The 57671-nt window shown below is 39.0% G+C and carries 55 protein-coding genes, 2 tRNA genes and 2 pseudogenes (2 of these 59 cut by a window edge); 34 read left to right on the top strand and 25 right to left on the bottom strand.

Annotated features, from left to right (window positions below; genetic code table 11):
- The 7 genes from NG743_RS24310 to NG743_RS24280 all read left to right on the top strand — a co-directional run.
- On the top strand, positions 1 to 1104 hold the 3' portion of the coding sequence (locus NG743_RS24310) for a CIA30 family protein (RefSeq protein ID WP_193963604.1). Its footprint begins 381 nt before the window's first position; only the last 1104 of its 1485 coding nucleotides appear in the window; its start codon lies off the left edge, out of view; its stop codon occupies positions 1102 to 1104.
- A gap of 337 nt (positions 1105 to 1441) precedes the next feature.
- Positions 1442 to 2401, top strand: a complete 960-nt coding sequence (locus NG743_RS24305; protein ID WP_027404406.1) for an IS110 family RNA-guided transposase — start codon at positions 1442 to 1444, stop codon at positions 2399 to 2401.
- Positions 2402 to 2628: 227 nt separating this feature from the next.
- Complete coding sequence (locus NG743_RS24300; protein WP_257121061.1) at positions 2629 to 2979, top strand: hypothetical protein; 351 nt, start codon at positions 2629 to 2631, stop codon at positions 2977 to 2979.
- A gap of 536 nt (positions 2980 to 3515) precedes the next feature.
- On the top strand, positions 3516 to 4511 hold the full coding sequence (locus tag NG743_RS24295) for a DMT family transporter (RefSeq protein WP_193963606.1): 996 nt from the start codon (positions 3516 to 3518) through the stop codon (positions 4509 to 4511).
- A 27-nt stretch (positions 4512 to 4538) separates the two neighbouring features.
- On the top strand, positions 4539 to 5018 hold the full coding sequence (locus NG743_RS24290) for an SET domain-containing protein-lysine N-methyltransferase (protein WP_257121060.1): 480 nt from the start codon (positions 4539 to 4541) through the stop codon (positions 5016 to 5018).
- 585 nt (positions 5019 to 5603) lie between these two features.
- On the top strand, positions 5604 to 6422 hold the full coding sequence (gene thiD, locus NG743_RS24285; protein ID WP_027401456.1) for a bifunctional hydroxymethylpyrimidine kinase/phosphomethylpyrimidine kinase: 819 nt from the start codon (positions 5604 to 5606) through the stop codon (positions 6420 to 6422).
- Positions 6423 to 6620: 198 nt separating this feature from the next.
- The gene (locus NG743_RS24280) at positions 6621 to 7280 is read left to right on the top strand and encodes a hypothetical protein (RefSeq protein ID WP_193964570.1); all 660 of its coding nucleotides are present in this window, start codon (positions 6621 to 6623) and stop codon (positions 7278 to 7280) included.
- A gap of 253 nt (positions 7281 to 7533) precedes the next feature.
- Here the strand turns inward: NG743_RS24280 and NG743_RS24275 are convergent, their stop codons facing one another.
- Together NG743_RS24275 and NG743_RS24270 are read right to left on the bottom strand one after the other, a co-directional pair.
- On the bottom strand, positions 7534 to 8718 hold the full coding sequence (locus NG743_RS24275; RefSeq protein WP_027401458.1) for an NAD(P)H-quinone oxidoreductase subunit H: 1185 nt from the start codon (positions 8716 to 8718) through the stop codon (positions 7534 to 7536).
- 700 nt (positions 8719 to 9418) lie between these two features.
- Positions 9419 to 10078, bottom strand: coding sequence for a hypothetical protein (locus NG743_RS24270; protein WP_257121059.1), 660 nt, complete (start codon positions 10076 to 10078; stop codon positions 9419 to 9421).
- 481 nt (positions 10079 to 10559) lie between these two features.
- On the opposite strand from NG743_RS24270, the pseudogene NG743_RS24265 reads away from it, so the two are divergent.
- The 3 genes and pseudogenes from NG743_RS24265 to rsmH all read left to right on the top strand — a co-directional run.
- Positions 10560 to 10664, top strand: a pseudogene (locus NG743_RS24265) (type ISP restriction/modification enzyme); the annotation flags it as partial.
- A 54-nt stretch (positions 10665 to 10718) separates the two neighbouring features.
- Complete coding sequence (locus NG743_RS24260; RefSeq protein ID WP_071992755.1) at positions 10719 to 10982, top strand: hypothetical protein; 264 nt, start codon at positions 10719 to 10721, stop codon at positions 10980 to 10982.
- A gap of 137 nt (positions 10983 to 11119) precedes the next feature.
- A complete protein-coding gene (rsmH, locus tag NG743_RS24255; protein WP_193964553.1) occupies positions 11120 to 12028 on the top strand; it encodes a 16S rRNA (cytosine(1402)-N(4))-methyltransferase RsmH in 909 nt (302 codons plus the stop codon).
- A gap of 335 nt (positions 12029 to 12363) precedes the next feature.
- On the opposite strand, the gene NG743_RS24250 is transcribed toward rsmH, so the two are convergent.
- The 11 genes from NG743_RS24250 to NG743_RS24200 form a co-directional block, all read right to left on the bottom strand.
- Positions 12364 to 12951 carry a hypothetical protein gene (locus NG743_RS24250; RefSeq protein WP_027401461.1) on the bottom strand — a complete coding sequence of 196 codons (588 nt, stop codon included), beginning with the start codon at positions 12949 to 12951 and terminating at the stop codon, positions 12364 to 12366.
- A gap of 3 nt (positions 12952 to 12954) precedes the next feature.
- The gene (locus NG743_RS24245; protein WP_027401462.1) at positions 12955 to 13320 is read right to left on the bottom strand and encodes a hypothetical protein; all 366 of its coding nucleotides are present in this window, start codon (positions 13318 to 13320) and stop codon (positions 12955 to 12957) included.
- Positions 13317 to 14000 carry a TIGR04255 family protein gene (locus NG743_RS24240; protein ID WP_027401463.1) on the bottom strand — a complete coding sequence of 228 codons (684 nt, stop codon included), beginning with the start codon at positions 13998 to 14000 and terminating at the stop codon, positions 13317 to 13319. The genes NG743_RS24245 and NG743_RS24240 overlap by 4 nt, the downstream gene beginning before the upstream one ends.
- Before the next feature lie 355 nt (positions 14001 to 14355).
- Positions 14356 to 14429: transfer RNA gene (locus tag NG743_RS24235), tRNA-Val, on the bottom strand.
- 70 nt (positions 14430 to 14499) lie between these two features.
- Positions 14500 to 15279, bottom strand: a complete 780-nt coding sequence (locus tag NG743_RS24230) for a photosystem II electron transport protein, Sll1252 family (RefSeq protein ID WP_027401464.1) — start codon at positions 15277 to 15279, stop codon at positions 14500 to 14502.
- 75 nt (positions 15280 to 15354) lie between these two features.
- Positions 15355 to 15855 (bottom strand): hypothetical protein, encoded by a 501-nt coding sequence (locus tag NG743_RS24225; protein WP_193964872.1) that lies wholly within the window; start codon positions 15853 to 15855, stop codon positions 15355 to 15357.
- Positions 15856 to 15873: 18 nt separating this feature from the next.
- The gene (locus NG743_RS24220) at positions 15874 to 16257 is read right to left on the bottom strand and encodes a hypothetical protein (protein WP_027402598.1); all 384 of its coding nucleotides are present in this window, start codon (positions 16255 to 16257) and stop codon (positions 15874 to 15876) included.
- Between the two features lie 162 nt (positions 16258 to 16419).
- On the bottom strand, positions 16420 to 18423 hold the full coding sequence (locus NG743_RS24215; protein WP_257121057.1) for a TolC family protein: 2004 nt from the start codon (positions 18421 to 18423) through the stop codon (positions 16420 to 16422).
- A 109-nt stretch (positions 18424 to 18532) separates the two neighbouring features.
- Positions 18533 to 20089, bottom strand: coding sequence for a circadian clock protein KaiC (gene kaiC / locus NG743_RS24210; RefSeq protein ID WP_027401467.1), 1557 nt, complete (start codon positions 20087 to 20089; stop codon positions 18533 to 18535).
- Between the two features lie 174 nt (positions 20090 to 20263).
- Entirely contained in the window at positions 20264 to 20590 is a 327-nt protein-coding gene (gene kaiB, locus NG743_RS24205) for a circadian clock protein KaiB (RefSeq protein ID WP_027401468.1), read from the bottom strand.
- A 112-nt stretch (positions 20591 to 20702) separates the two neighbouring features.
- Positions 20703 to 21278: a circadian clock protein KaiA gene (locus NG743_RS24200; protein ID WP_257121056.1), complete on the bottom strand. Its 576-nt coding sequence runs from the start codon at positions 21276 to 21278 to the stop codon at positions 20703 to 20705.
- 730 nt (positions 21279 to 22008) lie between these two features.
- Between NG743_RS24200 and NG743_RS24195 the strand changes: the two genes are divergently transcribed.
- Positions 22009 to 25215: an ATP-binding protein gene (locus NG743_RS24195; protein ID WP_257121055.1), complete on the top strand. Its 3207-nt coding sequence runs from the start codon at positions 22009 to 22011 to the stop codon at positions 25213 to 25215.
- 1009 nt (positions 25216 to 26224) lie between these two features.
- Here the strand turns inward: NG743_RS24195 and NG743_RS24190 are convergent.
- Both NG743_RS24190 and NG743_RS24185 read right to left on the bottom strand, forming a co-directional pair.
- Positions 26225 to 28066 carry an ArnT family glycosyltransferase gene (locus tag NG743_RS24190; RefSeq protein WP_027401471.1) on the bottom strand — a complete coding sequence of 614 codons (1842 nt, stop codon included), beginning with the start codon at positions 28064 to 28066 and terminating at the stop codon, positions 26225 to 26227.
- A gap of 215 nt (positions 28067 to 28281) precedes the next feature.
- A complete protein-coding gene (locus NG743_RS24185; protein WP_027401472.1) occupies positions 28282 to 28881 on the bottom strand; it encodes a hypothetical protein in 600 nt (199 codons plus the stop codon).
- A gap of 193 nt (positions 28882 to 29074) precedes the next feature.
- Here NG743_RS24185 and NG743_RS24180 point away from each other — a divergent pair, with 193 nt between their 5' ends.
- Positions 29075 to 29407, top strand: a complete 333-nt coding sequence (locus NG743_RS24180) for a DUF565 domain-containing protein (protein ID WP_053538895.1) — start codon at positions 29075 to 29077, stop codon at positions 29405 to 29407.
- 4 nt (positions 29408 to 29411) lie between these two features.
- Positions 29412 to 30452 carry a glycerate kinase gene (locus NG743_RS24175; RefSeq protein WP_257121054.1) on the top strand — a complete coding sequence of 347 codons (1041 nt, stop codon included), beginning with the start codon at positions 29412 to 29414 and terminating at the stop codon, positions 30450 to 30452.
- A 27-nt stretch (positions 30453 to 30479) separates the two neighbouring features.
- On the opposite strand, the gene NG743_RS24170 is transcribed toward NG743_RS24175, so the two are convergent.
- Positions 30480 to 31937: a protein adenylyltransferase SelO gene (locus tag NG743_RS24170; protein WP_027401475.1), complete on the bottom strand. Its 1458-nt coding sequence runs from the start codon at positions 31935 to 31937 to the stop codon at positions 30480 to 30482.
- 829 nt (positions 31938 to 32766) lie between these two features.
- On the opposite strand from NG743_RS24170, the gene tumA reads away from it, so the two are divergent.
- Both tumA and tumE read left to right on the top strand, forming a co-directional pair.
- Positions 32767 to 32997, top strand: coding sequence for an antitoxin TumA (gene tumA / locus NG743_RS24165; RefSeq protein ID WP_027401476.1), 231 nt, complete (start codon positions 32767 to 32769; stop codon positions 32995 to 32997).
- Positions 32987 to 33370, top strand: coding sequence for a toxin TumE (tumE, locus tag NG743_RS24160; protein WP_027401477.1), 384 nt, complete (start codon positions 32987 to 32989; stop codon positions 33368 to 33370). The genes tumA and tumE overlap by 11 nt, the downstream gene beginning before the upstream one ends.
- A 76-nt stretch (positions 33371 to 33446) precedes the next feature.
- On the opposite strand, the gene NG743_RS24155 is transcribed toward tumE, so the two are convergent.
- Together NG743_RS24155 and NG743_RS24150 are read right to left on the bottom strand one after the other, a co-directional pair.
- Positions 33447 to 34322: a DUF6671 family protein gene (locus tag NG743_RS24155; protein WP_257121052.1), complete on the bottom strand. Its 876-nt coding sequence runs from the start codon at positions 34320 to 34322 to the stop codon at positions 33447 to 33449.
- A gap of 64 nt (positions 34323 to 34386) precedes the next feature.
- Complete coding sequence (locus tag NG743_RS24150) at positions 34387 to 34959, bottom strand: GNAT family N-acetyltransferase (RefSeq protein WP_027401479.1); 573 nt, start codon at positions 34957 to 34959, stop codon at positions 34387 to 34389.
- A 180-nt stretch (positions 34960 to 35139) separates the two neighbouring features.
- Between NG743_RS24150 and bioB the strand changes: the two genes are divergently transcribed.
- The 8 genes from bioB to NG743_RS24110 all read left to right on the top strand — a co-directional run bounded on the left by bioB (position 35140) and on the right by NG743_RS24110 (position 39225).
- Positions 35140 to 36141, top strand: a complete 1002-nt coding sequence (gene bioB, locus NG743_RS24145) for a biotin synthase BioB (RefSeq protein ID WP_027401480.1) — start codon at positions 35140 to 35142, stop codon at positions 36139 to 36141.
- Between the two features lie 81 nt (positions 36142 to 36222).
- A complete protein-coding gene (locus NG743_RS24140; protein WP_027401481.1) occupies positions 36223 to 36540 on the top strand; it encodes a hypothetical protein in 318 nt (105 codons plus the stop codon).
- On the top strand, positions 36537 to 36905 hold the full coding sequence (locus NG743_RS24135; RefSeq protein WP_257121051.1) for an aspartyl protease: 369 nt from the start codon (positions 36537 to 36539) through the stop codon (positions 36903 to 36905). The genes NG743_RS24140 and NG743_RS24135 overlap by 4 nt, the downstream gene beginning before the upstream one ends.
- Before the next feature lie 599 nt (positions 36906 to 37504).
- Positions 37505 to 37843: a hypothetical protein gene (locus NG743_RS24130; protein WP_257121050.1), complete on the top strand. Its 339-nt coding sequence runs from the start codon at positions 37505 to 37507 to the stop codon at positions 37841 to 37843.
- A 17-nt stretch (positions 37844 to 37860) separates the two neighbouring features.
- Positions 37861 to 38316 carry a type II toxin-antitoxin system VapC family toxin gene (locus NG743_RS24125; RefSeq protein ID WP_027401484.1) on the top strand — a complete coding sequence of 152 codons (456 nt, stop codon included), beginning with the start codon at positions 37861 to 37863 and terminating at the stop codon, positions 38314 to 38316.
- Between the two features lie 14 nt (positions 38317 to 38330).
- A complete protein-coding gene (locus NG743_RS24120; protein ID WP_160170605.1) occupies positions 38331 to 38501 on the top strand; it encodes a hypothetical protein in 171 nt (56 codons plus the stop codon).
- A 50-nt stretch (positions 38502 to 38551) separates the two neighbouring features.
- Positions 38552 to 38806 carry a DUF2281 domain-containing protein gene (locus NG743_RS24115; RefSeq protein ID WP_027401485.1) on the top strand — a complete coding sequence of 85 codons (255 nt, stop codon included), beginning with the start codon at positions 38552 to 38554 and terminating at the stop codon, positions 38804 to 38806.
- Entirely contained in the window at positions 38803 to 39225 is a 423-nt protein-coding gene (locus NG743_RS24110) for a type II toxin-antitoxin system VapC family toxin (protein ID WP_027401486.1), read from the top strand. Before NG743_RS24115 ends, NG743_RS24110 begins: the two co-directional genes overlap by 4 nt.
- Before the next feature lie 162 nt (positions 39226 to 39387).
- Here NG743_RS24110 and petL read toward each other — a convergent pair whose 3' ends face one another.
- Positions 39388 to 39480, bottom strand: coding sequence for a cytochrome b6-f complex subunit PetL (gene petL / locus NG743_RS24105; RefSeq protein WP_035081422.1), 93 nt, complete (start codon positions 39478 to 39480; stop codon positions 39388 to 39390).
- A 583-nt stretch (positions 39481 to 40063) separates the two neighbouring features.
- Here petL and aroB point away from each other — a divergent pair.
- The gene (gene aroB / locus NG743_RS24100) at positions 40064 to 41155 is read left to right on the top strand and encodes a 3-dehydroquinate synthase (protein WP_257121049.1); all 1092 of its coding nucleotides are present in this window, start codon (positions 40064 to 40066) and stop codon (positions 41153 to 41155) included.
- A 46-nt stretch (positions 41156 to 41201) separates the two neighbouring features.
- Here aroB and NG743_RS24095 read toward each other — a convergent pair whose 3' ends face one another.
- Positions 41202 to 41567, bottom strand: coding sequence for a hypothetical protein (locus NG743_RS24095; RefSeq protein WP_027401488.1), 366 nt, complete (start codon positions 41565 to 41567; stop codon positions 41202 to 41204).
- 284 nt (positions 41568 to 41851) lie between these two features.
- Between NG743_RS24095 and NG743_RS24090 the strand changes: the two genes are divergently transcribed.
- Positions 41852 to 42787 (top strand): glutaminase, encoded by a 936-nt coding sequence (locus tag NG743_RS24090; RefSeq protein WP_257121048.1) that lies wholly within the window; start codon positions 41852 to 41854, stop codon positions 42785 to 42787.
- A gap of 610 nt (positions 42788 to 43397) precedes the next feature.
- Complete coding sequence (locus tag NG743_RS24085) at positions 43398 to 44357, top strand: IS110 family RNA-guided transposase (RefSeq protein WP_027404406.1); 960 nt, start codon at positions 43398 to 43400, stop codon at positions 44355 to 44357.
- A 207-nt stretch (positions 44358 to 44564) separates the two neighbouring features.
- Here NG743_RS24085 and NG743_RS24080 read toward each other — a convergent pair whose 3' ends face one another.
- Positions 44565 to 45845 (bottom strand): hypothetical protein, encoded by a 1281-nt coding sequence (locus NG743_RS24080; protein WP_257121047.1) that lies wholly within the window; start codon positions 45843 to 45845, stop codon positions 44565 to 44567.
- Between the two features lie 530 nt (positions 45846 to 46375).
- Here NG743_RS24080 and psaA point away from each other — a divergent pair.
- The 5 genes from psaA to NG743_RS24055 all read left to right on the top strand — a co-directional run bounded on the left by psaA (position 46376) and on the right by NG743_RS24055 (position 53219).
- Positions 46376 to 48634 (top strand): photosystem I core protein PsaA, encoded by a 2259-nt coding sequence (gene psaA, locus NG743_RS24075; protein ID WP_027401491.1) that lies wholly within the window; start codon positions 46376 to 46378, stop codon positions 48632 to 48634.
- 224 nt (positions 48635 to 48858) lie between these two features.
- Positions 48859 to 51090: a photosystem I core protein PsaB gene (gene psaB, locus NG743_RS24070; RefSeq protein ID WP_027401492.1), complete on the top strand. Its 2232-nt coding sequence runs from the start codon at positions 48859 to 48861 to the stop codon at positions 51088 to 51090.
- A 431-nt stretch (positions 51091 to 51521) separates the two neighbouring features.
- Complete coding sequence (locus tag NG743_RS24065; protein WP_228044096.1) at positions 51522 to 52130, top strand: UPF0175 family protein; 609 nt, start codon at positions 51522 to 51524, stop codon at positions 52128 to 52130.
- A 337-nt stretch (positions 52131 to 52467) separates the two neighbouring features.
- Positions 52468 to 52815: a UPF0175 family protein gene (locus tag NG743_RS24060; protein ID WP_257121046.1), complete on the top strand. Its 348-nt coding sequence runs from the start codon at positions 52468 to 52470 to the stop codon at positions 52813 to 52815.
- A gap of 8 nt (positions 52816 to 52823) precedes the next feature.
- Entirely contained in the window at positions 52824 to 53219 is a 396-nt protein-coding gene (locus NG743_RS24055) for a type II toxin-antitoxin system VapC family toxin (RefSeq protein WP_193963636.1), read from the top strand.
- Positions 53220 to 53299: 80 nt separating this feature from the next.
- Here the strand turns inward: NG743_RS24055 and NG743_RS24050 are convergent, their stop codons facing one another.
- The 3 genes from NG743_RS24050 to NG743_RS24040 form a co-directional block, all read right to left on the bottom strand.
- On the bottom strand, positions 53300 to 53803 hold the full coding sequence (locus NG743_RS24050) for a PsbP-related protein (protein ID WP_193963638.1): 504 nt from the start codon (positions 53801 to 53803) through the stop codon (positions 53300 to 53302).
- 143 nt (positions 53804 to 53946) lie between these two features.
- Positions 53947 to 54561, bottom strand: a complete 615-nt coding sequence (locus NG743_RS24045; protein WP_027401499.1) for a chorismate lyase — start codon at positions 54559 to 54561, stop codon at positions 53947 to 53949.
- Between the two features lie 162 nt (positions 54562 to 54723).
- A tRNA-Leu gene (locus NG743_RS24040) sits at positions 54724 to 54806 on the bottom strand.
- Between the two features lie 280 nt (positions 54807 to 55086).
- Between NG743_RS24040 and accC the strand changes: the two are divergent.
- Positions 55087 to 56432 (top strand): annotated as a pseudogene (gene accC, locus NG743_RS24035) (acetyl-CoA carboxylase biotin carboxylase subunit).
- Between the two features lie 85 nt (positions 56433 to 56517).
- Here accC and NG743_RS24030 read toward each other — a convergent pair.
- Positions 56518 to 56805 (bottom strand): YggT family protein, encoded by a 288-nt coding sequence (locus NG743_RS24030; protein WP_027401501.1) that lies wholly within the window; start codon positions 56803 to 56805, stop codon positions 56518 to 56520.
- A 352-nt stretch (positions 56806 to 57157) separates the two neighbouring features.
- Between NG743_RS24030 and psbX the strand changes: the two genes are divergently transcribed.
- Positions 57158 to 57277, top strand: a complete 120-nt coding sequence (gene psbX, locus NG743_RS24025; protein WP_039200676.1) for a photosystem II reaction center X protein — start codon at positions 57158 to 57160, stop codon at positions 57275 to 57277.
- A 147-nt stretch (positions 57278 to 57424) separates the two neighbouring features.
- On the top strand, positions 57425 to 57671 hold the 5' end (the start) of the coding sequence (locus NG743_RS24020) for a Ycf66 family protein (RefSeq protein WP_027401502.1). 680 nt of this gene lie beyond the right edge of the window; only the first 247 of its 927 coding nucleotides appear in the window; its start codon is at positions 57425 to 57427; its stop codon lies off the right edge, out of view.

Below are 57671 nucleotides of genomic sequence, written 5' to 3'. Positions count from 1 at the left end.
GTTCAACCTGTGGAGGGAGATACACCCGATAGAGCAAAATATAATCAAGGTGTGAAATTTTATCTGCCGGAAATTGTCGGGGATACACCAGAAAATGTTGAATATCAAGGTGTGAAAAATTTAGTAACAGCAGCCGCAAAATATCTGGTTGCTGCGGGTGAAAAACCGATATTTGATTTCACGAAACCATCAGATGAAATCAAAAATATCTGGGGTGCTTTAGATGATGTGGTTATGGGGGGTATTAGTGCTAGTAGTTTCCAAATTAGGGAAAATACAGCAGTATTTACAGGTAATGTTTCTACTGCTAATTCTGGGGGGTTTGCTTCGGTGAGAACTAAGAATTTCTCACCTTTGCTGGATTTATCTGGTTATCAAGGTGTGAAATTGCGGGTTAAAGGTGATGGACAACGTTATAAAATATTTATCCGCACAGAATCAACTTGGGATGGTGTTGGTTATAGCTATTCTTTTGATACTGTTGCTAATAATTGGCTAGATATTCAGATTCCTTTTACAGATTTAGTTCCCGTATTTCGTGCCAAAATTGTTAAGGACTGTCCACCAATGGACATTAGCAAAGTTTGTTCTATGCAATTAATGTTGAGTAAGTTTGAATATGATGGTGCTTTAAATCCTGCTTTTAATCCGGGGTTTTTCGCACTGGAAGTTGCTTCAATTCAAGCTTATGGTGGGGAAACTTTACCTCAATTTGTATTAATCAGTTCCGCTGGGGTAACTCGTCCCGGAAGACCAGGAATTAATTTAGATGAAGAACCACCAGCAGTGAGATTAAATGACCAATTGGGAGGGATTTTAACCTGGAAGTTGCGAGGAGAAGAAAGCCTGAAAGCTAGTGGAATTCCCTATACAATTATTAGACCTTGTGCTTTGACAGAATCAGCAGGAGGGCAGGAGTTAATTTTTGAGCAAGGTGATAATATTAGAGGAAAAGTTAGCCGTGATGATGTGGCAGAAATTTGTGTTCAAGCAATTAAAGAACCACAAGCTATTAATCGCACTTTTGAGGTGAAAGAAGGTGAAGTAATTGCTAATAATTTAAATTGGACAAGGCTATTTTCTGGATTACAGGCTGATAAATAAAACGGTTCTAAGGTAGGTTGAGTGGAACGAAGTGAAACCCAATATTGACGGTAAGATGGTAAAATTTGTTGGGTTTCCTTGCGTCAACCCAACCTTGTATCTTAGAGGTATGTTAGAAGAAGTGGTAGACCGTCCCAACCTGGGTCAGAAAAGACCGCTTTGTAGCAAGGATCACCACAACAATCTCCATGACAGAACTCGAACAGTCGCCTGGGGTAAAAACTATGAACAAAGACATAGATAATATAGCCCGTATCGTGCAAGGATGAGTGAAATCAAGGGGATGAATAAAAACAAAACAAATTAAAAAGAAGTAATTGAAATTGGAGAGTTAAAAATGGATTATATCTCCCAATGGGTAGGCATTGACGTAAGTAAAGCAACACTTGATGTTTATATCCGTCCAATGGGTAAAGCATTTCAATTTGCTAATACTGAAACAGAAATAGCTAATCTAGTTAAGCAACTTCAATCTAACGATTTAAACCTAATCGTACTGGAAGCAACAGGAGGACTAGAAACAGAATTAATCATTCAATTGCAAGCGGCTCTTTTACCAGTAGCATTAATCAATCCTCGTCAGGGAAGAGACTTTGCTAAAGCTACAGGTAAGTTAGCCAAAACCGATGCCATTGATGCACAGATTTTGGCGCATTTCGGTGAAGCAATGAAACCGGAGGTGTTAGCAATCGAAAGTGAAATGTCACGTCAATTAGGCGAATTAATTAGTCGCCGAAGACAATTAGTAGAAATGTCTACAGCGGAAAAGAATCGCCGTGACCGCGCTCGTGGTAAAGCTTTGACAGATATTGAATCCCATATTGATTATCTTGAGCAACATCTTCAACAACTCAATCAAGAAATTGAGACGTTGACCCAAAATAATCAACAATGGATTGATAAAGTCAATCTACTCAAAACTACTCCTGGCATTGGTCAAGTAATTTCTACCACTTTAGTTTCTGACTTACCAGAATTAGGTCAATTAACTGCCAAACAAATCTCTCGCTTAGTTGGTGTTGCACCAATTAATCATGATAGTGGTCAGCACAAAGGTAAGCGCATGATTAATGGTGGTCGCGCCCATGTTCGTGCCATTCTTTATATGGGTGCTGTTGTTGCCATGCGTCATAATCCTGTTATCAAAACTTTTTATGAGCGCTTGGTTGAACGTGGTAAACCCAAAAAATTGGCCATTACTGCTTGCGTTCATAAAATGTTAGTTATTTTAAATGCGATGATTCGAGATCATCTTCCTTGGTCTATTTCTCAAGACTCACAACCAATTTCTGCATAAAGTTCTACTGTCGTTTTTATACCTCCAATCTAGTTTGGTAATTTATGGCAACCTATAATTTACCTGTTTTGTTCTGTTCTGTTTTTCTCCTCTATTTTCTGACTTTTTTCCTAGACTTTAAATTTTTCCTTAACGATCGCTTGACAATCAAGACAGTCGCTACAATAAATGTTGTTTTACAGAAAGGGAACGGTAGAGCCATTTTCATTTAATAATCTTTAATAAGCATGATATTGAAAAGATTGTTGGTAACTGGGCTGTGTGTGTTTGTTGTTTGGAGTGGTGTTTTATTAAATTCTGCTTTACCGCAACAAGTTGATTTCCGCGTTAATAATTTAGAGTCTGATGTTAGGAGTTTACAATTACGCTTACAACAACTTGAGTTAATGGTTGGGAAAAATAATCAATTACCTGTTGCTGATAGTCCTCAATCTTCTCCTAATGCAAGACAGAATTTATCACAATTGCAACAGGAAAAGATGTTTAAGAATTTAGCTAATTTGGTGGTTGAATTAAATCAGAAAATTAATAAATTGACAATTCGAGTGAATCAACTGGAGAAACTAAATATCAAGTAGAAGTTCTCTGTTTGAAAATAATAGCCAGATAATGTTGAGTTTTTTATTTTTCGTATTATACTGCAAACGGTTCATAGTTTAACCAAATATGAAACCCCTCTGGTAAACCTCTCCAGTATTAAATGTTATTCCTTTTCCCTCTCCTCTTAGGAGAGGGTTAGGGAAAGGTGCAAAGGAAAGGCTTTGAACTTGTTATTTGTATGATAAAAAAGTCCAGCTTCTAGTCGTTTTGAGTATAATTAGTGTGTTAGGATATCTGGGGCAGTTTTTTATAGGAATGTATGTCCTTCAGCATTCAATAATGTTCGGTAAGAGTTTTTGTAGCGACTGTCTTGATTGTCAAGCGACAGCGCAACCCAACAAATGCTTATAAGTCTTGGGTTTTGCTTTTGTGCGAAGAATTCAAGTGAACTAACCTAATTTTTTTTAGATATGCTGATGAAGAAACAATAAACGTTAATATTTCTCACTCTAGTGAACCGCTTTACGGTTAACTAACGGAATATAGTTAAATTGATAAGAGGCTATGCTGCTTAATGACCATAGAATTAAATAACTACTCTCAAAAATCACCAAACACTCTCTATTATTCGGGTATAGCAGTGTTGCTTCTCGTCACTCTCATCTGGGGTACGAGCTACCCAGTTCTTAAAGCAGCCCTTGGTAGCCTTTCTCCTTCAGTAATATTTGCAACCCGCTTCGCAGTAGCCGCATTACCTTTCACCCCCTATTTGCGTTTTGTGAATCTTCCCCTGCTACGGGATGGAATTTTATTAGGACTGATAATCTTTAGTACCTTAACTCTCCAAACAGTTGCCCTGGAAACTACCTCTGCCAATCATGCTGCATTTATTGCGAGTTTTAACGTTATTCTAGTTCCTCTATTGGGACAATTACTAGGTCGGCAAGTATTGCTGAAAACTTTCCTCGCCGCAGCAATGGCTATCTTTGGGGTGGGAGTGATGTGTTGGGAAAGTGAGCAGATAGTGGTCGGCGATTTCTTGATGTTGGGTAACGCCTTTCTTTACTCTATCTACATTCTTAAGCTTGAGTCCATCACTTTACGCCACCCTATTTTACCACTGACAGCAATCCAGCTTTGGGTAATAGCAATAGTGTCTTTAATTTGGGGAGCGCCAGATTTAGTTAGACAGTATGAGTCCATAGGTGCTAACTGGGCTGTAATTTTGTATTTAGGTTTATTTGATACTGCTGCTACCATTCTTCTCCAAGTATTGGCTCAAAAATGGGTTAACGCTTACGAAACGGCCTTAATGTATACCCTTGAGCCGATTTTTGCAGCAGTTTTTTCGTTTTTATTGCTGGGAGAGAAACTGGGGGTACGTGGTATTATTGGTGCTACTTTTGTCTTGATGGCAATGATTTTTGGTCAAACTAAATCTCAGGATACTGAGCAGGATCATGAAGTACAAGTCAACGAGCCGATTGTTGCCGCACTTTCATCTGTGGATAGTGAGCCAATTAATATTCCAGTGTCGCTTCTTAATAGCAATCTCATGGAATCGGAATAAGATTCGTAATCTCTACTAAAAAATAGGATGATGGAATTAGATACCTTAGTAAAAGTAACAAGTAAAGGCAGAAGCGTTTTTGCCAACCGATGGTTTCATAAGGATGAGACTGTGGTAGTTGGAAACCAAGTTGAAATCCTTTCAGAAAGAACTATGCACTCTTTCCAAATGGATTTTGACCGGCATATTCAATTGGATGAACCGGCGCGATTAATCAATCATTCTTGTAGCCCAAATACAGGAGTTCGGAATAATAAATTTGGCGGCTACGATTTCGTCGCATTGGTTGATATTCCTGCTGGAACTGAGATTACCTGGGATTATGAGACGACGGAGTATATTAGTATTGCCGTTCCCGAATGTTGTTGTGGCTCTCCTGAATGTAGATTAAATATTAGAGGATTCGAGTTTCTCCCTATGGAAATTAAGAAAAAGTATGGTGAGTTTATTGCTGATTATTTGAAAATAAACATACCTGAAAGTGTCACCAAAATGACGATTAAATAAAAGGATTTTATGTTGGGTTTCTTATGTCAACCCAACATACAGCACTCTCCGGTGTTATGAGGTACAAGAACCCCACCCCCAACCCCCTCCCCGCAAGCGATGAGTGGGCTAAGATGTAACTCATATAGTTGGAAACCGCTGTAAATATTATGGTTCTACCGCTCCCTTTATGATATTTTCGGTAAAATATCCCTCAAACTCTTACCCTGATTTGATTTGAGGTTTTAATGTTTTCAAAAATAGGCGATCGCTCTTAATTGAGATAGAACCCATGTACAGCAATGGTTTTGGGCATCGAAAGGGGATATTTAATCACAAGGGGAGCGGTAGAACCAATATTATTAATAAATTTAGTCCAATTTGAGACCACCTATTTAGGGTTTGCTGAATAAGTCTTCTAGTGAAGGGAGGTGACAGGTGACTGTTTCAGCTATCTGTCATCCCCAAACTTTTAAGTTTATTGGAGGTAAAATACTCCGTTTTGGTACTACCCCCTCAAAAACCTTGCACCTATTTTCCTTTTTATCAACCTCAAACCTTTGATTCTTTTACGTTTTTTCAGCAAGACCTATTTAGACTCCAATTATGACAATAAACAAAACTTTCGTGCCTGTTGCTTTAACTATTGCTGGTTCTGATAGTGGTGGGGGTGCAGGAATTCAAACTGATTTACGAACTTTTGCTTTTCACTGTGTTCACGGAACAACTGCTATTACCTGTATTACAGCCCAAAATACTGTGGGAGTTAATAGAGTTGATGCGATCGCTCCCCGGTCTATTGTTGCTCAAATTCAGGCGGTTGTAGAGGACATTGGCGTACAGGCTGCAAAGACGGGAATGTTGCTCAATCAAGAAATTATTTTGGCTGTAGCCCAGCAAATAACAGCTTATAAAATTGAGAATCTAGTGGTTGATCCTGTGATGGTATCACGCACAAGAGCGCAACTAATTGATGATGATGCCATACAAACCCTGCGGAATACTCTAATTCCCTTAGCAGCTATTATTACCCCAAATCGTTATGAAGCGCAGATTTTAAGCGGGTTAGAAATTACTTCTTTAGCAGATATGCAAGCAGCAGCGGAAATTATCCACAGGGAGTTAGGAGTCAAGGCTGTTTTAGTCAAGGGTGGGGGAATGTATGGGAATTTGCGGGGTGTTGATGTTTGGTTTGATGGGGAACAATTGGAGATTTTGACAACGAAACAGGTAGAGACAAAAAATACTCATGGTACAGGTTGTACTCTATCAGCGGCGATCGCTGCTAACCTAGCTTTAGGTAAAGACCTATGGACATCAGTGCAAATAGCTAAGGAATATGTGACAAATGCTCTTACCTATTCCTTGGATATTGGCAAAGGACAAGGACCAGTGGGACACTTTTTCCCATTATTGATCAAATAAATTTATTTATTAAGCGTTGTATTAATCACATGAAATCAGTTAATATACTGGTAGTTTTCATTCTCGACTCCTGATATTTTTCCCCATCTTTGCATTTTGTGCATTTTTCTATTATTTTTGGGCATAATATCATAAATAATCATATTCTGGTTTTGCGTACCCTTACTCTAACTACCGTATTTTGATACTAAAATCTCCATGAAAACAACTACAGGATCTCACTATAGCCAACCACCTAATAACTACCCCCCTTCTGTTCCCCTCTGCGTTTATCGAGAGTTGACAGCGGAGTTACAAGCGGTTCAATCTAAATTGGATGTGATTACCAGTCATAATCAGAAATTAGTCCAAGAAAATCAACAACTGCGGCTAGAAATTACTAAAGTGATTCAGTCTTGCTTAGAACTGCAAAAGCTAGTTAGTACACCATCACCCAGTTCTCCTGCACCATCTCTATCTGATCATGAAGTTAATTATCCACCTCAGCCTCAGCCGACACCTCATGATCATCACGAGGTAAAACACAAACCTAAACCAATTATTACCGCAGAATCTCCGCGTCAGCCAACAAATCGTCCCCGACCAAAAACATCAACAAAACCTACCCCTTCTGAAAACCGTCATCAGGAGTCTACTGCGACACGGATGAGTATAAACTTACCAGTATCAAAAACAGTATTTATAGAAGAACAGGAAGTTAGCTACTATCCCCAATCTCAGTCTGAGGTTAAAGGCTTAAATGGTTGGTGGCTGGCAATAACTATTATATTCATTATGATAACTGGTTTTGCCGCTGGGTATTTAATCGTGCGCCCTTTATTCCAAAATCACAGCCAACCTTCAACAATTAAAAATTGAAAATTCATAGATAATTAGACATTAAGTAATTGGACAAAAATATTTACAGTCATTGCGAGGGAAGGGAAGCAATCATAACCCTGACGATTGCTTCATTTCCTATGGCTAACGCCACGCTTACGCAATAACATTGTGTAATTAATTTTGTCTCACTACTTAGGTGGCAGGTAATGTAGAGACGTTCCATGGAACGTCTCTACAAGAATTCCAGAAGATACACATTGAAGTCCTTGTCCTGGAGTATCAAGATTGATTATCTATCAACAGAACCCATAATTACGTCAATACTACCGAGAATAACAACAATATCTGCTACCTTCATTCCTCGGAGTAAATGAGGGAGAATTTGTAGGTTGTTGAAATCTGCGGCACGGATTTTCCAGCGCCAGGGGAAAACATTATTATCACCAACTAAATAAATTCCTAATTCTCCCTTACCACTTTCGACACGGGAGTAGATTTCACCATTGGGGACTTTGAAAGTAGGAGAAACTTTCTTAGCAACGAATTGGTAATCAAAAGCATCCCACTCGGATTTTTTCCCAGCCATTAACCGCTTGGCTTCTAGGTTTTCGTAGGGTCCACCGGGTAATCCAGCGATCGCTTGCCGGACTATTTTCACAGACTCGCGCATTTCTCGCATCCGTACCATGTAACGTGCAAGACAATCACCAACAGTTTCCCACTGAACATCCCAATCGAAATCATCGTAACATTCGTAGTGGTCAACTTTTCGTAAATCCCATTTTACCCCAGAAGCCCGTAACATTGGTCCAGAAAGTCCCCAGTTAATCGCTTCTTCACGGCTAATAGTTCCCAAACCCTCAATCCGGCGGCGAAAAATCGGGTTATTAGTAACTAAGCGTTCATATTCATCCACTTTGGGAATAAAGTAGTCACAGAAATCTAAACACTTATCTACCCAACCATAAGGTAAATCCGCAGCTACACCACCAACTCGGAAATAATTATGATTAACCATGCGGTAGCCAGTTGCAGCTTCCCACAGATCATAAATCATTTCCCGTTCCCGGAATTGGTAGAAAAAGGGTGTTTGTGCGCCTACGTCAGCCAAGAATGGACCAAACCATAATAGGTGGTTCGCAATGCGGTTTAATTCCAGCATAATCACGCGAATATAGCTGGCACGTTTAGGAACGGTGATACCCGCTAATTTTTCCGGTGCATTAACTGTCACCGCTTCATTAAACATCCCCGCAGCGTAGTCCCAACGGCTGACATAGGGGACATACATGATTGTAGAACGGTTTTCGGCAATTTTCTCCATTCCCCTGTGTAGATAGCCAATAACTGGTTCGCAGTCAACGACATCTTCACCATCTAGGGTCATGATTAAACGTAGGACTCCGTGCATTGATGGGTGGTGAGGTCCCATGTTTAGCACCATCGGTTCAGTGCGGGTTTCGATTCTACTCATAGATTTTGCTGTTCTCCCGTTGTGGATGTTGTCAATTGATCCGTTTAGATTAACTTGCGGCGATAGCGAAGCACTGCTGCAAGCAGATCGCTCTTTTCTGCCAAAATTTAGCTGATAGGGATAATTTCTAGGTTATCTCTACAGGTGACGTTGGAGAGAGAATAGCAGAGTCGGTTTTGTACTTGATGTTTTATTTTGTGCAGCTTCTTCAATTATTATAGGTAAGCCTGATATATAAGGGATTGAGAATCTGGATTTTTTTCATGTACCTGGGGTTTTGACACTCCCCGGTCTAAGAGGTTGTTTGAAAAGTATTAGATGAAACCGATAATCTCCAGAAACCTAACCCCCCTTCTCTAGGGGACTTCCAAGAAATAAATTATCCTGATTAACGAACCACAGAGGCGCAGAGGACACAGAGGAATAAGGGTTTGAGAGATTTTTGCGTTAGGTGGTTGAGTATTTTTTTATTTGGAAGTCCCTAGGAGGGAATGGGGGTTTCAAAGCCTCTACCCGCATCGGGGAGAGGTTTACCAGAGGGGTTTATTTATACATTAAAGGCTTTTCAAACATCCTCTAAAGACGCGGGGATTCTTAATCGAATAATTGTCAAGACAACTGCTCGAATAATATCCGCTTTTCAGGTATTACCTTAGATGTACGGTTCTTGCCCTGATCCTGTTTGCCATTACTGGCAGAATCATCTCTGACAAGCGTAACTTTCAAAAGAGTCCCCCGGTAGGTTTTTAGTGTCTTTGCTGACATCAGCTTCTTGAATTACTGTTACCGTTCTAATGTTAGCATCTACTGGAATAGTACGACTATCAAAATAGCGCATAGTCCCCAGTCCAGGAAAGTAGGCATGGGAATAGCATCTTGGCTGATTAGATTCACGATTAACAGTTAATTTTACTTGTCCTGGCTTGAATTGAAAAGTTTTAAAGTTAGCTGCTTTACGAAACGCAGGGAAACCCCTTTTGTGTTGAAAAAATCCGTTATAAGCAATATCTAATTTAGCTAAATTGCCTTGTAAAACATCTGAATTAATTCGGCTATACCATTCAGACTCAGAACGTAATTCAGTTGTTCTTTTACTTTGAATATCAGTCGCGTTACCCCAGATTAAACCATGCTTTTTGCTATTTTTTGTTAACTCAGCATACATGATGCCATGTTTAACAATAGGGCAGGTCAAAGGGCAATAAGAACCATATTCAATTCGACTATCTAAGTCTGAGAATGCACCATAATAGTACATCACGGACTCATCTGATTTCTGGTTATTAGTCTCAAAACCGCGCTGACGTTCTGCCAAACAATAATTTCTGTGTTTCCGCAAAGTAACAAGCCACTCAGACATTAAGGCTTGTTGCCCAATATTCGGTTTTAGCTTGAATCTCCAGCGTATTTGCACAGGCTTATTTTGTTGATGTAATTGATGATATAACTATGTTAATCTCCAATTAAAAGGAAGTCAATAGCTAAAATCTATGAAAAAAAGCTATTTCTTTTCAACTGCGGGGAATGTTGCCGCCGACACAATAGAAAGATATATTAATGACCCGCATCATGGTTGAGAATATTGGCAGCGGTTAAAACCGCACGGGTAGGCTTTCCCCCGCGCTCTAAAGAGACGCGGCTCCCAGCCTTCCCGCAATCCCCTGGTGGCAAGATAGATTTAATTTATAATTACTCTAATTAATATCTATAGTTAAATTTTAGCTCGCGCAGAGGCGCTCCAGTCGCAGAGAAGGAGAAGCAGAGTTTTTTCAGGGGTATGATTTAGTTATGAATTAGTTGATGGAAAAGGAGATAAAAATAAGACTTTTAGACCAGAGGATATTTTTAATTACATTTATGCCATCTTTCATTCTCCTATTTACCGTCAACGTTACGCCGAATTTTTAAAGATTGATTTTCCTCGTGTTCCTTTAACTTCTAATTCTCCGCTTTTTTGGGAGTTAGTTATCAAAGGTGATAAACTAGTTAGATACCATTTAATGAAAGCAAGGGGTTATCAAGTTTGTCAAAAATGGCTGAAAGACAGAAAAGGGAGACAATTGAATTTTGATGAAATTAGTCATTATCAAAATATTATTTCTATAATATCGGAGACTATTAAGATTATGGAAGATATTGATAAAATAATTGAAAAATATGGCGGTTTTCCGTTAGAATTTAAACCCTTACATTCTTATGGTTTGACAATTCTTAAGGAATCCGGGGATCACTCAAAAGTGAGAATCGCGGATTATACGGATTAAAAAATGGCGCGGATTAGGCTGTTTGCTATGATAAAAGTTACTAAAATCCGTGAAATCAGCGCAATCCGTCTCATCCGTGATTCTGACCATTTTATCAACGCCAAACTTGCTTCTTAATTTTTAGTATCAATAAATTAATGATCAAATCAGATTTACAAACACCGATAGATTTAGAAGAAATCGCTTTTTCCCATATTCCCGTTCTCAGTCAAGAAGTGATTACAGGTTTAAATATCCAACCTGGTGGACATTATTTAGATTTAACCGTTGGTGGTGGTGGTCACAGTCGGTTAATATTAGAGACTGCTGAAGATGTGAAAATTACCGCACTTGACCAAGATGAAGATGCTTTAAATGCAGCAAAAGAGAATCTAGCAGAATTTGGAAATAGAGTCAAATTTATTCATAGCAACTTTGCTAATTACCAATTTCCAGAAAATACCTATCATGGAATTTTAGCCGATTTGGGAGTAAGTTCCTATCATTTAGATAACCCAGAACGGGGTTTTAGTTTTAGAAATACCGCAAATTTAGATATGCGAATGAACCAGCAACAATCCCTCACCGCTGGAGATATTATTAATGAATGGGGTGAAAAAGAATTGGCGGATATTTTCTTTAAATACGGTGAAGAGAGACTTTCTCGCAGAATAGCCAGAAGAATTGTTGAAAAACGCCCATTCAATACTACTACAGAACTGGCAAATGCGATCGCCTACTCCGTCCCTCCTAAATATCGTCATGGGAGAATTCACCCCGCAACCCGTGTTTTTCAAGCTTTGCGAATTGCTGTCAATGACGAATTAAAAGTCCTGGAAACCTTAATAGAAAAAGCACCTCACGCGCTTATTCCTGAAGGAAGAATAGCTATTATCAGCTTTCACAGTTTAGAAGACAGACCAGTTAAACATGGTTTGAGAAATTCCCCTTCCTTGCGAATATTGACAAAAAAACCCATAATTGCCACAGAAGAAGAAATTAAAGAAAACCCCCGTTCCCGTTCTGCTAAATTGAGAATAGCAGAAAAGAAAAATACAGACGATTAAGACTGGAAGTTGAGTAACGTCATCATACCATTTACCATTTCTTTATCAGGCTGCACTTTAGCTGAGAGTCATAAGCCTGTTAATTGATGAGGTTCAGCAGCGTTAAACCTCTACCCACATTATGGTTCTTCCGTACCTGTTATGCCAAATATGAGTTTATTTACCCCATAACCCTTATAAATAAAGGGTTTCATTGTTTTTGATGCCAAATTTATGTCAAATTCACCGATGAATTAACATAAAATCCTTATATGGTAAGGATTTTATGGTTTGACAAAATGATTTAGCATAGTAAGTACCGAAGAGCAAAAAAATACTAAACACAAGGTAATCACTCAAAGATTTTGTCGTTCTTGCATTGTTGGGGGATCATCAGGACGAAAATATTTCATGGAAAATTTAGTAATAAAAAGATACCAGCCGACTTGTGTAAGAGAATGTAGGCGAATAATATTTCCTTCCTGTATTCGCTTGGAGACTCTCTCCCTCAACAACGTCATAGGATGACTTAAATCCACAACCCATTCTCCGCCTGTTAAACCACTTCCAATGAAGAAAAATTCAAAAACATTGTTTTTAGGAATTTCTGAATAAGAATTTAATGGTTTAAAATTTTCCAGAGGGAAACAAGGGCATACAACTATCTTTTCTTTCCTATCTAAATCACAGGTGCTAGTTATTATCATTGCCGGTGCTTGAAAATTAGACACCTTTCCATCTTTAGTGAAATTTAAGAATGGAATTATATTAAGTATGTCTCCCTGTGACCATTGTTTAACTGGATCGCATAAAACCTGAATACTGCTATTTTGAGTACCAAATTGTTCTAGAGCGAGCCTGGCATCGGCAGTATTTCCATCTGGATAGACAGGGAAAGCTTTTTGTAAATATTGGATTAAACCATCTAGTTGAATTCCACCCATTACTTAAAAATCCGGAAATCCTTGCTCTGATTGTGATGCAAGTATCTCTTTCCATAATTTGGAGTCTTCATAGCTAAGAGACATACTCCTTTCTTGCCATTTTGTAGTAAACATGACAATAGCTTCCTGCTTGGTTATCGTTTTTTGATAAATTTGCGGAATTTGAATATTGTCTTCAACTGAAACAGCCGAATCAAATATTAGACTACGGATAGGCATTGTTGTTGATGAATTTGCCACTGTCGCAGCGAGAAATAATGGAGTCAAACACTGCTCCAAAATTTTAAAATTATGGCTGCTACCTGTTTTATATACAGAATAATCTTCCACAGGATAAGTTGACGAATTCATAGTTAAAGAAACGTTCATGGTTTTACCCCTTCTTCTAACTGAGGAACTAAAGTTTTAAAGTTCTCTTTAATAAGCTCATGTGCTTTTGATATCCAATCAATTAATTTTTCTATACTCCATTGCTCCTCTGGTTGTTCAATATTTTTGTCATTCTGATAAAAAGAGTTTAAATCTAGGATTAAGCCATGATCATTGGAATTAAATTGTACATTTATATCTAGAAATAATCCGGTTTCAACTTTATCTACTTTCCTTACTTGTATAAATTCTGTAATATCAAAACTTTTGTTAGTAAAGGGAGAGGAAAGATTCAAAAACTCAAAAGGATCGGCTATTTTATTAAAACTATTAATATAACGAAGCCCTATTCTGTAAGCATAGCTGATTTTAGCTCCGTGCGTTTGTGCAGAAGACAAAATTTCTTTTATATCGTCTATAAAATCACTAAAATTTGTATATTGTAGATAATTGACACTAATAACATCAGATCCTATTTGAAATAATTTGGACTGATCTTGACCAGAAAAGCGATGACGAACAATACCTGATATTGGTACAAACTCAGGCAATCCAGGAGGCTCTAATTTTTGCGTGAGTGGAAAGTTTACTTTGTGAGACACTGACATTGCGCCAGCAAAAATAGCGTAATCCTCTATAGGGGGAAAACGTATTTCTAATACTACTTCTTGTAATGCCACAGGTTTAGAGACAAATTGAAAATTGTTAACTTAATAGAATTCTACATTTAAACAGCGAACTTTACTATAATTCTTTATTATATTTTATTATATATACCCCACATTCCGCACCCCCCAGTGTCACAATCGGTAATTTCGGATTTTTGAATACCTTTGATGATAATTTTGATACAAAATCGTCGAAATCTTAGGTGGCGATAGCGAAGCGCTGCTGCAAGCAGTTCGCCAATCTCAAATCCCCAAACGACCATTTTTCGTTGTGTGACAGTTTAGGGTGCGGAAGGTCGGATATACAATTGTACTAGTTTACTAACCTGCCACCAACGACAAAGAATTAGTCACTTTACAAAAAATATGGACGGTATTGGACTCGAACCAACGACCCCATCGATGTCAACGATGTACTCTAACCACCTGAGCTAACCGTCCGTAATCAACACAGATTAATAATCTATCATATAAAATATAATCTGTCAACCCCTAAAACCAAAATTCTATCCTACATATATCTAGTCAACTGCACCCGATAGCGATCCTTTTTCGTCACCGCAATTTCCCCAACTTCCAACCGCCCTTTTCCCCGAATAGCGATTAAATCCCCTGTTTTAACGTGGGAACTGGCTTGGGTGACTTCCTTCCAATTGACACGCACATCATTAGAGTCAATCAAATCCACCATCTTACTCCGGGACATCCCAAACCCAGCCGAAGCCACCGCATCTAACCGCAAAGAAGCTTCCACCGTCGTCATTTCCTTCTTCTTCGGTTCGCGGATTTTTAACTCATTAATTTCAATGCGTCGAGTTTTTACTGGCACAGAACGCACCTGTTGTAAACTCATCTCTAAAAATTCTACCAATTCAGGGACAACAATCACCTGCGCCCCTCTTTCCCCTAAGACAATCACATCTCCGGTTTTTTCTCGCACAATTCCCGTTCCCAGCATTGCGCCTAAAAAATCCCGGTGATTTGCTGTATCAAACAAGAAATTACCAGCGATTTCTAAAGCCACAATCGCCACTTCGGACTGATCTAATGGTAAATCAGCACGAGCGATCGCTAACCTTTGTCTTTCCGCCTGTGGATATCCACCCCAAGCTACCGAATGCACCTCCGTTAAGCGGCTAAATACCCTTTGAATTTCCGCCAACTCCGGCGGAGACAAAAAATCTGTAAATACCACTTCCCAGGTCTTTATAGCTTGATCTGCTTGATCAATTACACGGGCAACAGTATCGCGGTTTTCAACACCTTTTAAAAGTTCTTCTCTAGGTAGCATGGAATTATAGGAGTTACAGGGAGCAGGAGGAAATAGATCCCCGACTTCTCAAAGAAGTCGGGGATCTGGTATATACTAATTATTTTCCGCATAACCTTGAATATTTTCTGGTTCAAACTGGCGGAGAATGCGAGTAGCTTGACGAGTCAGAGTTTCCGAACCCTGTACCACAATTAAATACTTACCTGCATCTAAACGATTGCGATAGGGTAAAGCATCACCACCACCCTCTAATAAACCTACGCCACCACCTACAAATACACTACCCATTGCACCACTACCAGCGCCCAGAATGCCGCCAATCACATGATTCCCGATTTCTCCAGCCCAAGCAAAGGTATCCAAACCGGTAATCAAACTGAAGGTAAAACCGGAAAAAAAGCCAAATGGTACTAACCAAATCGCCATTAGCTTGACTTGTTTTTTTGCCTGTTCTTTGGGATCAATTAAACCAAATTCATCAGCACTTTTATATCCTCTACCAAGAATAGTGCCATTTATGCCTTCTCTTTCTAAAGCTAAATCAGCGGCTTCAGCCTGGATGCGATCTGATAATACAGCAACAAGATAATTCATCAATTTTAAAACTCAGGATTAATGTGACTTTAGCAAATCCAAAGGCTCACAAAAATTATTCACACCTTGTTTAAGAATATAAATTAAAACGGGTGTAGCCAGACTTTTGGGAAAACTCGGTATTGTCCTCAGATGTCTAATCATCTCTTGAATTGACCCATTTAACAAGTTTTCTCGATATTCTTGTTCACAAATTACCGCCCGCCACTTTTTGGCTAAAGCATCCAACCAGTCGGAATTGGTTTGTTCTGGTTCTTGTCCAGCCCGAATAGCCAGAGTCATTACCGCATCTTCTAAATCTCCATCGCAATCCTCTATCAAGTCTAATGCTTCCATTGCTTGAGGATCATCTACCAAATGAGAACGAAATTTTGCAATCTCTTGTGATGTAACTTTAGTCATGAGTTTTTGACTAGACCAGGATTTGAAAACTATTTTACAGCATTGGGGACTGGGGATTGGGGATTGGTGAAGAATTTCCTCCCCTACCTCCCCTACCCCCCCTACCTCCCCTACCTCCCCTACCTCCCCCACCTCCCCTACCTCCCCTACCTCCCCTACCTCTTACTTGACCCCTGATTCCTGTAACTGATTCAAACCCCTAGTGGTAACGTATCTTTGCAATTCTGTTAAAGCACGGTTGTAATCCAATATTGCTTTGACGCGATTACCCTCTGAACGGGTGAGATCATTTAATGCGTTAATTACATCAGTTTGAGTCCCGACACCTGCTTGGAATCTTAACCGCGCTAACCGCAAAGACTCTTTAGCTTGTTCTAAAGCCACATTAGAAGTTTGCACATTTTCTAAGTTTGAAGCCTGGGTAGAGTATGCTTGTTCTACTTGAAAGCGGATTTGGTTGCGCTGTTCAGAAAATTGAGTTTCAGCGATCGCAATATTGGTCTTAGATTGGGCTGCTCTGGCTTTTGCTGCCCCGCCATCATATAAACTGAGGGTGGCTTGCACTCCCACGGAATAACCATCGCTGACGCTTGTGCCATCATCAAACTGATCTAACAAGTTATATCTACCCACCAAGCTCACCTGGGGTCCCAAAGTTGCTAATGCTTGTTTTCTTTGAGCCTCGCTGATATTACGCTGTGCTAAGTTCTGTTGTAGTTCAGGACGATTTTGATAAGCTAAAACAATGCTTTGTTCTAGTGGATGTTGCCATAAACCTGCCAATTTCACAGGATCACCCGCACTAATACTCGCTGATTGGGATAAATTCAACAGTGGTGCTAACTTACGGCGGGCAATTTGTTGTTGAGAAAAGGCACTAGTTAAGTCCTGTTGGGAGTTAGCTAAATTTACCTGCGATCGCAACACATCGAACCGAGTCCCTACACCTGCCCGTTCTAAAGCCACTGCATCCTTCAAACTCGCCTGAGCATTTGTAACCGCTGACTGAGAAATTCTCACATTTTCATCAGCTTGTTGCAAATCATAATATGCCCTAGCCACATTCAGGCGAATTTCCTCAGATTGCCTTTCTACATCTAACTCTTGCACTCGTATCCTTTCTTGCGCCTCTTTAATCGCTGCATTACGTCTACCAGAGGTGTAAAGGTCATATCTTATCTGTGCAGTACCGCTAAATGTGGTATTGGCAGGAGGATCACCCACTAAAGGATTAGTTTTTCTAGCTTGGTCGAAGGATAATGTACTACTAGCACTGCGACTATTTGTCACATCACCACTCAAATCCACACTAGGCATTAAAGCTGCTTGAGCTTCACGCAAAACCGACTTACTCCGTTCCAGTTGCAGTACAGACACCTGTAAATCATTATTATTCCGTTTAGCCAGTTCCAGAGCCTGTGACAAACTAATTGGCTGATTTCCTTGAACCTTCACTTCCTCTGCTTGCGTTGGATATAACAGGGGATTAGGACTGGGATTCAACTCGTTAGGAACATTAGGAAAATCTACAGGTTGACTAGGTGCAGAATTGACATTTTCTGCGGTCGGAGGTGTACTGGTTTCTGTCGTATTAGGAACAGTTGTTTGTGCTATCAAACTATTATTTTGAGGTAAGCAGGTGTTAGCAGTAAGTAGCAAAGCTGATTGACTCTTAGGCTGTGACTGTGGGCAATTACTAGACTCTAGTAACTTTGATATCTCAACATCACCATTGATCACTTGCTGATCAGAGTTACTTAAACTACCTAACTGAGAATTACTCGCAAACAGTAAATTATTATTTGAATTTGATAAATCAGAAAAACTTACAAATCTACTGTCATAGTTTGGAGAACTTTTTTCTCCCTCAGTGCTGAGATAATTGTCAGCCATGATTATAGGTAGACTGGAGTTACCAACAGGCTTGATACTGCCTTGACTAAAATAACTAACAGGTAATAATCCTGGGTTACTATTAACTTTACTTTTAGGCAGTAGGCTATTGTCTGGGAATAAATTTCTACTATCAGTAGAAACCAACACACTAGAAGTAGACTTTAGCTGTAACTCATTCACTTTCATAACAGTAGCCCAAGCGGGCTGAGTTGTTAATACTGCTACTGTTACACCAGGTAAGAAACAATGGAATAATTGCTGTCCTTTCACCGCATCCCCTCACACAAAAAATATTAATTTAGCGGCAGAATACTTGTCTTCAACACAAAATATAGCACGATCTGGAGATTTGGGCAGGAATATCGCACGATAACTCATGTTAGACATCAGAACTTGGTTTGTCTTCAAAACGTTTGACAATCCGAGAAAGTTCTGCCTTTTCGTCTATACTAACGCGCGTAGGCGCACCACTGATAATCCGCTCATAATTACGGAATGAATCTTTAATGTCAGGACCATCTGCCGTAATATTATATTCACGAATGCCCTTATCGTGCCATGAGCCGCGCATTTTAAATACGTTAATTGCCCGCGACATTTCTCCCCGAATTTCTACATATTGTAACATCAAAATTGTATCTGTAATCGTGGAAATATGGGAGTCAGTAATGGAATTAGAACCCAGGAATTGGTCTGTAGTATTGGTAAAAAAACCAGTAATTTCTTCTTGTTTAGCATAACCTGTGACACCAATTACAAACTGACGAAAAGCATTATTACTAACACCTCTAGCCATTGCAGAAAGTGAATCAATGGCAATACGAGCAGGTTTAAAATGGGAGATTTCTGATTTAATAATTTGTAAATGATCTTCTAAACCAGTTGATTCAGGATAGGTACAAATAATTTTCAGTAATCCTTGATGTTCTAATTCTTCAAAATCTATACCCCAAGAATGGGCATTTCGGGAAAGTTGGGCGCGAGATTCTTCATAGGCAAATAATATTGCTCGCTCACCACTAATGCAGCCATCTTGAATAAACTTACTAACTAATAAGGTTTTACCAGTACCTGTAGCTCCTGTGGCTAAAATAATCGAATCTTTAAAGAAACCACCACCACACATTTGATCAAGAACTTTCACTCCAGAAGATACCCGCACATTAGAAGATCGTTGTGTTAAACGCATTGCTCCCAGGGGGAATATATTAACTCCTTCATTGGTAATTGTGAAGGGATATTCACCTTTCATGTGGGTTGTCCCCCGTAACTTGAGAATTTCAATGGTTCGCCGCCGACGTTCTCCTTCTAAAACATTGCGAGAAATTACTACATTATCGGAAACAAATTCTTCGACTCCAAAGGATGCTACTGGTCCATATTCTTCACCCCGTTCAGTGGTAATGATGGTGGTGACATTCAATAGTTTTAGCCGTGCTACTAACCGAAAAATTTCTCGTCGCACTACTCCGACAGCTTCATATTGTTGAAATATGGCTGTCATGGAATCAATGGAAACCCGTTTAGCTTTATATTTACGAATGGCATATTGTAAACGTTCAATCAGGGCAGATAAATCAAAATTACCAACTATATCTTGACCTTCAGGGTCAGGAGATGCATCGAGAATAAATAATTTACCTTCATCAATCAACCGTTGTAAATTCCAATCAAAAATATGGGCATTTTTAATAATGTCACTGGGTGATTCTTCAAAGGTAACAAATACTCCGGGTTCATCGAAGTAAGTGATGCCATTATAAAGGAATTGCAGTGATAATAGAGTCTTGCCGGTTCCTGAAGTTCCACTAACTAAAGTAGTTCGACCCACAGGTAAACCGCCATGACTGATATCGTCAAAGCCTTCGATCATCGTGCGAATTTTTTCGACACCGATAGGTATTTTTTTTTGTTCAGGTTGCTCTTTTTTATTCATGGTTCATCTAATATGGATATTCAACCCAGGTTTTTAAAATCAAGAAAGTTTTTAATTATTTTTAATAACTAAATAAATATACCAAATTGTAGGTAAATAAATTCCCAAATTTCCATCAAAAAGTGGCTAACGCCACAGCTTTACTCGGAATTATTACTTATTGGCTTCTAAATCCTACATTTTGTCTGATTCTTTCCCATATTCTTCATTTAATTCTTCGTAAAGCAGATCCAACCCAATTAATACTCTTTCCCTGTCTGTTAAATCACCAATAATTTTCCGCACAGGAGGCGGCAAAATTTTTGATAGTGTTGGTGTGGCGAGTATTTTATCTTCTTCGGCTAATTGGGGGTTTTTCAGGACATCAATTACTTTTAAAGCATAAACTCCTTGAAATTCTTCATCTAAAATATTTTTGAGTGTTTTCAAAGCCCTCATTGAATTAGGGGTATTTCCTGCTACATATAGCTTGAGAACATAGGTCTTTTTAGCTTCATTCATACAATATCAACTCCTAAAAATATTGAGGTAAAAGATCAAAATTTATGATACTACATATACACTTAGGTATTAATTTCCCATGAATATAAGTACAACTTCTACTTTGTGGCATTTAAATGATTTTAGCAATAGAACAGCGATAAACTTCGCAAAGATGTGCCAAAATATCTATTAAGGTTAAACGGTAATCCAGTAGGGTTTCATCACTCCTACCTTCTATTCTTAATTGCTTGGCAAATTCGTCAATAATTTCCATGTGCATTTCTATAATTTGTGGTATGGGAACACTAGTATAAAATAAGTTATTAATAAACTTATCAAGTTTTTCTTGTAATGTTTTGTCACTGATAAAATAATTTATAATAATCTGACGATAATCTGCTTTCATTGCTGCTAAAAGTTCCTGTTTTTCAGCAGCGGTCATATCCTGAAAAGTTTGGGTCTTTTTTTGTTTACCAAAAGCCAAGAAATTATTATCTTTATTATCTAATTTTCGATAAGGGTTTTGTGACTGAAAATGGGGCAAATAGTATATCTGAGTAGGTATAGGCTGCCAGTAGCATTGAGTTATTATCCCCTCAATGAAATTCCAGATTTGCAAAAATAAACCTTTGTCATTGTTTTTTGCACATGGTTTATCGAGAATTTGGTTTATATTTGTTTGTAAAAGCAATATAGGTAATAACATCTACTGTTTATAGATCAGGAATTTTTGAGCGGGAGATATATCGGTCTATAATTAATGATACTTGTCTACTCTAAGTAGTATGACGCATTAAACTCAGGGAGAGTCATGACTGATGGATAGTGTGTATTAGCATATCTAGGGGCAGATAGATTACATTATTTCACTTATTGATAAGATACTTAAACGAACTTAAAGAATTGTCGCATTTTAAATCATTATAATTCCTCAAGGTTCTAAAGCGAATCTTTAGAGCCATAATTATTGTTGTAGTTGTCACTATAAAAAATGATGACTTTCAATACCAGTAGCAAGTTGCTGAAGATAGTTGCTTGCTGAGGATGGAAACTCACACCTTGCACCCGTTAAGAAAAATTAGGCGTTGCTGAACTGAAGTATGAAATTGAAAAATCAATGATTTCAAACTCTTACTCTCTGCGACTGGAGCGCCTCTGCGTGAGGTAAAATCATATTCTGAATCAGCAACGCCAAAAATTATTGGTAATTGGCTGCGAGACAATGGATGTCTATGGCGGAGTGTTACCGAAAGCCATAGCCAAATGGCTAGTTTGAAGAGGTCTGTCAATTGTAACCAGAATCGCGGATAGCGTGGCGTAGCCATTCTAAATATTCTTGGAGGATATTGCTTCAGGCTTGAAGACCATCTAAACCAAGTGCTGATGGTGATGCCGGAGTTGATCACAAGAAGAAGGACCACCGAGGACTTATTTTAATGCTACAGTACCCACTTTATGAATTTATAGCACCTGTACCAATGTGCTGGGAAACAAATACTCTGGCAGCAGCGTTGGATATTTTTGTTAAAGAACAGAGCGATCGCTTGGTAATAGTCAATTCCCAACAACGTCCAATTGGTGTATTGTATTCTGCTCAATTACTGCCACAATTCTTAGCAGCGGATGCTAATAATAACCTCTTAAATTTGCAACAACCACTCTCACAGGTGGATAAATCCCTCATAGAAGCAATACAGACCATACCAGCAGCAGCAAATCTGGAAAAATTCAGTTTGGTTCTCAAGCATCAAGAAACCCAACAACAAAGTAACTTAGATTGGGCGCTAGTTGATTCAGATGGTAAATATTTGGGAATCCTAAATACTTTACACCTATTAACATTGTTAGCTCAGAAGAAAATTCCCCTTAACTCAACCAAAAAAGAAGAAAGTCATGAGTATGCGACAAATACTAAAACTTCTCAACACCAAAAAAACATCGAGCATACAGCTAATAAACACCAGCCAAACATACACAAATCCATAGTCCACTTATTGGCTAAATTACCCTGGCCAATGATGTTACAGACTAGTCAAGGCGAAGTAGTTACGCAAAATATCGCTTGGCGGCAACAACTAGGAGCATTAAAAGACCCTGAAGGCATTAGAAAACAGGTAGAGACTATACTTACTCCCAAATATATTTATGCCAATCCTCAAGAAAATCAGAAAACCGATCCTTTCACGACCCACAGACAAAGACAAAGAACCTCACCATCAACTTTCACTTTTGTACAAGAATCACCTCTATCCGTAAATGAGGCTGCCAACCACTGCGTTTTAGATACGCAATTGGGTATTTGTACTTGTGTGGTTGAAATTAAAACTGGTCAGGAACGAGTGTGGCAGTTTGCTAAAATTCCTTTAGACAGTAACGAGTTAAAAATTTGGGTTTCTGAGTCAGAAGTACCAGAAATTACGGAAGAACTATGGTTAATATTAGCCACCGACGTAACAGAACAACAACAACTGTGTAAGGAATTAGCAGCAAAAAATGCTGATTTAATTCAACTTAATCGCTTAAAAGATGAATTTTTAGCTTGCATTAGTCATGAACTAAAAACACCACTAACGGCAGTTTTGGGACTATCTCGCCTGTTGGCAGATCAACAGTTGGGACAATTGAATGAGCGTCAAGCCCGTTATGCTGGACTAATTCATCAAAGTGGCAGACATTTGATGAGTGTGGTGAATGATATTTTAGATTTAACGCGAATGGAAACGGGACAGATGGAACTCACCCTCAATCCAGTCCAAATTCAAGTAGTATGTGAAAGGGCTTTTTCAGACGTTAAAAACATTCATCATCAAACTAACAAAGCTAAACCAGTATCCCCACCAGACAATCAAACTTTATCTAATCACCAATTTAGCCTAGCCATTGAACCAGGTTTAGAAGAAATGGTGGCAGATGAATTACGCTTGCGACAGATGTTAGTACATTTACTTTCCAATGCCTTTAAATTCACAGAAATATCTGGGGAAATTGGCTTACGGGTAAGCCGTTGGGAAGGCTGGATTGCTTTTACTGTTTGGGATACAGGGATTGGTATTCCTGAACAACAACAACATTTAATCTTTCAAAAATTCCAGCAATTAGAAAATCCTCTCACTCGTCAGTTTGAAGGAACGGGTTTAGGATTAGTATTAACTAGAGCTTTAGCTCGTTTGCATGGTGGAGATGTCAGTTTCTTATCTCGTGAGGGTAAAGGCAGTCAGTTTACGCTGCTTTTACCTCCCAATCCACCAAAGGCTAGTTTTAATGAGTCCGAAGATATAGTTCCTAAGATAGAAGTAGGCAATGACATTAATTCTTCCCCTCAAAATATCAATAGTTCTTCCCAAAGACTGATTTTAGTAGTGGAAGCAGTAGCTCAATATATTGAGGAATTAACTGAACAACTCAAAGGTTTAGGGTATCGTGTTGTTATTGCTAGATCGGGAACAGAGGCGATAGAAAAAGCTCGTCGCTTACAACCAAAGGCAATATTTTTAAATCCTTTACTGCCTTTACTTTCTGGTTGGGATGTGATGACTTTACTGAAATCTGATGTTTTAACTCGTCATATTCATGTTATTGTCACAGCCACAGCGGCAGAAAAAGAGCAAGCATTTACTAAACAAGCCGATGGTTTTTTAAGTTTACCAATTAAGCATCAAGCGTTGGCATCATTATTAGAAAAAATATCAATAACGAGCGAATTTCAGCATTCAGAACTGGAAAATAATAATATCAATTCTCAAAATATTCCTTTGCGAATTCTTAGGTTAGTACATCCAGAATTGGAGGTAATTAATCTCTATCCTTCTCTGCGAGAACATCGGGTGATTGAAGTAGATGATCTAGATCAAGCAGATTTGTTAGCGCGAGTTTGGCAGTTTGATGTAATTTTGCTAGATATGGGAATTTCTACTGCTCACACTTATCTACAACAATTAAATAAACACCAAAGGTTGGCGACATTACCATTGGTAACTTGTGATGTTGCGACTACTTTAGCTGCTTCTCAAATACCAGGATTGTCTGTATTTCCTTGTTTAAGTCCTTTGACTCAGGAAGATAATAATCAAAATTATCAACAAGGTGCTTTGTCATCTGTATTACAAATTGCTGCCGGTATTTGTTGCCCAATAAATATTTTAGTGGTAGATATAAATATGTTGAGTGATTTACCCAAATCAAAACGCAAACCAATTAAGGATGATCAGTCAGTCACAAATTATTTTCTCAATTTTGAAGATGAGCAAATTAATCGGGGATATGAGTGGTTTCAAGCTTTAATTCAATACTTACAAACTGCTGGTTTTAGAGCTTCTATTGCCAGTTGTTGGTCGGAAGTTGTCCAACAAGTTAGCCATAAAAGTGTTGATTTACTGTTAATTTGCTTGCATGAAACGGCAATTAATAAGGAAGTACAAAAAGCTATTGAATCATTGGGGAATTCACAGTTGAATTTACCACCAATTTTGGTACTTGACCAAAAATTAAATGAACCTAATTATGGAAATGTGCCAAAATCTCGGAAACAAAGATATACATCTTCTGTGGAAACTGCGGTTCGAGGAATTGCTACCCAAATACTACCTCGTTCTATTTCAATGGAAGAGTTATTAATTCAGATCAATCAATCTTTGACAAATTAGACTATGATTTATTTGATTCATTTGATTTAGAGGGTGTTTGAGAAGTTTTTAATGTATAAACAAACCCCTCTCCAAACCTCTCCCCGAAGCGGGGAGAGGCTTTGAAAACCCCCTTCCCTCGTAGGGAAGGGGGCAGGGGGGTTAGGTTTTTGGAGATTATCGGTTTCATCTAATACTTTTAAAACATCCTCTTATTTAATTGTGACGATGACAATAATCAATCATCACATAAATCACGTCAATCAAAAAAATCATAGTTTAAGACAGGTTGATATTTTCTGGTTTCCAAATACTACCTCGTTCTATCTCAATGGAAGAGTTATTAATTCAGATCAATCAATCTTTGACAAATTAGACTATGATTTATTTGATTCATTTGATTTATTTAATTGTGACGATGACAATAATCAATCATCACATAAATCACGTCAATCAAAAAAATCATAGTTTAAGACAGGTTGATATTTTCTGGTTTCCAAATACTACCTCGTTCTATCTCAATGGAAGAGTTATTAATTCAGATCAATCAATCTTTGACAAATTAGACTATGATTTATTTGATTCATTTGATTTATTTGATTGTGACGATGACAATAATCAATCATCACATAAATCACGTCAATCAAAAAAATCATAGTTTAAGACAGGTTGATATTTTCTGGTTTCCAAATACTACCTCGTTCTATCTCAATGGAAGAGTTATTAATTCAGATCAATCAATCTTTGACAAATTAGACTATGATTTATTTGATTCATTTGATTGTGACGATGACAATAATCAATCATCACATAAATCACGTCAATCAGAAAAATCATAGTTTAAGACAGGTTGATATTTTCTGGTTTCCAAATACTACCTCGTTCTATTTCAATGGAAGAATTATTAATTCAGATCAATCAATCTTTGACAAATTAGACTATGATTTATTTGATTCATTTGATTTATTTGATTGTGACGATGACAATAATCAATCATCACATAAATCACGTCAATCAGAAAAATCATAGTTTAAGACAGGTTGATATTTTCTGGTTTGGCTGTTTTCAAGGGAATGCGAATAAGATGATAAGCACCTTTGGTGGCTAGACTTTTATAGTTATCCGGTGGTAAGTCCATTTCGTGAAATTTTCCCTGTTCAACTAAGAGTAATAATGATGGTGGTTTAGTTGGTTGGGATGCTTGCTTTTGAATATATTCAAGAGCCTGTTGAGCAAATTTGATGTAATTAACATTTTTGTGCGTGTAGAAAGTCACGGTAGGTTTTTTGAATCCAACCATAATTAATTCTTCATTGGGTTGTTTTGATTCAACAATGAGGGCGGATAATTCTCTGAGAGGAAGTTGACGCTGTTGATCCATGATGGAAACAGCAGGTATTAAAACGATGGCAATAAAAGCGATAAATCCTAATAAGTTAATCGTAATGATCTGCTGGTAACGGTGAGTTAAGATGAGGATGGCGGTAGTGATTGTGGATAATAACCAAATTATGCCTCCAAATTTGAGAATTCCTGATCTTTCCATTTGTACATATAATTCAGGAGCAGCGGGATCAGGTCCAGCGATTTGGGTAAGATTGAAAAGTGCGATCGCCAGAATAGTTAAAAATCCTACGTTTATCCAAGCACTGATGCGTAAAAATTTGGGAGGCGTTGGTGTAATAGTAGGTGAACTGGGGAAAAGATCACTCCAAAATAATGCCACAAGAATCGCCGCTGCTGGCATTAAGGGTAATACATAGCTGGGCAGTTTGGTTACGGAAATGGTGAAAAATCCAAACACACCCAGAAACCATATACAGGTAAATAAACCTAGTTGTTGGGAGCGTTCTTGGTTTAACCAATGCGATCGCTGCAAAAGATTGAATCTAACTAGAGCCGCAGGAATGTACACTGAATAAGGTGCAAACCCCAATAAAACGACTAAAAAGTAAAAATACCAAGGGGCTGAATGACCATTAACGACTTCGGTGAAACGGTCTATATTGTGATAGATAAAAAAGGCATTAATAAAATTCCAGCCGTTGCGCCAAGTTACTAAAACATACCAAGGAAGTGATAGCAATAAAACGATCCCCATGCCCAAAAACGGCTGCATTTCCCGCCACAGTTCCCGAAATTTCCCGACATATACGGCAAAAGCAATCATAATCAGTCCTGGTAAAACAATACCTACCGGACCCTTAGTTAATATTGCCCCAGCAATTAACACATAACAAGCTAAATACCATTTATTCGGAAGTCGCCAATTAGCAATGACTATTGAGGAATGATTTTGAGCATATCCCAAATAGAAGCATAATAATGTTGAACCGATACAGCCGTTGAGTAACATATCGGAAACGCCGGTTCTCCCCCAAACAATCATTTCTGCGTTGAGTGCCATTAAAGCTGCGGCAATGGCGGCAGTAAAGTAACGTCTGGGTAAGTTGGTAACTTGTGCCAATTCGTCTTTTTTGGCAAAATACCATTGCACAGTATAAAATGCCAAAGCAATTACACCCATTGCTGCCAATGCTGAAGGGATACGAGCAGCCCACTCGTTTACTCCCATAATAGAGTAGGCGATCGCCTGACACCAATAAATCAAAGCAGGTTTATCAAAGCGAGTTTCACCATTAAAAAACGGCGTAATCCAATCACCAGTTAGCAGCATTTGCCGGGAAGCTTCAGCAAACAGCGGCTCAGTTTCATCAATCAAGCCCACATTCCCCAAATTCCAGCCAAAAGCTATCCAACCAATCACCAACAACCACAGGGACGAAACAGCTACAAGCAGGACTGGACGCTGTTGTAAATTATTCAACCACTTATCAACCACTTTATCGGTGACACTCAATTTTATACTCATGAATTCATACTTAGAGACACGGTAATCATGTCCTTACCAATACACAACAGTTTACAATTCAAAATACCTTTTTCGAGAAGCTTTACTATCAAAATTCCAACAACTCCTTCTTCCTTCTGACAGCGCAGCGTTAGCCATACTGCTGAATGGGCGCAGGACCTGCGCCCCTACCTCCTGATAGCGTGGCGTTAGCCATACTCCTGACTCCTCCCATATCACCTATTTTCTAACACCAATTGCCATTCTTGAGTTTGCGAATTCCATTGTGGAGAAGAAGTTTCTCCCACAACATAGGGACCCCAATAGCGTCGAGAACCATCTTGGGCAAAAGCCACCAAAATATCACCTTTCTCTAGCTTTAAATTACCTTGAGGTAAAGATAAAATTAACCCGTTCTCATTTCCTTCTTGGGGAGCAAAATCCCAATGAGCCGGAATACCAGATTTAGATTTATTCGCAGTGGCACTTTTTCGAGATGATTGTCTGGCTAATAATGCTAGACGTACAGGTTGAGTAGTTTTGTTGCTCATGCGAAGTGATCCAGCAGTCTTGGTTTTACTATCCGAATCAAACCGATAGGCTACAACTGTAGAGTGATTTTTCTGTGAACTTGATTCTACTGATTCACTTGGTGTATTATCTAAATTGATTGCATCAGCACTATTGACCGTGTTTGTAACTATAGGTGAATTTTTTTCTGGATTTGTAGACTCCAAGGATATCCTCATATCTAAGCATCCAGTTACGATCCCCATAAATCCTAATACAGAAAAACCGATAATGAAGTTACGATACCGATAGAGGAAGTTTTTCATAATGATATAGATTTAGAAATAAGATTTTTTGTCAGCTAAACCCAAATGATTGGTGATTGGTTAATTAGGTGGACGTGAGATAACCAAAATGTGTGAATAAAAGTCTATAGGACTTAAATCCTTTTCCCTCTGCTCCCCGCCCCCTGCCTTGCCATAACGACAATTTTTAACGCCTATTTCTATTCCCTTCTTCATGCAAAATACTCGTCTAAACAACCTATTAGAAACAATTTATAGAAGCTTGAGTGAATGGTTTCTCAATCCTTGGCGACGGTTATCATTACTACTAATTAGTTTTTTGTTTGGTTTTTTTCTGGGATCGGCAGTATCAACAACCGCTGGACAGAAGGCAGAATTAGACATCGTAGTAGCTGGATTTTTAGTGCTATTAACTGAAATTACCAGTAGGATATTTTACAGTCGCAGTTTTTTTTCTCGCCAAGCATTTTGGGTAGAAACACTCAACTATCTCAAGGTTGGTTTCATCTACAGTCTATTTCTAGAAGCCTTGAAACTGGGTTCGTAATTTTATGAATAGCGAATGGTTGAGTAAGATTTTGACAACGGACACATCTTGGCAAGTATTAGCACAAGCCGCAGCATTGGCAGATCCTTTGCGAGCTAAGGTGTTTAATGTTACTTCTGATCATGTGGCTGAAATTATGGAAAACAGAGGGGATTTACTGAAGTTAGTTTTCCCTGATTTTAGTCAATTTTGTCAAACTAGCCTAAAAACTGATCCTCAAGGAATGTTGCAGGTATTGTGGGATGTGTGGCTACCTTTGGGAATGAAAATTGCAGCACAGCATCAAGAGTCGGGGAAACCTTTTATCCAGGGAATTTTAGGCGCACAAGGCACAGGTAAAACCACAATGTCCCACATACTGGGTTTGATTCTCCAGCAGTTGGGATACAGGACGTTAAGTTTTTCTTTGGACGACTTATACAAAACTTATAGCGATCGCTTGGCTTTAATGCAGCAAGATTCCCGGTTAGTTTGGCGTGGTCCGCCCGGAACCCACGATATTCATCTAGGTTTAAGTCTACTCGATCAGATTCACCAAAGCAAGAGTCCTGTGATAGTTCCTAGATTTGATAAATCCGCTCATGAGGGTGCAGGCGATCGCACTACTTCTGAGATTATCACAAATCCCATAGATATTGTTCTGTTTGAAGGTTGGTTTGTGGGTGTAAAACCAATTCCTCCTCAAGCATTATTGACTCCACCACCACCTATTCTTACAGACGCAGATAGGCAATTTGCTTCCGATATGAATCATCAACTGAAAAGTTATTTACCACTATGGGAAAAATTAGATAGTTTAATAGTTCTTTATCCCACAGACTACCGTTATTCTTTAGCATGGCGCAAGCAAGCCGAAAGACAAATGATTGATGCTGGTAAATCAGGGATGAGTGACGCAGAAATAGAAGAATTTGTGAATTATTTTTGGCGTTCTTTACATCCAGAATTATTCATTAATCCTTTAGTCAAATCATCAGCAGTTAACTTAGTAATTGAAATTAATGCTGATCATAGTTTTGGGAAATTTAGATCCCCGACTTCTTAAAGAAGTCGGGGATCTGATTGATTGCAATTATTTTCCTGTTTGTAGTATTTCTACTAAATCATAGAAAGGTTGCCAATTATCATTTTCAGATATTGATTCCCAAATTGACTCAATTACAGGTCTTAATAAAGCTGTTTTTGGATTAGATTCAATCAAAGTTTTGTGAATTTTATCCATTTGATCAAGATCAAAATGATTGAGAATTTTATGATAAAGAAAACACCAATTATCAAAAGTCGCTGATGTTCCTAATGTGGGAATAATTTCTGAACCATCCATCACCAAAGCGGGATCATCTCGCCATTTACTAGAAAAGGTAGCCGCTATATCAGCAAAGAATTGATGATAACCGACTTGACTATCATGTAAAAAGGTAATAGTTAACCGCAGAAATTCATCAGCTTCCTCTAATTGTAAATTTTCAAAACCCAATTTTCTCAACATCAAAGCTCGATATTCAGCCTGGTAATATTCAGCAAACTTAGATAAAGCAATATCCAAATCACCTTGATGAATTATCGCCTTCAATGGTTCTTGCAAAAGTTCTAAATTCAACTTGCAAATCCCTGGTTGTTGGCTATAACAATAACGTTTATAATAATCAAAATATGCAGCAGTAAATTGGAGATCGTAAGTAGGAATAAAGGCATAGGGTCCATAATCAAAACTTTCCCCAGTAATTGACATATTATCAGTATTTAGAACTGCATGACAAAAACCCGCTGCCATCCATTGAGCTACTAATTCAGCGACGCGCTGCACTAATTCAGCATAAAATAAAGCATATTTATCATTTTCAGTCTGTAAATAGGGATAATACTGTTCAATGACATGATCTAACAATTTTTGAGTTAAATCAGGTCTTTTAAAAAAGTTTAATCGTTCAAAAGTACCAAAACGAATATGGGATTTACTCATGCGAATCATGACAGAAGAACGAGTTGGCGAAGGTTCATCACCGCGCCACAGTCCTAAGCCCGTCTCAATCATACTCAGACAGCGAGAAGTGCGAACACCTAAACGATGAAGTGCTTCAGCGGCAAGAACTTCCCGCACCCCTCCTTTAAGTGTTAACATTCCGTCACCACCGCGCGAGTAGGGGGTTCTTCCCGACCCTTTTGTCCCAAAATCGTATAATTCCCCATCAATACCCCGCACTTGCCCATAGAGAAAGCCTCTACCGTCACCTAATTGGGAGTTATATTGTCCAAATTGATAGCCGTGGTAACGTAGTGCTAATAGGGGTTCTCGTCCCTCAAATTTACCAAAAGCGTTAATAAAATCTTCGTCTTTAACTACTTGGGGATCAACTCCTAAGCGTGGTAGTAGTACGTCATTGCGCCAACGTAAAATATGTTGGGGAAATTCTTCCGCAACAACTTGATCATAGTAATCATCACCTAGAGATTCTAAGGCTGATTCATAGTTGAGGGTAAGTAAAGGATTACTAGAATGGGTGTGATTGGGAGTTTCATCCAGAGTCATTATAATTAGGCTTAATGTGATATTTCTTTAATAATAGACAAAAAAGCTTACGATCTTTTTATTTAGGGTTTGCTGATAGCGTAGCGTGGCGTAAGCCATAAAATTTGTCTATGAGGGCAGGGAACAGGGAATCTGACTTTTCCTGTTACAGCACTTCCTGATGTTATGAGGTCTAGTTTTTTATAAGGAAGAACGCCGAAAACCCTTGAAAATGTGGGTGACTCAGGAAGCCACATTTGGGCTTTAGACAAGGGATGAAGGCTAGAGGCAGGATAAATCCTGCATTGATTTTAATCCATATTCGTGATACAACTATATTGTCACTAAAGACATAAAAAGCTACCGAGGGACTCTCGGAAAGTTACGCTTGTCAGATATGATTTCGCCCGCCAGGGCCAACGAAATCAGGGCAAGAACCCAAATATTTAAGGCAGTGCCTGAAACTGGGATAACTGAGGGATATAGACTGAAACTCTCTATAGAATCTCCGCGTCTTTAGACCGGAGAGTGTCAACGCCAAACAAGCCAAACAAGTAGGGGCGCAGGGTCTGCGCCCTCTATTGTATTTCATTAGATCGGGAATTGTTGTAAGTCTCGAAACATCCAAATAATCAGGGTTTTGGAATAAAGCCCTATTCTCAATAAATGATCTTTAATGAGAATAATCAGCGAAAAAATAGGACTTTGGGACATGGGTTATAATGAGCGAATCGCTCAACTGGAAAGATAGAGGGAAAAGTCAGAAGCATATCAACGCTACCTACAATCTATGGGCGTTAAGATTAAAATTACAAGATGATTAAGTTAATCAAATTAAACAGATAAATGAATGCGTAAACAAGTTATCGAATATACATCTCCACTAGATGCGTTGATTGCCCTTACCAAACAGTTAAATGTTTATGAAATCAAGTACCAAATGAGTTCAGAAGATTTTTTTGCCAAATATAGCCAAGGAGAAACTTCTGATGATGAAGTGTTTGTCGAATGGGCAGGAAATTATCAGCATTATCTAGCTTTACACCAAGAAATAACCAGCAAACTCCAAGATGTCGCGTAAACTTATCCAAGCGTATTTAGATGAAACTGAGGAACTTTTACTCAATTGCTCTAATGCATACATTGAGGAATATAGTGCAGTCATTTTAACGACAGAGCGGGCTAATCTCCGCATTAGGATACGTTTTGCAATTAGATATTTACTAGCAGTCAGTGAAGCCTTTGTTGTTGTAGATAATCAGATTAAATATATTGATTACCGCTATCACTTTCAAGATGAGCAAAATAGTCTGATTTTTCGTTATGACAGTACACCACACTTTCCCAACTTGCCTAGTTTCCCCCACCATAAACATTTTTTTGACAATGTAATTGCTTGCGAAAAACCACATATAGCTGATATTCTACAAGAAGTGATGGATTTTTTAAAGTAGCTTATAAAAATTATTTATCTTCTTGAGAATGATAAATAAAAAATTAGATCCCCGACTTCTTCAAGAAGTCGGGGATCTAAGGATTACAATATTCACATAAACTAGGATCAGCAAATTCTTGATTGTTAGGAAATAATTGTTGTTGGCTAAAATTGCATTTTTGACATTGAAAAATCACTGCTTTAATTAATGAAGTTGGCTGATGACAAAGTTCACAGGGTAGTCCAGGTATTTTTTGATTAATCATAAAACCAGGAGTATTGCATTGGGGACATAAACTATTAATTTTATTAATTAAGTCTTGAGTAGCGAGAGCAATATTTTTCATTCTGGTAGGATTATACATTGCTCTCATGTCTGTTTCTATATTAAATTTATTATCAGATGTGTTTTTTATGGCAGTTTCTACGGAATTGATTAGGTTTTCTTTGCTGGTGATACCTTTAATAAATTCTATTTTTCCTGTGGATATATTATCAAATGAAATTACTAGCCCATGTTCAGGAAAACCTACTTTCTTTCCAAATCCTTCAGCTTCTTCTAAACTAGATATAATCTGATGATTAAAATTATTTTCCATGGAAAATACTTCACCAATAATTTCTAAATCATTTTCTTGATCCAGAAAAATAATGATTTCTCGGTTAGCATAAATATAGGGAATGAGGGGATGAGGTGCAAAACTTCCTTCACTGGCGATGCCTATAATGGGCGTATCTATTGCTATTTTTTCATCATACATTTCTAAGGCTTGTTTAGCCTTTAACCTAGCAGTGATAACTTGCGTATCTGGACGTTTAATTTCTCTAGTAAAAGTCCCAAAAATATCAGTATTTAAGCCTTGAGGAACTATCAAATTAATTCCTAAATGTTCTTTTAATAAAGGAGAAATTACTTTTTCTTTATTGTGCATTGTCGCCAAAATAGCCACACGATTATTATATATTGACATAATTTATTTCTCCATAATTATCTTCAGATCCCCGACTTCTCCAAGAAGTCGGGGATCTGGTGTATTATAAATGCGATCGCCAATGGGGATTTGTTAAACTGGTGAAAATATGATCTTCCCATTTACCATTAATCATTAAATAATCCCTAGCATATCCTTCAACTACAAAACCGACCCTTTTAAGAACATTCCCACTCCGGCGATTATGTGGCATATAATTAGCCATAATTCGGTGAAAATTTAATTCTTGAAAAATATACCCTATGGAAACAGAGAGGGCTTCTGTCATGTAACCATAACCTTGGGCTGATTCCGCTAAACTATATCCTAATTGACAAAATTGAGCAGCACTATAGATAAAGTTGCTAAAATTAGCAGTCCCCACAATTTGTCTAGGCTGATGTTTCCGATAAATAAATAGTTTTAATGAATAGTTGTTCACAAATTCCCAAAAACTGGTTTCTACTTGATACTCCCAATAATCGTCAGTGAAAAAGTTTTCATCCCATTCAGGATAAAATGGCGTAAGATATTCTTTATTTTCCGTAAAATATTTGAGTATGTAAGGAATATCCTCCATCACTGCCATTCTTAATATTAGGCGATCGCTTGTCAGAATTGGTGGCTCTGATGTCATATACTCAAATTTCAATATTTTAGTAAGATGATATTTTAAAAGTTTTGGGCGAATGTAATTCGCTGCTACACAATCAAAGTCCGCCTACGCGGACTAAGAAAATTCGGGTTTTGTCTGTGTGGTTCCGCGATTTCTAATCGCCGGGGCTAGTTAATTTGAACTACAAAAAGGATCATAACAGTGGGAATACGCTACGATTGGCAACCAACAGAAATATTGACAATATATAATACACCATTTCTAGAGCTAATTTATCAAGCTGCTACTGTGCATCGTCAATATCACAAACCTGAACAAATACAAGTTTGTAAACTTATCTCCATTAAAACTGGTGCGTGTCCCGAAGATTGCGGTTACTGCGCCCAATCTTCCCGCTATAAAACTGAGGTAAAACCCGAAGCACTGTTAGAAAAAGAAACAGTCATAAATATTGCCAAAACAGCTAAAGAAAGCGGTGTGAGTCGGGTTTGTATGGGTGCTGCTTGGCGAGAAGTTCGGGATAATTCCCAATTTGAGGAAGTTCTGGATATGGTCAAGGATGTAACTGGGATGGGTTTAGAGGTATGCTGTACCTTGGGAATGTTGACAGAAAACCAAGCCAAGCGTCTAGAGGATGCGGGATTATATGCTTATAACCATAATCTTGATACCTCAGAGGAATATTACAGCACTGTGATTACTACTCGAACTTATGGCGATCGCCTCAATACAATTGCCAATGTTCGCCAAACTAATGTTACCGTATGTTCGGGCGGTATTCTCGGTTTAGGAGAAAATGTTAGCGATCGAGTCGGAATGTTACATACTCTCTCAAATTTACAGCCTCACCCCGAATCTGTACCCATCAATATTCTTTCCCAAGTTCCCGGTACACCTTTAGAAAATCAACCCGATGTGCCTATTTGGGATGTAGTGCGGATGATTGCGACTGCTAGAATTATTATGCCTAAATCTGACGTGCGGTTAAGTGCAGGTAGGGCGAGACTTTCCCAAGTAGAACAAGCTTTATGCTTCATGGCTGGTGCAAATTCCATCTTCTCCAGCGATGATAACAAAATGTTAACGGTGACTACTCCCTGTCCTGATTATGACGCAGATAAAGAAATGTTGAATTTGCTTGGTTTAGAAATGCGTCCCCCATTTCAAAAGCAGGAAAAAACACCAATTCCAGCGATGATATAACAATTGAAAATTACCTCTCCCTGACTGGGAGAGGACTCGAATATGCTAGAATTTAGGATGAACTTTAAGCAGGTGATCAAGATGACACAATCCACACCCCAAAGAGTTGTCCGTCGTGGTCGAGTATTTCCCGAAATTCAGTGGACTGATGAACAAAAAGCTGAAGATAGAGCTAGAAGACAGGCATTTTCTGAGCGTTGTTGGGTAATTTTTGAGCGTTTAAAACCAGAAATATTAGATAAATATTATGGTTGGTATATTGCTATTGAACCTGATAGCGGTGATTATTTTATTGATCAAGATAAGGAAGTAGCCAGTAAAATGGCCAGAGAAAAGTATCCTCATGTTATTCATCATATTTATGGCATTAATGAAACGGGAGTTAGTGGCAGAATATGATTGAGGGCAGATTTGGAGAAAATGGACAAGTTTATTTTGAAATTGATTTAATTGGTGGGGATAATTTCAGTTTTCCTGTAGAAACAATGTTAGATACAGGATTTACTGAATTTTTAGCTATGAATAAACAAGATGTACAAAGTCTTGATTGGAATTTTTTAGGTCAAGATAAATTAAGAACTGCTCAAGGAGAAACTGATTTTGATGTTTATCATGGTAGGGTAATTATAGATGGTCAAGAGTGGGAAATCCCTGTATTTGCTAGAGATGAAATACAGGAAATTTTACTGGGTTCTCGATGGTTGAATTTGTTTGTTTTAGTCGCTAATTATGGTGAAGATAGGGTAAGTTTAGATTTGATTTAATTAAGATTTTTTATTAATAAAAAGGTGGATTACGGGTTGTATCTAGAACGAAATAGCCCTGGGTGGTAATTGCCAGAATATTTGGTCTTTATTCCAAATTTTAGGGCTAGGATGCCTAAAAAGACAATATAATTAGATTTAGGGACTTCCAAGAAATAAATTATCCTGATTAACGAACCACAGAGGCGCAGAGGACACAGAGGAATAAGGGTTTGAGAGATTTTTGTGTTAGGTGGTTGAGTATTTTTTTATTTGGAAGTCCCTTAACTATAATAACTCAGCCTAAATCACTCACAAAAACTCCTCAACAACCACCTCATACAGATAGTATTAGCTCAAAAGGCATAGACTATACAAAGCTTTAGGGGCTGCTGAATAAACCTAGAACTGAGATATATCAAGAGTTTAAAGGTAAAAAAGGTGAATCAGGTGCAAGAAATAAGGGTTGAAATCAGCAAAAACCTATCACTTGACCAGATTCAATACTATTCTTCTCTTCTTCTAATTCTTCCTCCTGACTCCTGACTCCTAGCCCTCACAGACAACTTTTTCAGCACCCCCTAATTACGCTTTATCAACATTATGAGGAATAAATAATTATGTCTCAATCCGATTTAATCAATAAACCAGAATTAAGTAACACTACCGAAGAAAATCATCTCATAGAAATTTTACGAGAAATTCAAGCAACACCTAAGGAATACTGGCCGAATTTACTACAAATGATGCGAGTATTTCGAGAAAGTGTTACTTTTAAACCTGAGATTTTTAACCATTCTCACCTAGAAATAGACGCACAACAACAAATTTTAAATCAACAACATCAAGCACTCAAAGAATTAACCGAAGAGTGGTTAGAAGAAGGAGAACAAGAAGAACAAACGGAAACTTGGGAATATTTGCGGCAAAAACAAGAAATTGATGATAATCCTTTTTAAGATTAAGCTGAATTTATATGAATAAATTGATTTTCCTCGATACAAATATTTTAGGAATGGTAACAAATCCTAAAAGTTCTAATTCTAATTGTCAGGAGTGTAAAGAATGGTTAGATGAATTACCCTTAAAAAGTTATCAAGTAATTTTACCAGAAATTGCTGATTATGAAGTAAGACGAGAACTGTTAAGAGCGGGAAAAACAAAAGGAATTAAACGTTTAGATCAATTCAAACAAGCGATTACTTACTTGCCTATTACTACTGCTACCATGCTTTTAGCAGCACAATTTTGGGCAGAAATTAGAAACACGGGAAAACCAACTGCTGATCCTAAATCTCTTGATGGTGATGTTATTTTAGCAGCACAAGCAAAAATAGAAGAATTAAATGGAAATCAAGTAATTGTTGCTACTACCAATGTTGAACATTTATCCTTATTTGTAGATGCTCGTGAATGGCAAATGATTAATTAAAAAGATTTCTCTCATTGCTGGAAAGTTTTGATTTAAAACTAAAATCCAAACAACTCCTAGAAATTGCTAAAATAGGAGTAGAAAAAGCGATAGAAACCGATGAAGCAACAGCTACAGATTGGATAAATCAACAATTGGAAAATTTAGGAATTGATCTCAAAAATGGAGGAGAAATTAAAAATTAATGCTGATGTCATTTATAATAGAATTATAGCCTAGTAGTAGAGGTGAAACAATGACCATTGAACAAGCTGTTTTAGAGAACTTGCGAGAGTTACCAACCGATAAACAACAAGAAGTTTTAGATTTTATTCAATTTCTCAAACATAAATTACTACCAAATAAACCAACTTTTAATTCTGACGGTGAAAATTTCTGGGAAATGACCTTACGATTTCGGGAACGGATGGAAAGAGAAGGTATAGAATTTACAGATGATGATTTTGCCAATCTTAGAGATCGTAGTCCAGGACGAGAGGTGGAACTGTGACTTTTCGTTTTCTTTTAGACACTAATATTATTTCGGAAATTAATAAAAAAATCCCAAATAAATTAGTTGTTGATAAAATGAATCAGTACCAAGGTGAAGTAGTTACAGCTTCGGTAGTTATTCATGAATTATTATTTGGCTGTTTACGTTTACCTCCTGAATCTGGAAGAAGACGTTTTTTAGAAGATTATATTGAAGAAATACCTGTTAAAATGCCAGTTCTTGATTATGATATCAATTCTGCAAAATGGCACGCACAGGAACGGGCTAGATTATCAAAAATTGGTAAAACACCTGCTTTTATTGATGGACAAATTGCCAGTATTGCGTTCTGCAATGACTTGATTTTAGTAACAAATAATGTGGCAGATTTTCAGGATTTTGAGGATCTGATAATTGAGAATTGGTTTATTAAATGAGGGACTAACTGTAGAACAAATTGCTCGGATATTTGAGTTAGAGATTGAAGTGGTGAAAACTTGCAATCAAACAGCAAAGTAGTAAATAGACATTTGATAATCTGATTGAAACCAATACCTAAACCCACATAAAGTGGGTTTAATTAGCGTCTAATTGTAGGATTAGAGGATCTTAGCTCCGCGTAGACCAAATAACAAGCCTACAGCTACACCCATAAACACGCCTAGAAAGACAATATATTCAACTACAGCCATTTGTTTTGCTCCAGATTAGTTACTTATTTCTATTCAATCATCAATAATTCTGAAAAGGAACAGGGAATGGAAAAGAGGTTGTCAACTTGGGGTAAAATACCCAGACGAGTGATTATATTAGGGTTAGGGAGTCAGTAACTCAGCCCTAAAGGGACTGAGCTTGTAAGAAATTGCAAGCTGTACTGACCAGTCTAAGTCTTAACTGACTACGTTTTTTGAGTCACGACACCCTGGAATGCGTAGCTAGTTCCCTGCTCTGTCATTTGCAATTAAACAGTTTTAAAGTCACTGAAACAGTGTTGCAAGTCTAAAAAGCTCTTAAAACATTGACGTTCGCGCAGCGTGCCGTAGGCATCAGCTAACATTACCCCAGAAATGGGAGGCTCTTCGGAGCAACACATTATGCGTACAGAGTTGGGAAATTTGAATCGGTAATTGTCCCGTTGAAAGTACATTACAAAAGTACACCGAATTTACCAACTCCAAGGCGGTAATGAAAAAATATTCAAGGCGGTTAAAACCGCACGAGTCGTTTCCCTCTCAGCACTGAAGTGTCTGAGTTTCCCACTTACCGGGTATTTTTATGAGTTCTGTAATTAAAGTAGATATACCAGAAAAATCTTATGATATTACCATTGCACCTGGGAGTTTAGATCAACTAGGTGAACAAATGGCGACTTTGAAACTAGGTAAGAAAGTATTGCTAGTTTCCAACCCGATGATATTTAAATATTATGGCGAAAGAGCGATCGCCTCTTTAGAAAATGCCGGTTTTCAAGTCGTCAGTTACAACCTACCCCCAGGTGAACGCTACAAAACCCTCAACTCCATTCAAAAACTCTACGACATCGCCCTTGAGAATCGCCTAGAACGCTCCTCAACAATGGTGGCATTAGGAGGAGGTGTTATTGGTGATATGACAGGCTTTGCCGCCGCCACATGGCTCAGAGGCATCAACGTTGTGCAAGTTCCTACCAGTCTCCTCGCAATGGTAGACTCAGCCATTGGTGGCAAAACCGGCGTAAATCATCCCCACGGTAAAAACTTGATTGGTGCATTTCATCAACCCAGTTTAGTTTTAATTGACCCAGAAGTCTTAAAAACCCTGCCTGCTAGGGAATTTCGGGCAGGAATGGCAGAGGTGATCAAATACGGGATCATTTGGGACACCGAACTGTTTACTCAACTAACAGCAAGCAAACACCTTGACCAACTCCGCTATGTGAAATCCGACCTGATAAACAGCATATTAACTCATTCCTGTCAAGCAAAGGCAGATGTTGTCAGCAAAGATGAAAAAGAATCTGGAATCAGAGCAATTTTAAATTATGGTCATACCATCGGTCATGCAGTAGAAAGCCTCACAGAGTATCGTCTGTTTAAACATGGTGAAGCTGTAGGCATTGGTATGGTAGCAGCGGGAGACATTGCTGTAAAATTGGGACTTTGGCAACAAGCAGACACAGAACGTCAAAACGCCTTAATTAAAAAAGCAGGTTTACCCACCCAAATACCCGCAGATTTAGATATTGAAGCTCTTATTGATGCTTTGCAATTGGACAAAAAAGTTAAATCTGGTAAAGTCCGCTTTGTATTACCAACCCAAATTGGCGCAGTTAAAATTACCGACGAAGTACCAACAGACATAATTAGAGAAGTATTGTTAGGGAAGTAGGGGCAGGGAGACCCTGCCCTTTTCAGCTTTTTAAGACCATATCTTGCTAAACTGGTAAAGGCGCTGAACCATTCAATTGCCGAGCAGCATTGATACAAACAGGGCAATCACAGCCAAATAGCTTGATAGCTAGATCACTTTCAGCATCAGAAAATTCTAGTTCTTTAGGATTATTTGTGTCCGCTTGTGCCAATTTCATGGGTTCTTTAGCAACGCTCAAAGGAGTATTACTCACCTGTATACATACCTTGTTCGGAGTTGCTGAATGGGGAGACATGACACAAGATTCATGAGTACCAGCAGTGTCAACTGTTTGACTAGCATGAGCAGGTCTACCCATCATCACCATAGATAACATGGATGTAAACAACACGGGGCTAGAAATCAAAGTTAAAATAAATCTTTTGTTCATGTACTGTTAAAAACCTTGTTATTAGGGAAATAAACCAATTTATCTTTTCCGATAACTTGGTTGTTAATCAGTCTATCTTATCTAAGAAGAGGGAACAGGGAACAGGGAACAGGGAACACAAGAAAGGGAATATTTATCTTTTTATTGCTTTTTACCAATTACCCGTAATTACTAATATTGCGTAAATTTTCGATTTTGTATTTAAAATTAGTTACATAAAAAGTTAGAGTAATTACTCATTAAGATATAATCCAGATTATCTTCATGATTTGAGGTTTAGGCTTGTGCTAGGAATAAAAAGCATTAATATACATAATTTATCTATCTGGGTAGAACAAGCTAAAACCCAAGCAGCACAAGGAAAAGTTATTGAACGCATTCCTAAATTAGCTACGGCTAATCCTAACTCATTTGCTGTTTATATAAGTTGTGAATCAGGAGAAAATTATAGTTTAGGAGATACCGATTGTGTATTTCCATTCATGAGTGTCATTAAACCATTTTCTCTACTATACCTGCTGGAATATTACGGAGAAAAACAGGTTTTACAATGGGTTGGGGTTAAACCCTCGGATGCACCCTTTAATTCTTTATTGCAATTAAAAGAAGATCATGGATATCCTCGCAACCCTATGATTAATAGTGGTGCTATTACTCTTGCTGATAAGCTACCAGGAAAAAATGGACATGAATGTACACAATTGTTTTGTAATTGGTTAAATAAATTAGCAGGTACTCAAATATATATAGACACAGATATTCTAGCTTCAGTTCGTGCTAGTCACTCTCAAATAAATATAGATATTGCCAACTATCTCTACGAATCTGGAAATTTAAATAATATTGAATTATCTCTAGACGTTTATGAACAAATATGCTGTATATCTGGACGGGTAGAGGATTTAGCTAAACTGGGAAGAATATTAGCCTATAAAAGCGAATTTATAAATGACAAACACCGTCAAACCGTAAATACAGTGATGTTAACTTGTGGTTTATATGAAGCTTCCGCAGAATATGCTGTGAAAATTGGCTTACCGATAAAATCGGGTATTGGTGGTGGACTTGTCGCCATCATACCAAATCAGGGAGCAATGCCTTCGGCGAGCGCTGCTATTGCCAGCTACAGTCCTGCTTTAGATATTGTAGGTAATCCTGTAGCTGGTTTAGCACTCATGGAAACTTTATCTCAAAATTTGCAACTGAGTATTTTTTGTTAGGGACTTCCAAATAAAAAAATACTCAACCACCTAACGCAAAAATCTCTCAAACCCTTATTCCTCTGTGTCCTCTGCGCCTCTGTGGTTCGTTAATCAGGATAATTTATTTCTTGGAAGTCCCTTAAGAGAACTCCACAAAAAGAAATGCCCAATGTCATTATGAACGAAACGAAGTGTAGTGAAGAATCTCTTGAGATGCTTCGTTTCGCTATGGCTAACGCCACGCTCCGCGAACGCTACACTCAGCATGACAAAACAGGATCATTTATTTTGTGGCTTACTCCAATACCTTGTCCATTTTTTGTAGGTCGGGTTAAGCGACAGCGCAACCCGACGCATTTGTTGGGTTTCGTGCCTCAACCCAACCTTGTATCTTAGAGGTATGTTAGAAGAAGTGGTAGACCGTCCCAACCTGGGTCAGAAAAGACCGCTTTGTAGCAAGGATCACCACAACAATCTCCATGACAGAACTCGAACAGTCGCCTGGGGTAAAAACTATGAACAAAGACATAGATAATATAGCCCGTATCGTGCAAGGATGAGTGAAATCAAGGGGATGAATAAAAACAAAACAAATTAAAAAGAAGTAATTGAAATTGGAGAGTTAAAAATGGATTATATCTCCCAATGGGTAGGCATTGACGTAAGTAAAGCAACACTTGATGTTTATATCCGTCCAATGGGTAAAGCATTTCAATTTGCTAATACTGAAACAGAAATAGCTAATCTAGTTAAGCAACTTCAATCTAACGATTTAAACCTAATCGTACTGGAAGCAACAGGAGGACTAGAAACAGAATTAATCATTCAATTGCAAGCGGCTCTTTTACCAGTAGCATTAATCAATCCTCGTCAGGGAAGAGACTTTGCTAAAGCTACAGGTAAGTTAGCCAAAACCGATGCCATTGATGCACAGATTTTGGCGCATTTCGGTGAAGCAATGAAACCGGAGGTGTTAGCAATCGAAAGTGAAATGTCACGTCAATTAGGCGAATTAATTAGTCGCCGAAGACAATTAGTAGAAATGTCTACAGCGGAAAAGAATCGCCGTGACCGCGCTCGTGGTAAAGCTTTGACAGATATTGAATCCCATATTGATTATCTTGAGCAACATCTTCAACAACTCAATCAAGAAATTGAGACGTTGACCCAAAATAATCAACAATGGATTGATAAAGTCAATCTACTCAAAACTACTCCTGGCATTGGTCAAGTAATTTCTACCACTTTAGTTTCTGACTTACCAGAATTAGGTCAATTAACTGCCAAACAAATCTCTCGCTTAGTTGGTGTTGCACCAATTAATCATGATAGTGGTCAGCACAAAGGTAAGCGCATGATTAATGGTGGTCGCGCCCATGTTCGTGCCATTCTTTATATGGGTGCTGTTGTTGCCATGCGTCATAATCCTGTTATCAAAACTTTTTATGAGCGCTTGGTTGAACGTGGTAAACCCAAAAAATTGGCCATTACTGCTTGCGTTCATAAAATGTTAGTTATTTTAAATGCGATGATTCGAGATCATCTTCCTTGGTCTATTTCTCAAGACTCACAACCAATTTCTGCATAAAGTTCTACTGTCGTTTTTATACCTCCAATCTAGTTTGGTAATTTATGGCAACCTATAATTTACCTGTTTTGTTCTGTTCTGTTTTTCTCCTCTATTTTCTGACTTTTTTCCTAGACTTTAAATTTTTCCTTAACGATCGCTTGACAATCAAGACAGTCGCTACAAATCAAGACTTTTTTCAATTTCGACAAGGTATTGTTACTCTAATTACTCTTGAATTTGAGATTGCTTAGATGAACCTGTATCTGGTTTATCCAGATTCAATTCTTTTGTTTCTGTGACTTTGGTTTCTGGAGTTGGTGTAACTTCAGGAAGTTTAACTTCAGGAATTGGTTGTTTTTCGACTTTAGTTTCTGGAGTTGGTGTAACTTCAGGAAGTTTAACTTCAGGAATTAGTTGTTTTTCGACTTTGGTTTCTGAAGTTGGTGTAACTTCAGGAAGTTTAACTTCAGAAATTGGTTGTTTTTCGACTTTAGTTTCTGGAGTTGGTGTAGCGGTAGATTCAGTACCTGGAATCTTAGCTGTATAAGTTGGGTCTACAATACCCCGAACTTCATCTGCTGTCAATTCCCCTCTGACAATTTTAGAAAGAGTATCTTGACCATTGGGTTGGTAGTTAATTAGTCTAATAGTGGTATTAAAGGCATTTTTCACAGGTTGTCCTTCATTGTCAAGGAATTCTAGTTTTACCCAGGTTTTACCAGGTTTAAAGCCTTTAAGATAAATAGGTTGCCAACGATCGAGAATAAAGCTTTCACCATTAACTGTACTACGAATACGCCAATTGCTCATTGTATCGTCAGGATTAGTTTCAGCTATACTATGCAACGGTGCATTAGTTAGGTAGAAGTCCAGCATAATTGGTTCTGCCCCATAACCACCATTGGGACGACTGTAAGTAAGTAGGGGTAATTTAGAATCTGGGTTGTTTTCCTCAGTTTTCGTCAAAACGTGAAATGTAGTTTGAGCATAAGCACCTTCATTTTTAAAACTTTCATGCCACGGACGAGAAGCAAAAACACGAAGAGTATGCGTACCGGGGGATAAGTCTGACAATACCACCGACTGATTTAAATCGTAAACAGCTATATAAGGTTGATTGTCTAAAATTAGGTGCAAATGGGGTCCAAGTTGCCATTGAGGGTCTTTAAATATCGGTAAGTCCTTAACCCGCAACTGGACTTTAACTATATTGTCTGGAAGAATTTCATTTACTAGGGGACTAATGATGCTGACTTGAGGTTGATAACCTTCTAGACTGGGACGCAATGCTTGAATAACATCAGGTGGTGCAGTTTCTGAAAAAGTCCCAGAAATTTCTGAGGCTGGGAGCGTTTTCATGAAAGGATTCGTAGATACTTCCTGGCTGTTTGCTGCTTCAGCGCAACTACTTAAGTTTAAAACTAGCACTAATGTAGCAAGCCACTTAATAATTGGGAATCTCTTGGAAAAAAGTTGGTCAAAAAATTTTCTGCACCCAGTGTTCATGTTTTTATTCCGTAATATTTTTTAACAATTAACGCCATTATTGTGACGCAAATTATGACTCATTCACTATGAATAAGAGCATAAATCTACTACCAAAGTTATAAATTTACCTACTTTCATCTGATTAGAATGGCGAATAAGTGATTTTTTTGACTTGTCCTCAGAAAATAAATTTGGTTTCAGACCGCTAATTTTAGATAAAAGTAGCCAAATGGCACGAGTTTGAGCGGCTCTGCGTATGAATCATAAGTTTTCCAAATTGTTGTTCTTTGTAAATTAAATGAAGAGTCTATTGACTTTTGGACAATGTATAGGAACTTATAAAGCCGATTGGACAATAAATTTGGCTATTTTTAATTATTGTTAACAGGTCTATAACAATGTGCAAGTTCAGACTCTATAATTCAACAGAAACAACTTTTCTTTTCCACACGGCAACCGCATCGCTAGTCCAGAGCAATCTGAAAACGGCGACTGTGTTATTCTAGGTGGTATTCATGATTCCCCATTCCTTATAGAGAGGAGGTCGAATGACGATTAGTCCTCCGGAGCGAGAGGAAAAAAAAGCAAGAGTGATCGTTGACAATGACCCGGTTCCTACCTCATTTGAAAAATGGGCAAAGCCAGGACATTTCGACAGATCCTTAACCAGAGGCCCAAAAACCACAACCTGGATTTGGAACCTCCATGCCCTCGCCCATGATTTTGATACACATACAAGCGATTTAGAAGACATTTCCCGCAAGATATTCGCCGCTCACTTCGGCCATTTGGCTGTAGTAGCAATCTGGTTGAGCGGAATGTTGTTCCACGGCGCTAAGTTCTCTAACTACGAAGCTTGGCTTGCTGACCCATTAGGCATTAAGCCCAGCGCCCAAACAGTTTGGTCTATTGTTGGTCAAGACATTTTAAACGGTGATATGGGCGGCGGTTTCCGCGGCATTCAAATCACCTCTGGCTTGTTCCAAGTATGGCGTGGCTGGGGTATCACTAGCTCCTTCCAGCTATATGTAACTGCAATTGGCGGCTTGGTATTAGCAGGCTTGTTCTTATTTGCTGGCTGGTTCCACTACCACAAACGCGCTCCTAAACTGGAATGGTTCCAGAATGTGGAGTCAATGCTGAATCATCACTTATCGGTGTTGCTAGGCTGTGGTTCTTTGGGATGGGCTGGTCACTTAATCCATGTGTCTGCACCAATCAACAAACTGTTAGATGCAGGTGTGGCAGCTAAGGACATCCCTCTGCCTCATGAGTTGCTGTTTGATACAGCAAAAATGGCAGCACTTTACCCTGGTTTCGCCAGTGGTTTAACACCTTTCTTCACCTTAAATTGGGGAGCTTACGCTGATATCCTCACATTTAAGGGTGGTTTAAACCCAGTTACAGGCGGCTTGTGGATGACTGATATTTCTCATCACCACCTAGCGATCGCTGTACTGTTCATCATTGCTGGTCATATGTACCGTACCAACTGGGGTATCGGTCATAGTATTAAAGATATTCTAGAAGCTCATAAAGGTCCTTTCACTGGCGAAGGTCACAAAGGTCTTTACGAAAACCTCACCACTTCTTGGCACGCTCAATTAGCTACTAACCTAGCTTTCTTGGGTTCCTTGACAATCATCATCGCTCACCATATGTACGCGATGCCTCCCTATCCTTACTTGGCAACTGATTACGCAACACAATTGTGTATCTTCACTCACCATATTTGGATAGGTGGTTTCTTGATTGTTGGTGGTGCTGCTCACGCAGCCATCTTCATGGTGCGGGATTACGATCCTGTTGTTAACCAAAACAACGTTTTAGATCGCGTGATTCGTCACCGTGACGCTATCATTTCTCACCTCAACTGGGTTTGTATTTTCTTAGGCTTCCACAGCTTTGGTTTGTACATCCACAATGACACCATGCGTGCCTTGGGTCGTCCCCAAGATATGTTCTCCGACAGTGCAATTCAATTGCAACCAGTATTTGCTCAATGGGTGCAAAACCTGCACACATTAGCTCCTGGTAATACAGCACCTAACGCTCTTCAAGTAGTTAGTCATGCTTTTGGTGGTGGAATCGTCGCTATCGGCGACAAGATCGCTATGATGCCCATTGCATTGGGTACAGCGGACTTTATGGTTCACCACATTCACGCATTCACCATTCACGTTACTGTTCTCATCTTGCTCAAAGGTGTATTGTACGCCCGTAGTTCTCGTCTGATTCCAGACAAGGCTAACTTAGGCTTCCGATTCCCTTGCGATGGTCCAGGTCGTGGCGGTACTTGCCAAGTGTCCGGTTGGGATCATATCTTCCTTGGACTCTTCTGGATGTATAACTCCTTATCAATTGTAATTTTCCACTTCAGTTGGAAGATGCAGTCTGATGTCTGGGGAACAGTAGATGCAGATGGCACAGTAAATCACATTACTGGCGGTAACTTTGCTGAAAGTGCTATCACCATCAACGGTTGGTTACGTGACTTCTTGTGGGCGCAAGCTACACAAGTAATCAACTCCTACGGAACTGAATTGTCCGCTTATGGACTCATGTTCTTAGGCGCTCACTTTATTTGGGCGTTCAGCTTAATGTTCCTATTCAGTGGTCGTGGCTACTGGCAAGAACTCATTGAGTCCATTGTTTGGGCGCACAATAAACTGAAAGTAGCCCCAACAATTCAGCCTCGCGCACTGAGCATCACTCAAGGTCGGGCTGTAGGTGTGGCTCACTACCTATTAGGAGGAATTGCTACTACTTGGGCATTCTTCCACGCACACATCCTATCAGTAGGATAAAAATCAGTAGAATTTTGGTGAGGCAACGCGGTGAGTCCAGTCCTGAAAGCGGGTTTCCCGCCTGAGGGAACTGGCAAACCCGTAAGGGGCTTGGGGGTTTCCCCCATGAGCGACTGCCGAATCTGAAAGGATTTTGGATTTTAGATTTAATCCAAAATCCAGAATCTAAAATCTAAAATTTTGCTGACAAATAATGGCTAAAGGTCAGAGGACAGATCACACCTATGGCAACAAAATTTCCAAAATTTAGCCAGGATCTCGCACAGGACCCGACTACTCGTCGGATTTGGTATGCGATCGCTACAGGCAACGACTTTGAAAGCCACGATGGCATGACGGAAGAGAATCTTTACCAAAAGATTTTCGCTACGCACTTCGGTCACTTGGCAATCATCTTCCTGTGGGCATCCAGCCTCCTGTTCCACGTAGCCTGGCAAGGTAACTTTGAACAGTGGATTAAAGATCCCCTGCACGTCCGTCCAATTGCCCATGCAATTTGGGACCCTCACTTCGGTGAAGCAGCAATTGAAGCTTTCACCCAAGCTGGTGCAAGCAACCCTGTAAACATTGCTTACTCTGGTGTTTATCACTGGTGGTACACCATCGGGATGCGGACAAACAGCGAACTATATACTGGTTCCGTTGGTTTGCTCTTGTTGTCCGCATTGTTCCTATTTGCTGGTTGGTTACATTTACAACCCAAGTTCCGTCCTAGCCTTTCTTGGTTTAAGAGTGCTGAACCCCGCCTAAACCACCACTTAGCTGGTTTGTTTGGTGTTAGTTCTCTGGCTTGGGCTGGTCACTTGGTTCACGTTGCTATTCCTGAATCCCGTGGTATTCACGTGGGTTGGGATAACTTCCTGACTGTAGCTCCCCATCCAGAAGGTTTAACTCCTTTCTTTACAGGTAACTGGGGCGTTTACGCTCAAAACCCTGACACCGCTGGCCAGTTATTTGGTACTTCCACAGGTGCAGGGACTGCGATTCTTACCTTCTTGGGCGGTTTCCACCCCCAAACAGAATCCTTGTGGTTGACTGACATGGCTCACCACCACTTGGCGATCGCAGTTTTGTTCATCATCGCTGGTCATATGTACCGGACTAACTTCGGAATTGGTCACAGCATTAAAGAAATGCTGAACTCCAAATCCGGTTTAGTACCTGGTAGCAAGAGCGAAGGTCAGTTCAACCTGCCCCACCAAGGTCTTTACGACACCATCAACAACTCCCTGCACTTCCAGTTGTCATTAGCTTTGGCATCTTTGGGAACTATCTGTTCCTTGGTAGCGCAGCATATGTACGCTCTGCCTCCTTATGCTTTCATCGCTAAGGATTACACCACACAGGCAGCACTGTACACCCACCACCAGTACATCGCTGGTTTCTTGATGGTTGGTGCTTTTGCTCACGCAGCAATTTTCTGGGTACGTGATTACGACCCTGAACAAAACAAAGGTAACGTCCTTGACCGGATGTTACAACACAAAGAAGCGATCATCTCCCACCTTAGCTGGGTATCTCTCTTCTTGGGTTTCCACACCCTGGGTTTATATGTTCACAACGATGTAGTTGTTGCGTTCGGTACTCCTGAAAAACAAATCTTGATTGAGCCAGTATTTGCTCAATTCATCCAAGCTGCTCAAGGTAAAGCTTTGTATGGCTTGAATGTACTGTTGTCTAACCCCGACAGTATTGCTTACACCGCTTACCCCAATGCTGGTAACGTTTGGTTGTCCGGCTGGTTAGATGCCATCAACTCTGGAACAAATTCCTTGTTCTTGACCATTGGACCTGGCGATTTCTTGGTTCACCACGCTTTCGCTTTGGCTATCCACACCACCACCTTGGTACTCGTTAAGGGTGCTTTGGATGCTCGTGGTTCTAAACTGATGCCCGATAAAAAGGACTTCGGTTATGCGTTCCCCTGCGACGGTCCAGGCCGTGGCGGTACTTGCGATATCTCCGCATGGGACTCTTTCTACCTGTCTATGTTCTGGATGTTAAACACCATCGGTTGGGTAACATTCTACTGGCACTGGAAACACCTCGGTATTTGGCAAGGTAACGTTGCTCAGTTCAATGAAAACTCTACCTACCTCATGGGCTGGTTCCGTGACTACCTCTGGGCTAACTCTGCTCAGTTGATTAACGGTTACAACCCCTACGGTATGAATAACTTGTCTGTTTGGGCTTGGATGTTCCTCTTCGGACACCTCGTCTGGGCTACTGGTTTCATGTTCCTCATCTCTTGGAGAGGTTACTGGCAAGAGTTAATTGAAACCTTGGTTTGGGCCCACGAACGTACTCCTTTAGCTAACTTAGTTCGCTGGAAGGACAAGCCCGTTGCTCTCTCCATTGTTCAAGCTCGTGTGGTTGGTTTAGCTCACTTCACTGTTGGCTACATCGTCACCTATGCAGCGTTCCTCATTGCCTCTACGGCTGGTAAGTTTGGTTGATCCTGACTACTGCTTTTAGGTAATTAAAAATCCCCTGCCGTGAGGTGGGGGATTTTTTAATGGGCAGGATGCCCACCCCACAAGAGATGTAACCTACTAGTCTGTCAACCCGAAAATGATGGGTGAAGGCAAGCAGGGGTAGGGGAGGGAGGGGGGGTAGGGGAGGTAGGGGGGGTAGGGGAGGTGGGGGAGGTGGGGGAGGGAAGAACAGAATTTTTTTCCGATCATTACCCGTCAAAATTTATTTGACAGACTACTAGTTTAGGGGGTTGAAAACTTCAGACACGCCGAATTTTTCTAAGGGAACACCAAAAAATAAATTACCCAATTTTGTGGGATGGGCATCCTGCCCGTCCTTGATGATTAGCGGGCTTTTCGTCCCGCACCACAAGAAATTTTTGGGTATTTTTTTAATTGATGGGTAAACAATTATGAGTGTGCAACTGTCTATTCCCGATTCTGTAATTGCAGCAATCCGACTACCGGAAAAACGTATAGAACAGGAATTATTGGTTGAATTAGCATTGGCTCTCTATAGTCAAGAACTATTATCTTTTGGTAAGGCTAGAGAGTTAGCTTCTATGGGAAAATATGAATTTGGGAAATTATTAGGAGAACGAGGGATTAATCGCCATTATGAATTGGCAGTGATCAGTAATACTTCGCCACTGCGAGAAGCTCTAGTTGCAGGATGGCTTCAAGTGCGGGAGGTTAATAATCCATCTTTGGTACAGCTATTACAGCGAGATTTAGATAGAGGTGAAGCAGAAGCAATTGCACTTGCATTGTTGCTAGATGCAGTTGTCAGTTATGATTTAGGAGATAAACAAGCTGCGATCGCCGATTACAACCAAGCTATCAAAATTAATCCTAACTATGCCCATGCCTACTACAACCGGGGAAATGCTCATTATCTTTTAGAAAATAATCAAGCAGCAATATCTGACTATCAGCAAGCTGTGAAATTATATCAACAACAGGGGGGTAATGAGGACTTGTTGAGAAAAGCCCAAGATAGAATTAGGGAATTACAACGATAGTATTTTTGTCTGAATCAGGATATCCAGGATTAAAGGATGTACAGGATGTTATTTTTTTATTATCCATGAAAAATAGAGATTTTAGCATAAGAACCAATCTGTTGTTCTTAATAGACTATTGGTGTAGCTGTAATTTACAGTATTAAAATATTCACAAATAACATCCAAATTACCATCCTGAAAATCCTCAAATCCTGGACATCCTGATTCAGACAATCCTCACCAACAACATCCAAAATTACTATCCTGAAAATCCTTAAATCCTGGACATCCTGATTCTGACAAAAAATATCATGTATAATTAAATAAATCCTGATTTTGGAAAAAAGACGAAAATATGCAAATTACTATCGAAATTCCTGAAGATATTGGCAACCAACTACAACAAAACTGGCAAGATTTACCACAAAAACTCTTGGAAGCTTTAGCAGTAGAAGCTTATAGAAATAAAATCATGACTTCTGTACAAATTCAACAATTACTAAAATTTTCCTCACTTCAAGAAACTGAACATTTTTTAAACCAATCTCAAATTTCTTTAGATTATCCTCAAGAAATTTTAGTACAAGATAAACAAATAAAAACTTTAGCTGATGCTTTTAAAGAACTTCAGCAAATCTGTATTGAAGAAGATTATTCTTTAGAAATTCCCTCTCGTCAAGACCGTCCTAATTTCTTTTTTTAATATCCGCAATGATTTTTTTATGTGATACGAACATTATTAGCGAATTAGTGCGACCTCAGCCTAATCCTGGTGTTTTAATATGGGTAAAAAATTTATCTTCCATAAATATTAGTGTAATTACTCTGGAAGAAATACATTATGGATTAACATCAAAACCTAACCTAAAAATTCAAAATTGGTTTGATAATTTTATTAAAAATGATTGCCAAATTTTACCTATCACGGCTGAAATCGCTCAACTTTGCGGTAAAATAAGAGGACAACAAAGATTAAGCGGTAAAACAGTTACCCAAGCAGATATGATGATTGCTGCTACAGCCCAGATACATCAATTAACTTTAGTTACGCGCAATATTCGTGATTTTGATAGTTGTGGTATCCCTCTTTTTAACCCTTTCAGTTAATCTTCAGGATATTTATAATAATAAATCCTGTTCGCGTAGCGTGGCGTTAGCCATAAATCCTCAAATCCTGATTCAGACAATTAATTAATTTCCAATGAATTCATTATCTTGTCTGCTGTTTCTACAAACTGATCATAATCATCTACTTTCGCAGTATAAGTAATCGTATAAGCCTGATCACCTTTTAAAGTCACAACCTGCATATTTTTTAAAATATCTTGACCATTTTTACCCGTAAACACCAATTTACTAGCTTCTTTATTTGCCAAATTCGTTACACTTTTATCAACAATCTTTGCACCTGATACAGTATTATTAATTTCCTGAATACTGGATTTTTGCCAATCATCTAATCTGCCAGAAAACTTATCAACGCTAATTGTTACTTTTTCTTGAAAATTATCTGTATCACTTTGTTGAGGAGAGATAAAAGTCACAACTTCGGCTGTAATTGGGTTTTCTAAATCTTGTCTTTCCCAGGTTTTTAGATATTTTACCTTTATCCCATATTGAGAATTTTCATATATATTGAAATCATCTTTTTTGGTAATAAAGAAAATAGTTAAGCTGATAAATATTGTCATTCCTAATGTTCCCTAATATCATTGAAGGCAGAGCCTTCTAGAATTCATTCCCAGTCAGAGACTGGGAATGAGACGACTTGATGTTTTTTGTAATTTTGTAAAAGTCCATGTCTTAACCATGTTTAGTATAGTCATGGAGAAAATTAACTTTCAAAATTCATAGCGCCCAAATATTTAGTTAAAAACGGCGAAAAAACTTCATAAATCAAAGTCAGCGGTTGTCCATGATGCCAAAATAAATAATGGCGACCCCAAAACGGACCTTTTTCATTAAAACCCGACTCTAACGCCTCTGAGTTACCATAATAAATACCTTGCACATCTCTATATAACTCAGTTCGTAACCGCGCTAAACTTGCCCAAATTGGTAAAGACTTGTTTTGTAAATACTCATCTACATGACTTGCTTCCCACCAAGAAGCAGCATAATATAACCTCTGACCAGAAGCAGTTCGCACCCATACCTGTCTTCTAATTCTTGGACCTGGTAGCATCTGCATTATAGTCGGTGCATTATCGGAACTCATGCCAATTGCTGACATATCAATCACATCTACCTCCGTTGGTTCACCCGTAAGTAGTTGGACGTGCCGAGTCGGAGAACCATCACCCAAAAGCAGTAATTGCCAAGTTGGTGCTAACTGAGTGTGCGGTAAACCGTATTTAATCGCTTCCTCCCCGCCTTGCCAAATAGGAGTCAGGCAATGCCAAGCGCTTGGTAGGATTAGATCATTCGTGGGATTAAAAGTAGTAGTCAATGTTCTTTACAAAAGTTTATATATACTCCTATCAATAGCACGAAAATCAGCATCACTAGAGACGCTGGCAAAGAATCAAACATAAGGACTTTGATCAAAAAATGTAAACCCGCTGGTATAGTCATTTTCCTGACCTAACAGCGGGTTATTTACATTCAAAAATGCGGATGGCGAGACTCGAACTCGCAAGGGCTATGCCCACACGCACCTCAAGCGTGCGCGTATACCAATTCCGCCACATCCGCGCGGTTTGAACACAGATTACAGCATAACATAAAAAAATCTCTTAAACACAAGTTTTTGCAAATATTTCCCAGATATTTTTTGAATGGGTATGAGACTAACAGAAATATAGTTGCAGCACAAGTCATATTAAAAGGTCTAGGAAAGATGCCACATAATCTAATAGTCTGTTAAAAATTATGTTTGGGGATCTCCTGTCACGATTTACAGTAATGCAACAGCTTTATGTCAACAGGATGGGAGAAAATGTGAATCTACTGGTACTGATATCGTAACTAGAAAATGAAATTTGACAAAATATTAATTGCCAATCGAGGAGAAATAGCCCTTCGCATTCTCCGAGCCTGTGAAGAAATGGGAATTGCCACAGTAGCTGTTCACTCGACTGTTGACAGAAATGCTCTCCACGTCCAACTTGCAGATGAAGCGGTTTGCATTGGTGAACCTGCCAGCAGTAAGAGTTATTTGAATATTCCCAATATTATTGCTGCTGCACTAACGCGCAATACTAGTGCCATTCATCCTGGTTATGGTTTTTTATCAGAGAATGCCAGATTTGCCGAAATTTGTGCCGACCACCACATTGCTTTTATTGGTCCTAGTCCTGAATCTATCAGGCTCATGGGGGATAAGTCCACAGCCAAAGAAACAATGCAAAAGGCTGGTGTACCTACAGTTCCCGGTAGTGAAGGGTTAGTAGAATCAGAAGAACAAGGATTAGCGATCGCCAAAAAAATTGGTTATCCTGTGATGATTAAAGCTACCGCAGGCGGAGGCGGTCGAGGAATGCGGCTAGTCCGTTACGAAGAGGAATTTGTCAAACTTTTCTTCGCGGCGCGGGGGGAAGCAGGAGCAGCCTTTGGCAACGCAGGCGTTTATATAGAAAAATTTATTGAACGTCCCCGCCACATTGAATTTCAGATCCTAGCGGATAACTATGGTAATGTTATCCATCTGGGTGAAAGAGACTGTTCAATTCAGCGTCGTAACCAAAAACTCCTAGAAGAAGCCCCTAGTCCTGCTCTCGACCCTGACTTACGGCAAAAAATGGGAAAAGCTGCCGTTAAAGCCGCCCAATTTATTAACTACACCGGAGCAGGAACTATCGAGTTTCTTCTAGATAAATTCGGTAAGTTCTATTTCATGGAAATGAACACCCGGATACAAGTGGAGCATCCAGTAACAGAAATGATTACTGGTATAGACCTAGTAGTTGAACAAATTCGCATTGCCCAAGGTGAAAGACTAAAGCTCACGCAAAAAGAAGTGGTTCTGAGAGGACATTCCATTGAATGCCGGATTAATGCTGAAGACCCAGATCATGATTTTCGTCCAGCCCCCGGCAGAATTAGTGGTTATCTTCCCCCCGGAGGACCAGGGGTGCGGATTGATTCCCACGTATACACGGACTACCATATCCCCCTTACTACGACTCTCTCATAGGTAAATTAATTGTGTGGGGACCAGACCGAGCCACCGCTATTACCCGCATGAAACGCGCATTGAGAGAATGTGCAATTACAGGAGTCCCTACAACCATTCCCTTTCATCAAAAAATTATGGAAAACCCACAATTTTTAGAAGGTAACATTTACACCAGCTTTGTCCAGGACATGAAAATGCAGTAATTAGTCATTGGTCATTCATTGGTCGTTTTCTTCCTCCTGACTCCTGACTGGGCGCGGGCCCCGCGCCCCTACCTTCTGGCTCCTACTACTTGTCTAACATGGTCAGTAACCCTTGCTGACCTAGCAAAATTTCCCGGATAAAGCTAAAAATCGCCACTAAAATAATCGGGGTAATATCTACACCACCAATAGGTTGTACAAACTTCCGCAGTGGGATTAAAAATGGTTCAGTCGGCCAGGCGATTAGACTAAAAGGCAAACTATTGAGATTGATTTGGGGATACCACGTTAGAATAATGCGGAAAATAAATAAAAACGTCATCACTCCCAAAACCGGACCAAGAATCCAAGCAGTCAAGTTAACACCAGTCATTTTGTTTAGCTACCATCTGTGAGAGAATCCAAAACTTGGGCGCAAGTTGATAAACTTTAAGTTTTGTAACGTATTCTTCCCTCAATTTTAACTAAATAGTGCCATTTTATTGTGAGAATAGAAAAACAAAGTTATTGACTTGGGATCATCAATCAAGTAAATACCAGGTTAGACGTGCGGTATGTACTTGATTGAGATACATTCAGGAAATCGTCAACCCTTTATGAGTGGGGTTTCCCAGCACTCGATTGTATTACATCCGACCAATAACCCTGATAATCTTGGATTACTTTTCAAGAAAGTAATCCAAGATTAAAATGAAAATAAACTGTGTAAAAAAAGGTTGAGAACTATGACACCCTCTTTAGCAAATTTTCTTTGGAGTCTCCTTTTGGGTACTGCGATCGTCGTTATCCCTGCTACCATTGGTCTAATTTTCATTAGCCAAAAAGATAAAATCCAACGTTTTTAATTTTTGGGGACTGGGGACTGGGGACTGGAGAAGCATCTTCTTCTTTCTTCTGGACTCCAGTATTCCTCTTCCACAATATTATGACTGGTTAAAATAGTGATAGTAAGTGTAACTCGTTAATATAGATTTGATATTAGGAAAACACCAATGGTTAATTTGGGGCTGAACTCAGCCAGTGTTTTGGCTCAGGTAAATTTTGGAGCAAACTCAGCCAGTATTCTAGGAATTTTCCTAGCTGTAGCTGGAGCAGCATTGTACTTTCTTCGTTCTGTCCGCCCAGAACTGTCAAGAGATCAGGACATCTTTTTTGCCGCAGTTGGCTTGTTATGCGGCTTTATTCTCGTATTTCAAGGATGGCGACTTGATCCAATTTTGCAATTTGGTCAATTGCTTT

It is taken from the genome of Dolichospermum heterosporum TAC447 (assembly GCF_024584745.1).
Lineage (GTDB): Bacteria > Cyanobacteriota > Cyanobacteriia > Cyanobacteriales > Nostocaceae > Dolichospermum > Dolichospermum heterosporum.
Note: the sequence above shows the minus strand (reverse complement) of the source record. Positions and strands in the feature narration are given on the sequence as shown.

Excerpts from the sequence above, each read along its gene's own strand:
- NG743_RS24305 (WP_027404406.1), top strand. The coding sequence starts at position 1,442 with ATGGATTATATCTCCCAATGGGTAGGCATTGACGTAAGTAAAGCAACA.
- NG743_RS24300 (WP_257121061.1), top strand. The coding sequence starts at position 2,629 with ATGATATTGAAAAGATTGTTGGTAACTGGGCTGTGTGTGTTTGTTGTT.
- NG743_RS24295 (WP_193963606.1), top strand. The coding sequence starts at position 3,516 with ATGACCATAGAATTAAATAACTACTCTCAAAAATCACCAAACACTCTC.
- NG743_RS24290 (WP_257121060.1), top strand. The coding sequence starts at position 4,539 with ATGATGGAATTAGATACCTTAGTAAAAGTAACAAGTAAAGGCAGAAGC.
- thiD (WP_027401456.1), top strand. The coding sequence starts at position 5,604 with ATGACAATAAACAAAACTTTCGTGCCTGTTGCTTTAACTATTGCTGGT.
- NG743_RS24280 (WP_193964570.1), top strand. The coding sequence starts at position 6,621 with ATGAAAACAACTACAGGATCTCACTATAGCCAACCACCTAATAACTAC.
- NG743_RS24275 (WP_027401458.1), bottom strand. The coding sequence starts at position 8,718 with ATGAGTAGAATCGAAACCCGCACTGAACCGATGGTGCTAAACATGGGA.
- NG743_RS24270 (WP_257121059.1), bottom strand. The coding sequence starts at position 10,078 with ATGTCTGAGTGGCTTGTTACTTTGCGGAAACACAGAAATTATTGTTTG.
- NG743_RS24260 (WP_071992755.1), top strand. The coding sequence starts at position 10,719 with ATGAAAGCAAGGGGTTATCAAGTTTGTCAAAAATGGCTGAAAGACAGA.
- rsmH (WP_193964553.1), top strand. The coding sequence starts at position 11,120 with ATGATCAAATCAGATTTACAAACACCGATAGATTTAGAAGAAATCGCT.
- NG743_RS24250 (WP_027401461.1), bottom strand. The coding sequence starts at position 12,951 with ATGGGTGGAATTCAACTAGATGGTTTAATCCAATATTTACAAAAAGCT.
- NG743_RS24245 (WP_027401462.1), bottom strand. The coding sequence starts at position 13,320 with ATGAACGTTTCTTTAACTATGAATTCGTCAACTTATCCTGTGGAAGAT.
- NG743_RS24230 (WP_027401464.1), bottom strand. The coding sequence starts at position 15,279 with ATGCTACCTAGAGAAGAACTTTTAAAAGGTGTTGAAAACCGCGATACT.
- NG743_RS24225 (WP_193964872.1), bottom strand. The coding sequence starts at position 15,855 with ATGAATTATCTTGTTGCTGTATTATCAGATCGCATCCAGGCTGAAGCC.
- NG743_RS24220 (WP_027402598.1), bottom strand. The coding sequence starts at position 16,257 with ATGACTAAAGTTACATCACAAGAGATTGCAAAATTTCGTTCTCATTTG.
- kaiC (WP_027401467.1), bottom strand. The coding sequence starts at position 20,089 with ATGAATAAAAAAGAGCAACCTGAACAAAAAAAAATACCTATCGGTGTC.
- kaiB (WP_027401468.1), bottom strand. The coding sequence starts at position 20,590 with ATGAATGAAGCTAAAAAGACCTATGTTCTCAAGCTATATGTAGCAGGA.
- NG743_RS24200 (WP_257121056.1), bottom strand. The coding sequence starts at position 21,278 with ATGTTATTACCTATATTGCTTTTACAAACAAATATAAACCAAATTCTC.
- NG743_RS24195 (WP_257121055.1), top strand. The coding sequence starts at position 22,009 with ATGCTACAGTACCCACTTTATGAATTTATAGCACCTGTACCAATGTGC.
- NG743_RS24190 (WP_027401471.1), bottom strand. The coding sequence starts at position 28,066 with ATGAGTATAAAATTGAGTGTCACCGATAAAGTGGTTGATAAGTGGTTG.
- NG743_RS24185 (WP_027401472.1), bottom strand. The coding sequence starts at position 28,881 with ATGAAAAACTTCCTCTATCGGTATCGTAACTTCATTATCGGTTTTTCT.
- NG743_RS24180 (WP_053538895.1), top strand. The coding sequence starts at position 29,075 with ATGCAAAATACTCGTCTAAACAACCTATTAGAAACAATTTATAGAAGC.
- NG743_RS24175 (WP_257121054.1), top strand. The coding sequence starts at position 29,412 with ATGAATAGCGAATGGTTGAGTAAGATTTTGACAACGGACACATCTTGG.
- NG743_RS24170 (WP_027401475.1), bottom strand. The coding sequence starts at position 31,937 with ATGACTCTGGATGAAACTCCCAATCACACCCATTCTAGTAATCCTTTA.
- tumA (WP_027401476.1), top strand. The coding sequence starts at position 32,767 with ATGCGTAAACAAGTTATCGAATATACATCTCCACTAGATGCGTTGATT.
- tumE (WP_027401477.1), top strand. The coding sequence starts at position 32,987 with ATGTCGCGTAAACTTATCCAAGCGTATTTAGATGAAACTGAGGAACTT.
- NG743_RS24155 (WP_257121052.1), bottom strand. The coding sequence starts at position 34,322 with ATGTCAATATATAATAATCGTGTGGCTATTTTGGCGACAATGCACAAT.
- NG743_RS24150 (WP_027401479.1), bottom strand. The coding sequence starts at position 34,959 with ATGACATCAGAGCCACCAATTCTGACAAGCGATCGCCTAATATTAAGA.
- NG743_RS24140 (WP_027401481.1), top strand. The coding sequence starts at position 36,223 with ATGACACAATCCACACCCCAAAGAGTTGTCCGTCGTGGTCGAGTATTT.
- NG743_RS24135 (WP_257121051.1), top strand. The coding sequence starts at position 36,537 with ATGATTGAGGGCAGATTTGGAGAAAATGGACAAGTTTATTTTGAAATT.
- NG743_RS24130 (WP_257121050.1), top strand. The coding sequence starts at position 37,505 with ATGTCTCAATCCGATTTAATCAATAAACCAGAATTAAGTAACACTACC.
- NG743_RS24125 (WP_027401484.1), top strand. The coding sequence starts at position 37,861 with ATGAATAAATTGATTTTCCTCGATACAAATATTTTAGGAATGGTAACA.
- NG743_RS24115 (WP_027401485.1), top strand. The coding sequence starts at position 38,552 with ATGACCATTGAACAAGCTGTTTTAGAGAACTTGCGAGAGTTACCAACC.
- petL (WP_035081422.1), bottom strand. The coding sequence starts at position 39,480 with ATGGCTGTAGTTGAATATATTGTCTTTCTAGGCGTGTTTATGGGTGTA.
- aroB (WP_257121049.1), top strand. The coding sequence starts at position 40,064 with ATGAGTTCTGTAATTAAAGTAGATATACCAGAAAAATCTTATGATATT.
- NG743_RS24095 (WP_027401488.1), bottom strand. The coding sequence starts at position 41,567 with ATGAACAAAAGATTTATTTTAACTTTGATTTCTAGCCCCGTGTTGTTT.
- NG743_RS24085 (WP_027404406.1), top strand. The coding sequence starts at position 43,398 with ATGGATTATATCTCCCAATGGGTAGGCATTGACGTAAGTAAAGCAACA.
- NG743_RS24080 (WP_257121047.1), bottom strand. The coding sequence starts at position 45,845 with ATGAACACTGGGTGCAGAAAATTTTTTGACCAACTTTTTTCCAAGAGA.
- psaA (WP_027401491.1), top strand. The coding sequence starts at position 46,376 with ATGACGATTAGTCCTCCGGAGCGAGAGGAAAAAAAAGCAAGAGTGATC.
- psaB (WP_027401492.1), top strand. The coding sequence starts at position 48,859 with ATGGCAACAAAATTTCCAAAATTTAGCCAGGATCTCGCACAGGACCCG.
- NG743_RS24065 (WP_228044096.1), top strand. The coding sequence starts at position 51,522 with ATGAGTGTGCAACTGTCTATTCCCGATTCTGTAATTGCAGCAATCCGA.
- NG743_RS24060 (WP_257121046.1), top strand. The coding sequence starts at position 52,468 with ATGCAAATTACTATCGAAATTCCTGAAGATATTGGCAACCAACTACAA.
- NG743_RS24055 (WP_193963636.1), top strand. The coding sequence starts at position 52,824 with ATGATTTTTTTATGTGATACGAACATTATTAGCGAATTAGTGCGACCT.
- NG743_RS24050 (WP_193963638.1), bottom strand. The coding sequence starts at position 53,803 with ATGACAATATTTATCAGCTTAACTATTTTCTTTATTACCAAAAAAGAT.
- NG743_RS24030 (WP_027401501.1), bottom strand. The coding sequence starts at position 56,805 with ATGACTGGTGTTAACTTGACTGCTTGGATTCTTGGTCCGGTTTTGGGA.
- psbX (WP_039200676.1), top strand. The coding sequence starts at position 57,158 with ATGACACCCTCTTTAGCAAATTTTCTTTGGAGTCTCCTTTTGGGTACT.